Source organism: Arthrobacter sp. UYP6 (assembly GCF_040547315.1).
GTDB lineage: Bacteria > Actinomycetota > Actinomycetes > Actinomycetales > Micrococcaceae > Arthrobacter_B.
The window spans coordinates 112,725-166,284 of record NZ_JBEPPM010000009.1 but is presented as its reverse complement, the minus strand read 5'-3'; the positions used below and the strand labels follow the sequence as shown (position 1 = coordinate 166,284).

General features: G+C 64.5%; 47 protein-coding genes and 3 tRNA genes (1 of these 50 running past the window's edge). 27 read left to right on the top strand and 23 right to left on the bottom strand.

What is annotated here, in order from left to right:
• Positions 1 to 125 precede the first annotated feature (125 nt).
• The 3 genes from ABIB35_RS09805 to ABIB35_RS09795 form a co-directional block, all read right to left on the bottom strand.
• Positions 126 to 1,427, bottom strand: coding sequence for an MFS transporter (locus ABIB35_RS09805; RefSeq protein ID WP_354180958.1), 1,302 nt, complete (start codon positions 1,425 to 1,427; stop codon positions 126 to 128).
• A 122-nt stretch (positions 1,428 to 1,549) separates the two neighbouring features.
• Complete coding sequence (locus ABIB35_RS09800) at positions 1,550 to 3,571, bottom strand: FAD/NAD(P)-binding protein (protein ID WP_354180956.1); 2,022 nt, start codon at positions 3,569 to 3,571, stop codon at positions 1,550 to 1,552.
• A 62-nt stretch (positions 3,572 to 3,633) separates the two neighbouring features.
• The gene (locus ABIB35_RS09795) at positions 3,634 to 3,789 is read right to left on the bottom strand and encodes a hypothetical protein (protein ID WP_354180954.1); all 156 of its coding nucleotides are present in this window, start codon (positions 3,787 to 3,789) and stop codon (positions 3,634 to 3,636) included.
• A gap of 187 nt (positions 3,790 to 3,976) precedes the next feature.
• Between ABIB35_RS09795 and ABIB35_RS09790 the strand changes: the two genes are divergently transcribed.
• The 4 genes from ABIB35_RS09790 to ABIB35_RS09775 all read left to right on the top strand — a co-directional run bounded on the left by ABIB35_RS09790 (position 3,977) and on the right by ABIB35_RS09775 (position 8,108).
• Positions 3,977 to 6,100, top strand: coding sequence for a prolyl oligopeptidase family serine peptidase (locus tag ABIB35_RS09790; protein WP_354180952.1), 2,124 nt, complete (start codon positions 3,977 to 3,979; stop codon positions 6,098 to 6,100).
• Positions 6,101 to 6,156: 56 nt separating this feature from the next.
• The gene (locus tag ABIB35_RS09785) at positions 6,157 to 6,789 is read left to right on the top strand and encodes a class I SAM-dependent DNA methyltransferase (RefSeq protein ID WP_354180950.1); all 633 of its coding nucleotides are present in this window, start codon (positions 6,157 to 6,159) and stop codon (positions 6,787 to 6,789) included.
• A 70-nt stretch (positions 6,790 to 6,859) separates the two neighbouring features.
• A tRNA-Ser gene (locus tag ABIB35_RS09780) sits at positions 6,860 to 6,947 on the top strand.
• A 120-nt stretch (positions 6,948 to 7,067) separates the two neighbouring features.
• On the top strand, positions 7,068 to 8,108 hold the full coding sequence (locus ABIB35_RS09775) for an aldo/keto reductase (protein WP_354180948.1): 1,041 nt from the start codon (positions 7,068 to 7,070) through the stop codon (positions 8,106 to 8,108).
• On the opposite strand, the gene ABIB35_RS09770 is transcribed toward ABIB35_RS09775, so the two are convergent.
• Entirely contained in the window at positions 8,105 to 8,869 is a 765-nt protein-coding gene (locus ABIB35_RS09770; protein WP_354180946.1) for a hypothetical protein, read from the bottom strand. The two genes, ABIB35_RS09775 and ABIB35_RS09770, sit on opposite strands and share 4 nt — an antisense overlap.
• 86 nt (positions 8,870 to 8,955) lie before the next feature.
• On the opposite strand from ABIB35_RS09770, the gene ABIB35_RS09765 reads away from it, so the two are divergent.
• Together ABIB35_RS09765 and ABIB35_RS09760 are read left to right on the top strand one after the other, a co-directional pair.
• A complete protein-coding gene (locus ABIB35_RS09765) occupies positions 8,956 to 9,780 on the top strand; it encodes a crotonase/enoyl-CoA hydratase family protein (protein ID WP_354180944.1) in 825 nt (274 codons plus the stop codon).
• A gap of 53 nt (positions 9,781 to 9,833) precedes the next feature.
• Positions 9,834 to 10,505, top strand: coding sequence for a FadR/GntR family transcriptional regulator (locus tag ABIB35_RS09760; protein WP_354180943.1), 672 nt, complete (start codon positions 9,834 to 9,836; stop codon positions 10,503 to 10,505).
• 72 nt (positions 10,506 to 10,577) lie between these two features.
• Here the strand turns inward: ABIB35_RS09760 and ABIB35_RS09755 are convergent, their stop codons facing one another.
• The 7 genes from ABIB35_RS09755 to ABIB35_RS09725 all read right to left on the bottom strand — a co-directional run bounded on the left by ABIB35_RS09755 (position 10,578) and on the right by ABIB35_RS09725 (position 17,720).
• The gene (locus ABIB35_RS09755) at positions 10,578 to 11,549 is read right to left on the bottom strand and encodes an ABC transporter substrate-binding protein (RefSeq protein ID WP_354180942.1); all 972 of its coding nucleotides are present in this window, start codon (positions 11,547 to 11,549) and stop codon (positions 10,578 to 10,580) included.
• Positions 11,550 to 11,632: 83 nt separating this feature from the next.
• Positions 11,633 to 12,607, bottom strand: a complete 975-nt coding sequence (locus tag ABIB35_RS09750) for an ABC transporter permease (protein ID WP_354180941.1) — start codon at positions 12,605 to 12,607, stop codon at positions 11,633 to 11,635.
• An 83-nt stretch (positions 12,608 to 12,690) separates the two neighbouring features.
• Complete coding sequence (locus tag ABIB35_RS09745) at positions 12,691 to 14,199, bottom strand: sugar ABC transporter ATP-binding protein (protein WP_354180939.1); 1,509 nt, start codon at positions 14,197 to 14,199, stop codon at positions 12,691 to 12,693.
• Positions 14,192 to 15,121, bottom strand: a complete 930-nt coding sequence (locus ABIB35_RS09740) for an amidohydrolase family protein (RefSeq protein ID WP_354180938.1) — start codon at positions 15,119 to 15,121, stop codon at positions 14,192 to 14,194. Before ABIB35_RS09740 ends, ABIB35_RS09745 begins: the two co-directional genes overlap by 8 nt.
• 4 nt (positions 15,122 to 15,125) lie before the next feature.
• The gene (locus ABIB35_RS09735) at positions 15,126 to 16,088 is read right to left on the bottom strand and encodes an aldo/keto reductase (protein WP_354180936.1); all 963 of its coding nucleotides are present in this window, start codon (positions 16,086 to 16,088) and stop codon (positions 15,126 to 15,128) included.
• Complete coding sequence (locus ABIB35_RS09730) at positions 16,085 to 16,396, bottom strand: L-rhamnose mutarotase (RefSeq protein WP_354180934.1); 312 nt, start codon at positions 16,394 to 16,396, stop codon at positions 16,085 to 16,087. The genes ABIB35_RS09735 and ABIB35_RS09730 overlap by 4 nt, the downstream gene beginning before the upstream one ends.
• A 1-nt stretch (position 16,397) precedes the next feature.
• Positions 16,398 to 17,720 (bottom strand): L-fuconate dehydratase, encoded by a 1,323-nt coding sequence (locus tag ABIB35_RS09725; protein ID WP_354180933.1) that lies wholly within the window; start codon positions 17,718 to 17,720, stop codon positions 16,398 to 16,400.
• Positions 17,721 to 17,920: 200 nt separating this feature from the next.
• Here ABIB35_RS09725 and ABIB35_RS09720 point away from each other — a divergent pair, with 200 nt between their 5' ends.
• Both ABIB35_RS09720 and ABIB35_RS09715 read left to right on the top strand, forming a co-directional pair.
• The gene (locus ABIB35_RS09720) at positions 17,921 to 18,820 is read left to right on the top strand and encodes a fumarylacetoacetate hydrolase family protein (RefSeq protein WP_354180932.1); all 900 of its coding nucleotides are present in this window, start codon (positions 17,921 to 17,923) and stop codon (positions 18,818 to 18,820) included.
• Positions 18,821 to 18,822: 2 nt separating this feature from the next.
• Positions 18,823 to 19,602: an SDR family NAD(P)-dependent oxidoreductase gene (locus ABIB35_RS09715; RefSeq protein ID WP_354180974.1), complete on the top strand. Its 780-nt coding sequence runs from the start codon at positions 18,823 to 18,825 to the stop codon at positions 19,600 to 19,602.
• Positions 19,603 to 19,704: 102 nt separating this feature from the next.
• On the opposite strand, the gene ABIB35_RS09710 is transcribed toward ABIB35_RS09715, so the two are convergent.
• Entirely contained in the window at positions 19,705 to 21,927 is a 2,223-nt protein-coding gene (locus ABIB35_RS09710; RefSeq protein ID WP_354180930.1) for a RecQ family ATP-dependent DNA helicase, read from the bottom strand.
• A gap of 129 nt (positions 21,928 to 22,056) precedes the next feature.
• Between ABIB35_RS09710 and ABIB35_RS09705 the strand changes: the two genes are divergently transcribed.
• Positions 22,057 to 23,463, top strand: a complete 1,407-nt coding sequence (locus tag ABIB35_RS09705; RefSeq protein ID WP_354180928.1) for a phosphomannomutase/phosphoglucomutase — start codon at positions 22,057 to 22,059, stop codon at positions 23,461 to 23,463.
• Between the two features lie 4 nt (positions 23,464 to 23,467).
• Positions 23,468 to 23,935: a hypothetical protein gene (locus ABIB35_RS09700; RefSeq protein ID WP_354180927.1), complete on the top strand. Its 468-nt coding sequence runs from the start codon at positions 23,468 to 23,470 to the stop codon at positions 23,933 to 23,935.
• A gap of 80 nt (positions 23,936 to 24,015) precedes the next feature.
• Here the strand turns inward: ABIB35_RS09700 and ABIB35_RS09695 are convergent, their stop codons facing one another.
• Positions 24,016 to 25,908: a phosphoenolpyruvate carboxykinase (GTP) gene (locus ABIB35_RS09695; RefSeq protein WP_354180925.1), complete on the bottom strand. Its 1,893-nt coding sequence runs from the start codon at positions 25,906 to 25,908 to the stop codon at positions 24,016 to 24,018.
• A gap of 305 nt (positions 25,909 to 26,213) precedes the next feature.
• Between ABIB35_RS09695 and ABIB35_RS09690 the strand changes: the two genes are divergently transcribed.
• A tRNA-Arg gene (locus ABIB35_RS09690) sits at positions 26,214 to 26,289 on the top strand.
• A gap of 140 nt (positions 26,290 to 26,429) precedes the next feature.
• Here the strand turns inward: ABIB35_RS09690 and ABIB35_RS09685 are convergent.
• Positions 26,430 to 27,641, bottom strand: coding sequence for an NAD(P)/FAD-dependent oxidoreductase (locus tag ABIB35_RS09685; protein ID WP_354180923.1), 1,212 nt, complete (start codon positions 27,639 to 27,641; stop codon positions 26,430 to 26,432).
• Positions 27,642 to 27,776: 135 nt separating this feature from the next.
• Between ABIB35_RS09685 and ABIB35_RS09680 the strand changes: the two genes are divergently transcribed.
• The 3 genes from ABIB35_RS09680 (at position 27,777) to ABIB35_RS09670 (ending at position 32,219) form a co-directional block, all read left to right on the top strand.
• Complete coding sequence (locus ABIB35_RS09680; protein ID WP_354180922.1) at positions 27,777 to 29,234, top strand: dihydrolipoyl dehydrogenase family protein; 1,458 nt, start codon at positions 27,777 to 27,779, stop codon at positions 29,232 to 29,234.
• A gap of 142 nt (positions 29,235 to 29,376) precedes the next feature.
• Positions 29,377 to 30,147, top strand: coding sequence for an ABC transporter ATP-binding protein (locus ABIB35_RS09675; protein ID WP_354180921.1), 771 nt, complete (start codon positions 29,377 to 29,379; stop codon positions 30,145 to 30,147).
• A complete protein-coding gene (locus ABIB35_RS09670) occupies positions 30,144 to 32,219 on the top strand; it encodes a YhgE/Pip family protein (protein WP_354180919.1) in 2,076 nt (691 codons plus the stop codon). The genes ABIB35_RS09675 and ABIB35_RS09670 overlap by 4 nt, the downstream gene beginning before the upstream one ends.
• A 66-nt stretch (positions 32,220 to 32,285) precedes the next feature.
• Here ABIB35_RS09670 and ABIB35_RS09665 read toward each other — a convergent pair whose 3' ends face one another.
• The 3 genes from ABIB35_RS09665 to upp all read right to left on the bottom strand — a co-directional run bounded on the left by ABIB35_RS09665 (position 32,286) and on the right by upp (position 34,869).
• Positions 32,286 to 32,810 carry a SixA phosphatase family protein gene (locus ABIB35_RS09665; protein ID WP_354180918.1) on the bottom strand — a complete coding sequence of 175 codons (525 nt, stop codon included), beginning with the start codon at positions 32,808 to 32,810 and terminating at the stop codon, positions 32,286 to 32,288.
• Positions 32,811 to 32,868: 58 nt separating this feature from the next.
• Positions 32,869 to 33,729 carry a winged helix-turn-helix domain-containing protein gene (locus ABIB35_RS09660; protein ID WP_354180917.1) on the bottom strand — a complete coding sequence of 287 codons (861 nt, stop codon included), beginning with the start codon at positions 33,727 to 33,729 and terminating at the stop codon, positions 32,869 to 32,871.
• A 504-nt stretch (positions 33,730 to 34,233) separates the two neighbouring features.
• A complete protein-coding gene (upp, locus tag ABIB35_RS09655; RefSeq protein WP_354180915.1) occupies positions 34,234 to 34,869 on the bottom strand; it encodes a uracil phosphoribosyltransferase in 636 nt (211 codons plus the stop codon).
• 127 nt (positions 34,870 to 34,996) lie between these two features.
• Here upp and tadA point away from each other — a divergent pair, with 127 nt between their 5' ends.
• From tadA to ABIB35_RS09640, 3 genes are all read left to right on the top strand, one after another.
• Complete coding sequence (gene tadA / locus ABIB35_RS09650) at positions 34,997 to 35,467, top strand: tRNA adenosine(34) deaminase TadA (protein ID WP_502915764.1); 471 nt, start codon at positions 34,997 to 34,999, stop codon at positions 35,465 to 35,467.
• A gap of 62 nt (positions 35,468 to 35,529) precedes the next feature.
• Entirely contained in the window at positions 35,530 to 36,015 is a 486-nt protein-coding gene (locus tag ABIB35_RS09645) for a pyridoxamine 5'-phosphate oxidase family protein (RefSeq protein WP_354180913.1), read from the top strand.
• Positions 36,016 to 36,086: 71 nt separating this feature from the next.
• Positions 36,087 to 36,174: transfer RNA gene (locus ABIB35_RS09640), tRNA-Ser, on the top strand.
• A 278-nt stretch (positions 36,175 to 36,452) separates the two neighbouring features.
• Here the strand turns inward: ABIB35_RS09640 and ABIB35_RS09635 are convergent.
• From ABIB35_RS09635 to ABIB35_RS09625, 3 genes are read right to left on the bottom strand one after another with little or no spacing between them, the layout of a single operon-like run.
• Positions 36,453 to 37,445 (bottom strand): phosphatidate cytidylyltransferase, encoded by a 993-nt coding sequence (locus ABIB35_RS09635; protein ID WP_354180912.1) that lies wholly within the window; start codon positions 37,443 to 37,445, stop codon positions 36,453 to 36,455.
• A complete protein-coding gene (locus ABIB35_RS09630; RefSeq protein ID WP_354180910.1) occupies positions 37,442 to 38,182 on the bottom strand; it encodes a lysophospholipid acyltransferase family protein in 741 nt (246 codons plus the stop codon). The genes ABIB35_RS09635 and ABIB35_RS09630 overlap by 4 nt, the downstream gene beginning before the upstream one ends.
• Complete coding sequence (locus ABIB35_RS09625) at positions 38,179 to 38,874, bottom strand: CDP-alcohol phosphatidyltransferase family protein (protein WP_354180908.1); 696 nt, start codon at positions 38,872 to 38,874, stop codon at positions 38,179 to 38,181. The genes ABIB35_RS09630 and ABIB35_RS09625 overlap by 4 nt, the downstream gene beginning before the upstream one ends.
• A gap of 124 nt (positions 38,875 to 38,998) precedes the next feature.
• Between ABIB35_RS09625 and ABIB35_RS09620 the strand changes: the two genes are divergently transcribed.
• Both ABIB35_RS09620 and ABIB35_RS09615 read left to right on the top strand, forming a co-directional pair.
• Positions 38,999 to 39,622 (top strand): hypothetical protein, encoded by a 624-nt coding sequence (locus ABIB35_RS09620; RefSeq protein WP_354180906.1) that lies wholly within the window; start codon positions 38,999 to 39,001, stop codon positions 39,620 to 39,622.
• Positions 39,623 to 39,927: 305 nt separating this feature from the next.
• On the top strand, positions 39,928 to 40,200 hold the full coding sequence (locus ABIB35_RS09615) for a hypothetical protein (protein WP_354180904.1): 273 nt from the start codon (positions 39,928 to 39,930) through the stop codon (positions 40,198 to 40,200).
• 9 nt (positions 40,201 to 40,209) lie between these two features.
• Here ABIB35_RS09615 and ABIB35_RS09610 read toward each other — a convergent pair whose 3' ends face one another.
• The 3 genes from ABIB35_RS09610 to ABIB35_RS09600 form a co-directional block, all read right to left on the bottom strand.
• The gene (locus tag ABIB35_RS09610; protein WP_354180903.1) at positions 40,210 to 40,635 is read right to left on the bottom strand and encodes a DsrE family protein; all 426 of its coding nucleotides are present in this window, start codon (positions 40,633 to 40,635) and stop codon (positions 40,210 to 40,212) included.
• 77 nt (positions 40,636 to 40,712) lie between these two features.
• On the bottom strand, positions 40,713 to 41,537 hold the full coding sequence (locus ABIB35_RS09605; protein WP_354180901.1) for a GAF and ANTAR domain-containing protein: 825 nt from the start codon (positions 41,535 to 41,537) through the stop codon (positions 40,713 to 40,715).
• Positions 41,538 to 41,682: 145 nt separating this feature from the next.
• Entirely contained in the window at positions 41,683 to 42,585 is a 903-nt protein-coding gene (locus ABIB35_RS09600; RefSeq protein WP_354180899.1) for a patatin-like phospholipase family protein, read from the bottom strand.
• A gap of 78 nt (positions 42,586 to 42,663) precedes the next feature.
• Between ABIB35_RS09600 and ABIB35_RS09595 the strand changes: the two genes are divergently transcribed.
• From ABIB35_RS09595 to ABIB35_RS09560, 8 genes are all read left to right on the top strand, one after another.
• Positions 42,664 to 43,119 carry a 23S rRNA (pseudouridine(1915)-N(3))-methyltransferase RlmH gene (locus tag ABIB35_RS09595; protein WP_227892449.1) on the top strand — a complete coding sequence of 152 codons (456 nt, stop codon included), beginning with the start codon at positions 42,664 to 42,666 and terminating at the stop codon, positions 43,117 to 43,119.
• Between the two features lie 105 nt (positions 43,120 to 43,224).
• Positions 43,225 to 43,926 carry a YcnI family copper-binding membrane protein gene (locus ABIB35_RS09590; RefSeq protein WP_354180897.1) on the top strand — a complete coding sequence of 234 codons (702 nt, stop codon included), beginning with the start codon at positions 43,225 to 43,227 and terminating at the stop codon, positions 43,924 to 43,926.
• Between the two features lie 75 nt (positions 43,927 to 44,001).
• Positions 44,002 to 44,727 carry a DUF4232 domain-containing protein gene (locus ABIB35_RS09585; protein WP_354180896.1) on the top strand — a complete coding sequence of 242 codons (726 nt, stop codon included), beginning with the start codon at positions 44,002 to 44,004 and terminating at the stop codon, positions 44,725 to 44,727.
• Between the two features lie 731 nt (positions 44,728 to 45,458).
• Positions 45,459 to 46,724: an HNH endonuclease signature motif containing protein gene (locus ABIB35_RS09580; RefSeq protein ID WP_502915763.1), complete on the top strand. Its 1,266-nt coding sequence runs from the start codon at positions 45,459 to 45,461 to the stop codon at positions 46,722 to 46,724.
• Positions 46,725 to 46,880: 156 nt separating this feature from the next.
• Entirely contained in the window at positions 46,881 to 51,926 is a 5,046-nt protein-coding gene (locus ABIB35_RS09575; protein WP_502915762.1) for a DNA glycosylase AlkZ-like family protein, read from the top strand.
• Positions 51,919 to 52,716, top strand: coding sequence for an Fpg/Nei family DNA glycosylase (locus ABIB35_RS09570; protein ID WP_354180890.1), 798 nt, complete (start codon positions 51,919 to 51,921; stop codon positions 52,714 to 52,716). Before ABIB35_RS09575 ends, ABIB35_RS09570 begins: the two co-directional genes overlap by 8 nt.
• 195 nt (positions 52,717 to 52,911) lie before the next feature.
• Complete coding sequence (locus tag ABIB35_RS09565) at positions 52,912 to 53,448, top strand: MarR family winged helix-turn-helix transcriptional regulator (protein WP_354180888.1); 537 nt, start codon at positions 52,912 to 52,914, stop codon at positions 53,446 to 53,448.
• Between the two features lie 61 nt (positions 53,449 to 53,509).
• Positions 53,510 to 53,560, top strand: partial view of an RluA family pseudouridine synthase gene (locus tag ABIB35_RS09560; RefSeq protein WP_354180971.1) — the 5' end (the start) only. Its footprint extends 855 nt past the window's final position; the window shows 51 of its 906 coding nt (coding positions 1-51); it begins with the start codon at positions 53,510 to 53,512; the stop codon falls past the right edge of the window.

Sequence of the window (53,560 nt, the reverse complement as noted above, 5' to 3'; positions counted from 1 at the left end):
ATACTGGTCCTTGAAGTCCTGGGTAAAGGGGTAGCCGCTGGGCATCGCATCGCTCCTGTAGTTTCAGAGCGTTGCACTGACCATATGACTCTGCCTAGCCCAAGTGACACCAACGCGACACTCGATCAGTCCGGAGCCACTGCGGAATCCGCGGCAGGAAAATCAGCGACGCCAAGCCGCCGGATGGCCCACGGACCAAGCACTGCACCGCTAAGGATCAACGCCCCGGAAACCAGGCAGGCGGCCTGCCAGGAACTGAACTCATAGAGCATACCGGCGGCAAGGGCTCCGACAGCCGCGCTGAGCAGGCCCACGGCTGTGTAGACGCCCATGACAGTGCCGACACTGGCCGGCACCGCTTCGGCAACAACTGCCTGTTCGACCGGCATTAGCACGGCCCAGGCCACACCGCTCAGGATCCACAGCCCCGAGATCAGCACCGGACTGGTTGCCCACGCCAGTGATACGGCGAAAACCGTACTGAAAACCGACGCAGCAATGACTGCGCGGCTCCTGCCTATGCGGAGGACAACTTTGTGCAGCAGCGGCGGCAGGACCATCAGGGCAAGAGCTCCGGGAAGAAAAACGTAGGCCGCCTGGATGACGCCAAGACCGAAACCACGCTGCAGGTGCAACAGCAGCAGGATGGAGACGGCCGCTTCAGCTACGGCGGTCGTAGCTGAAGCAATCAGCATCGGCCGCACCCGCCGGGCAACAGTCCGGGTTGCGGCACCCGCCCCGCCGGCCACTGTCCCACCTGCGTCGCCGCCGACCGCCCCGCCGACAGCGCCACCTACCGCTCCCTCAAACGTTCCCGCAGCCGTTCCCGCGCCAACCGGCTCCCCGGCCAGCCGCGCAGGGCTCGTGAACAGCGCCACGGCACCGATCAGGCAGGCAACGCCGCATCCTGCCAGTACCGGAGCGAACAGGTTTATCTGGCCAAGCAGCATCAGCCCGGCCACAAAAGCGATCCATGAACCGGTGGCCTGCACGGACATCAACCGCGCAAAAACTTCGGGGTCGGCAGCCAGCCTCTCGCTCACAATGGCCCGCAGGGACACCCACAGGACGGCTCCGCCAATACCGCCCACCACGGCGGCGGCAAAGGCCATCGGCAGGGAATCCGCCAGCGCATATCCGCAGCAGGACAGCCCGTAGATCGCGGCGCCCACACCGGCGAGGTTCCGCCGTTCCCTGCTGTCGGCCAGCCGTCCTGCCAGTGGCCGGACGAGAACCGAGACCAAGAGTTCCGCCGCGATCAGCAGCCCCACCTGCGAGGCGTCTGCCCCAAGGGCAATTCCAGCCCACAACGGAATGAGGAAATCAATCAGCTCAGCGGGGCCGTTGGTGAGTCCGGCAGCGAGCAATGCAGACCGTTCCCGCCGCAGCACGTTGCGAGGTTCCCCGGACACCGTTTTCGCAGACATCGCCTGAGCATAGGGAAGCGCGCGGCTGCAGGCAAGGAACCGCACGTTAGCCCTCCCCCGGCAGGGCGGGGCAGGAACGCAGCGCGGCCGAGAGGGAGCGCCTGCGGGAGCCGCGACCTCGGTCAGCTCAGGGGCCGGCTCGAACTCGCGGCGATCGCCCGCTGGCGCCCGCCCTCCCCGCCGGACCGACCGCCGTCGGCCGCCGAAGTCAGGATGGCCGCAGCAATATTGTCCGCATCCCGCAGCGTCCGGGCACCGGCTCCGGCAGGAGAACCCGCTTCAGCTGCAATAGCGGTGCCCCACTGCACCGATGAGAGCTGCAGACCCAGCACGTACAGGCCCTCCTGCGGTTCACCGCTGATGCCCACCGGCCGGTATGGCGGCAGGGTGACGTCCAGGCCGGGCGTCACCACGGCGGTGCCGTCCCCGGCCATCATGACCTTGGGCCGGGCCAGTCCGTCGCGGAGCATTCCGGACAGCAGCGGGGAGATGTTCCGATCCACGCGGTTGGCCGGCATCATGGCCTCGACCAGGGTCTTCGCCGCGTACTCGGTGCCGGACCAGGGCGAGACGCCGGTGAACACGCCGCGTGCCTCATCCACGTCGAAGCGCGGGTCCGGACCCACAAAGTGCACCAGGCCTGCCCGCACCAGGGCAGCCAGCTGTTCAATCCGCTCCGTCGGCGGGCCGCTGGCCAGCCCCTCCACCAGCGGCTCGAACCAGCCGCGCAGCTCGGTCAGCCAGGAGGCCTCGGCCAGCCCGCCGTCGGCCACTACCGCCTTGAGCATCGTGCGCCCGGCGTTCAGCGCGCCGATCGCCATCTTCAGCGGATCATCCTCGCCGGCGGCTGACCCGGCTGCGTCGTCCTCCAGGTAGGCGAGGACGGCGTCGTCGAGATCCTTCGCCCCGGCGTACGGGCGGCGTCCCAGCGGCTGCGCCAATGCTTCCAGGTTGGTGCGCCGTGCTGCCGGAACACAGCGGTCCAGGACCGCTTCCTTGGAGGCATCCCATTCGGGCCCGGGAAGGTCCAGCGCCCCGCGCAGCTCGGCCAGGAACTGCTCCGCCGGTTCCAGCAGTTCCTCCGGCGCCATGCGGGCCAGCGTCGAGTAGTAAGCCCAGACGGCGTCGCGGTGCAGCAGCGGCCAAAGGTCGTGGTCAAAACCCGGCAGGATGCCCTGGTTCCGGAACGAGGTGGCGGCTTCTTCAGTGAAGTAACGCAGCTGCACGCTGCGCGGCACGTAGGTATCCAGCTTGGCTTTCGCCCGGTACGGCGTCCCCCGTCGCGAGGCGGCCACCAGGACCGGTTCCCGCCCGCTGCGCTCATAGCGCAGTGCGCGCCCGGCCGGACCGCCGGCGATAAAGCGGCCGCCGCGTCCGGTGGTCACCTGGATCATGATGTCGAAGAAGTTCAGTCCGAGCCCGCGGACAAGCACGGGTTCGCCCGCCGGGAACACACTGAAGTCCACGTCCGAGGGAACCGCCGGCGGCAGATAACGCAGGTTGTGGCGGTCGGCGGCGTTCCGCAGCCGGTCCTGATCCGCACTCAGCGCCGCGGGCAGATGCCCCAGGGCGAGGACGACGACGTCGGCCGCGAGCGGGCCTTCGCCGGCCACCTCGAGTACCCAGCCCGCACCCGTTTCCGGTCTGGTGAGGCCGAGGACTTCGGAGCGGACGTGCCCCAGTTCCACGCCGGCGGCGAGCGCAGCGTCCTGAAGCCGGGCAAAGGTCCATTCGAGATACCGGCCGTACACGGCACGGCTGGGAAAAGATCCGGGCGTCAGCCCGGCCAGTTCTTCCTGATCAGCAGCGGGCAGTTCCGTACCGGCGCCGGTTTCCGTCATCAGCATCCGCCACTGGTCGAAGGACAGGCCCGACGGCGATGCCGCCAGCCCGGCGGCGGTGGCCCCCGCCGGAACCACGGTGGGGAACAGACAGGGCGTGTTCATGAGGAATAACCGGGACTGGCCGGTGCGCCAGACATGACCCGGACCGGGGTTGAAAGGGTCAATGACGGTGATTTTCAGGGCGGGCCGGCTCTGTGCCGGCAGCGCCAGGTATCCGGCCAGCGTGCGTTCCACAACAGAGATCCCCCGCGGGCCCGCTCCGATCACGGCCACTTGGAAGCTCTGCGTGGTATTGGTCATGCTTCAAGAGTATCTGGCCGGTAGCCGCACCATATCGGCAGCCGGGCAGAAGCCGCCACTTCTCAGACCAGGAACACCACCAAGAAGATCAGCAGCACAAAGCCGGTCAGGATCCAGAACCAGGTGTACAGCCGCTGCCGGCGCTGCATTTCAGCGGCCGGAATCCGGTACAGCTGAAACGCCAGCCAGAACAGCACGGAGGCGGCAGCAATGCCCACCAGCATCAGTGTGAGGACAAAAGGGCTCAGGGCGAACCTCCGCACTTCTGGACGGCCGGGATGCCGACTCAGGAAGGCGGCACTATCCGCCGCCGGTCCGGGAACTCTACAACGCCGTGCCGCGCCCGGGACATCCTTCGAGCCGAAGCTAGGCCGCCGCCGTGGGAGACGCCCCTAGGATGGGCACATGAGAACCTCGACTCCTGATCTGTCCGCCGGGCCCTTTGCCGATGATGAGTTCCTGTGGCTGGAGGACATCTACGGAGACAGGCAGCTGGATTGGGTGCGCGCGGAGAATGAGGTCACGGAGGATCTGCTCTCCGAAACCGGCTTCGAGCGCACCGAAAAGCGGCTGCTTCAGGTCCTTGACTCCACTGACCGCATTCCGATGGCGGCCAAGCGGGGCGAGCATTACTACAACTTCTGGCGCGACGCCGAGCATCCCAAGGGCCTGTGGCGCCGCACCACCTGGGAAAGTTACTGCACGCATGACCCGGAGTGGGAAGTCCTTCTGGACGTGGATGAGCTCAGCCGCACCGAGGACATGGAATGGGTCTGGGGCGGTTCCGCGTTCCTGCGCCCCACCGACGGCGGCCCGTACCGGCGGGCGCTGGTGGTCCTCTCCCCCGACGGAGGCGACGCAGCCCGCTACCGCGAGTTCGACGTCGTCGACCGCGTTTTTGTCCCCGGCGGCTTTGACATTCCCGCTGCAAAAAACCGCATCAGCTGGGCCGGTCCGGACGAGCTGTACGTCGGCACCGACTTTGGCCCCGGCTCCATGACCAGCTCCTCCTACCCGCGCACCAGCCGGATCCTGCGCCGCGGAATGCAGCTCGCCGACGCCGCACCCTATTTCGAAGTACCCGAAGACCACATGATGGCGGTGGTGGCGCACGACCAGACGCCCGGTTTTGAACGTGACCTCGCGGTGGACATCGTGGACTTCTACCACAGCTCAACCTTCCTGCGCCGGGATGATCAGTGGGTGCGTCTGGACGTGCCGCTGGACGTGAATGTTGATGTACACCGGCAGTGGCTGGTGCTGCGCCCCCGCACCGACTGGACACTGGACGGATCGGAGTACCCCGCCGGCTCGCTGCTGGCAGCGGATCTGGAAGCCTTCCTGTCCGGCAGCCGGAACCTGGTGACGCTGTTTACTCCGGATCCGGCCACCTCCCTGCAGTCCTGGAGCTGGACCCGGGATTATCTGCTGCTAAATCTGCTGCGCGATGTCTCCTCGCAGATCTCTGTGCTGGATCCGGCCAACGACTGGACGGCGGCGGCCCTGGATGCCTGTCCCCCGCTGCACAGCGTTGATGCCTACGCCGTGGACGATGAGGACGAGGAAGCCGGCAACGACTACTGGCTCATCAGCACCGGTTTCCTGACGCCGTCCACACTTTCCCGCGGAACCCTCGGGCAGCCGGCGGGCGGGGCGGCCGCGGTGGTGAAGGAATCGCCGTCGTTCTTTGACGCCTCCTCGGCCACCGTGGAACAGCACTTCGCCGTGTCCGCGGACGGCACCAAAGTGCCCTACTTCCAGGTGGGCCCGAAGGACCTGGTGCTCGACGGCGGCAACCCCACGCTGCTGAACGGTTACGGCGGTTTTGAACAGGCCCTGACTCCGGCCTACAGCGGGATGGTGGGCCGCGGCTGGCTGGAGCGCAGCTTCACCGACGATGCCGGGATGAAGCGTTCGGGCGTGTATGTGCTGGCGAACATCCGCGGCGGCGGCGAATACGGCCCGGAGTGGCATCGGGCTGCGCTGCAGGAGAACCGGCACCGCGCCTATGAGGATTTTGCCGCGGTGGCGCAGGACCTGATCTCCCGCGGCGTCACGGTCCGGGAACATCTGGGCTGCACCGGACGCAGCAACGGCGGGCTGCTGGTCGGCAACATGCTCACCACGTATCCGCATCTCTTCGGTGCGGTGTCCTGCGGCGTGCCGCTGCTGGACATGCGCCGCTACACCAAGCTCTCCGCCGGGCACTCCTGGATTGCCGAGTACGGCGACCCGGATGACCCGAAGCAGTGGGAGTTTGTGCAGACCTTCTCGCCGTACCATCTGCTCAAGGAGGACGCCGACTATCCGCCCACGCTGATCTGGACGGCCACCAGCGATGACCGCGTGGGGCCGGTGCAGGCCCGGAAGATGGCGGCGCGGATGAAGGGCATGGGGGTGGAAAAGGTCTGGTTCCATGAGGCGTTGGAGGGCGGTCACGCCGGAGCCTCGGACAACCGCCAGGCTGCGCGGATGTACGCCATGTCCTATGAGTTCCTGTGGGAGGCGCTGACGGGGCGTCTGGGATGAACCGTTGAGTAGCGAACCGCACGGGTTCGTCGCCGCCATGTACCAAGCCGGTTCCAATGGGCCGTGACCCGGTCCGAGATGCGTATGCCGCCAGGGCGCTGGAATACCAGGCCGCCCTGGGGCGGATCGACGCTACCCACCCGGCCGACCGCAGCCTGGTGGCATCCTGGGCGGCTGGTCTGACCGGGCCCGTGATCGATGCCGGATGCGGTCCCGGACATTGGACCAAATACCTGAGCGATCTCGGAGCCCACGCCGAGGGAGTGGATACGGTCCCTGAGTTTGTTGCCCTGGCCGGAGCCCGTTTCCCCGATGTTGCCTTTTCCGAAGGGACGTTCTTCAGCCTCGGAGTCAGCGACGGCTCAGTCGCCGGGGTTCTGGCCTGGTATTCGCTCATCCATCTGGATCCCGCCGATGTTCCTGTTGTCTTCGAAGAGTTTGCCCGCTGTCTCCGCCCTGGCGGGCACCTGCTGGTGGGGTTTTTCGAGGGCGCCGCAGTGGAAACGTTCCCGCACGCTGTAGCGCCGGCCTACACCTGGCCGGTGGACGAGCTTGCCGGCCACCTGCTTGCCGCCGGTTTCACCGTTCGTGAGGTCCAGTCAAGGACGGATCCCGGACAGCGGCCCCACGCCGCCATCGCCGCACAACGCCTGCAGTCCAGCGTCATGGGTCGCCACCCGGGCCGGTGACGTTTTGCTCTTACCCGCCCCTTATGGGTAGTCTTGTCAGGCTGGCAGCGGAAGCTATCAGACAGCATTTGGAGACGTGCCAGAGCGGCCGAATGGGCTTCACTGCTAATGAAGTGTGGGCCTAAAGCCCACCGGGAGTTCAAATCTCCCCGTCTCCGCGCTAAAACCCCCGGGCAACCGGGGGTTTTTTTGTTTCTGTCGCCGGTCCCCCGTTTCGGACTATGTTGGGCACATTCACCATGCAGCTTTAGCTGGCTCCTCGACCAAGAAGGAATCCAATGGAAATGCGCCTCCTGGGCCACAGCGGCACCATCGTCAGCAACTACGCGCTCGGAACGATGACCTTCGGCAACGAATCCGACCAGCATGTCTCCCATGCCCTCCTGAACACCTACGTCGAAGCCGGCGGCAACTTTATCGATACCGCTGACGTCTACACTGCGGGGGCCTCCGAGGAAATTGTCGGCCACTGGCTACAGGCACGCCCGGAGACGGCGAAGAACATGGTGCTCGCCACCAAGGGCCGGTTCCCGATGGGTGACGGCCCGAATGATCTGGGCACGTCCCGCCGGCGCCTGCGCCAGGCACTGGATGCCTCCCTGAAGCGGCTGGGCGTGGACCACATCGACCTCTACCAGCTGCACGCCTGGGATCCGCTCACGCCGCTGGAGGAAAGCCTGGGGTTCCTCCAGGATGCCGTCACGGCGGGTAAGATCAGCTACTACGGGCTCTCCAACTTCACCGGCTGGCAGCTGACCAAAGCGGTGTTTACGGCACGTGCCCGCGGCTGGAACGAGCCCGTGACCCTGCAGCCGCAGTACAACCTTTTGGAACGCGAAATCGAGTCCGAAGTGGTGCCGGCAGCGCTCGACGCCGGGCTGGGCCTGCTGCCTTGGTCGCCTCTCGCAGGCGGCTGGCTTACCGGCAAGTACCGCCGCGAGTCGGTTCCGGCAGGAACCACCCGGGTGGGAGACAACCCCACCCGCCAGTTCCAGGGCTGGGACGTGCGCAGCAACAATGAACGCACCTGGCAGATCCTGGATGCGCTCAAAGCCATTGCCCGTGCGCATCAGGCCAGCCCGGCCCAGGCTGCCCTGGCCTGGCTTGCGGCACAGCCCGGGGTTACCTCGGTGATTCTTGGTGCCCGCACGGTTGAGCAGCTCAGCGACAACCTGGGGGCGGCTTCCGTCCGGCTCACAGCCGCAGAGCAGCGGAAGCTAACTGATCTCAGTCAGCCAGTCGTCGGGAATTATCCTTACGGGGCTGACGGCCTCAACCAGCGCTCCCGGCAGCTATCGCAGGGTACGGCCCAGAACTAGAAGTCTTCCGGCCGAAGGTCCTTGACCCATTTGCTGATTTCGTCTTCTGCAGGCGCGGCAGGAGGCTTGGCTGCCGATTCCCTGTGGGCTTTCCCGGCAGGAGCGGTGGGGCCCTCCGGCGCAGCAGTTTTGTCCCGCGCGGCAGTTTTATCCGGCGCGTCAGTTTTATCGGGCGCAGCGGCCTGGTCCGCATCCGGGGCAGGGGTTCTCTCACGTGCAGCGGCTGCGTCCGGCGCCAGGGCCTGGTTGCCGTTGTCCACGCTAGGGTTCGGACCGGTCACCGTGGTGCCATCTTCTGCAGCATCGTTGGCCGCTTCGGGCGAGGGCACGGAGCTTGATCCGCCCGTCGCCGGTGCCGGTGAAGCCGGCCGGGGAGGCTGATAGGGCTGCGGATGCGTAGCGAGGTTTTCTACGGCCGTCCCTGCCGCACGGATTCCAACTCCAGTGAACTGCACGTAGAGCTTGACGGCCTTTATGGGTTGTCCCTGCGCAATTGCGGCATACACCTGCTGGTGCGCAGCTGAGTCCAAGCGGGCGTTGGCCTCACGTGCTGCCTCAACAGACGTCCGAGGCCCCGCCGGTGCAGCGCCGGGCACGCGCTTCTTGGGTGACCGCTGCGGCTTTGCTTCCTGTTTCGGATTTGCGCTGCCCTCCGCCGAGGGTTCACCACCTGCCTGCTTTTTCCTGCGCTGGGCGCGGCTCATCACAAAATTCACCACAACAATGGCCACGACAAACAGAACAATCACCAGGAACTCCATATACCGATCCTATCTTTGCCCGCGGCCCGGGCACCTTCGTGCCGGTATATTGACGTGCAACCGGACCGCCGATCACTGGAGATGCCATGAGCCCGACCACTTCCCTGCGTTCGCTGCGCGTACACATTGCGGATGGAGTTGCCGAAGTCGAACTCACCGGGCCATCCAAGGGAAACGCGATGGGCCCGGACTTCTGGAAGGAACTCCCCGAAGTTTTCGCTGCACTGAGCGACGATGAAGCAGTGCGGGCCGTCCTGCTCTACGGCTCCGGCGGAAACTTCAGCTACGGGTTGGACCTGCCGGCCATGGCGCCCGTTTTTGCTCCGTTGCTGGCTGCCGGCGGAATGGATGCGCGCCGGCGGGAAGGCTTCCGCCGCAGCATTAAGGACCTGCAGGATGCTGTCAGTTCCCTGGCCCGGTGCTCCAAGCCGGTCATTGCGGCGGTTGACGGCTGGTGCATCGGCGGCGGAATCGATGTCATTGCCGCCGCAGACATCCGCATCGCCTCCCCCTCCGCCATGTTCAGTGTGCGTGAGGTGAAGGTGGCCATCGTGGCGGATCTTGGGTCCCTCCAGCGCCTTCCGGGCATCATCGGCGCGGGACCCGCCCGGCACCTTGCCCTGACCGGAGAGGATTTCGGTGCCGGGCGCGCCGCCCAGCTTGGCCTGGTCACGGAACTGGCCGACGACGTCGTCGCCCGGGGACGCGAACTGGCCGGCGTGGTTGCCGCGAATCCTCCTTTGGTGGTGCAGGGAGTGAAGCACGTTATGAACCACGGCGAGGAAACATCCGTCCAATCAGGCCTGGACTACGTGCAGCTCTGGAACTCGGCATTTCTGGCCAGCCGAGACTTTCACGAGGCAGCCACTGCCTTCGCCGAGCGCCGCCCAGCTGTCTTCACCGGCGGCTGAGTGCTTTCCCTCCAGGGGAACTTGCTGAAACAACCGACCATTAGGATGGATGGATGGCTGTTACAGACGAAGCGATCACCAAGATCAAGGACATGCTCATCTCAGGTGAGCTCAAGGCAGGTGACCGGCTTCCGCCCGAAAAGGACCTCAGCGAGCGCCTAGGCCTATCCCGCAGCTCCATGCGTGAAGCCGTCAAGGCACTTGAACTGATTCGTGTACTTGATGTCCGCCGGGGTGACGGCACCTACGTGACCAGCCTCGAACCGCAGCTGCTAACCGAAGCCATGGCCTTTGTGGTGGAACTGCATCAGGACAAATCGGTACTTGAGCTTTTCGAGGTCCGGCGTATCCTCGAACCCGGATCGGCGTCCCTGGCCGCGCAACGGATAACGGAGGTTCAGCTCGCAGAGCTGAACGCCACCTTGCACACCGTGCAGGAGGACACTTCGGTGGAGGACTTGGTTGCACATGACCTGGCGTTCCACAGCCTTATCGCAAAGGCCTCCGGAAATTCCTACTTGGAGAGCCTGCTGGACGGGCTCTCCAGCAGCACCGTCCGCGCGCGGGTCTGGCGCGGGCTGACCCAGGACAAGGCGGTCTCGGCCACCCTCGCGGAACACACTGCCATTGCCGCTGCTCTGTCCCGGGGCGACGCAGAGCTGGCCCGCGCCCTCATGACGGTCCATGTCAGCGGTGTAGAGAACTGGCTGCGGCAGTCACTCTGACCGTCCGAACGCACCGACACGAATGCCCCGCCTGCAGTTCCCAGGCGGGGCATTCGTGGTTTCGGCTGCTGGCTACTCGTAGAGGTTGGGCTTGATCTCGTCCGAATCAATATTCTCGGCGTCGTACCAGTAGAAGCCGGTGTCGATCACCTTTTCCACCTTCTCGCCCTTGGCGGCTGCCACGGCGGCCTTGACCGTTTCGTAGCCGATTCCCACCGGATTCTGTGTCACGGCACCGGCCATGGTGCCGTCCTTGATCGCGTCTATCTGCGCCTTCCCGGAGTCGAACCCAACAATGGTCAACTTGCCCTTGAGGTTCAATTCCTTGACGGCATTGACGACGCCGATGGCCGAGCCTTCATTGGTTCCGTACATTCCCGCCAGATCGGGATGCGCCGCGATGATTGCCTTGGCAGCGTCAGTTGACTTCAGCTGGTCGCCGTCGCCGTACTGCACGTCTACAACCTCAATATCCGGAGCGTTCCCCTCCATCCATTCCAGGAAACCGTCCCGGCGGTCCGTACCGGACTTCGAGGTTTGGTCGTGGGCGATGACGGCGATTTTCCCCTTGCCGCCAATCAGGTCCGCCAGGTGTTTGGCTGCCTCGGCGGCGGCAGCCTTGTTGTCCGTGGTGGCAGTGGCTACGGGAATGTCGCTGTCAACGCCGGAGTCGAAGGCCACCACGGGAATGTCCTTGGACTGGGCCTCTTCGAGCAGCGGGGTGGCCGCCTGGCTGTCCAGTGCAGCGAAGCCGATGGCGGAGGGGTTCTTGCCCAGCGCCGTGGTCAGCATTTGGATCTGCTGGTCAACGTTGGTTTCCTTATCCGGACCCTCGAAGGTGATCTCGACATCGAATTCCTCCGCCGCCTGATCCGCGCCCTGCTTCACTGCCTGCCAGAACTGGTGCTGGAATCCCTTGGACACTACCGCGATATAGGGCTTGCCGCTGTCGGCGTCGGCGCTGCTTTCGGTACTTTCGCAGGCGATCATGGTGAACATCAGTGCAGCCACGGCAGTGACTGCCGCGAACTTTTTCCGGATCATTTCTTAAACTCCCTTGTTGAAGAACGGTGAAGAACTGCTGAAAAGAACCGAGGCTGCTGCCCCGGACAACCCTTGAGGGCGCGCTACGTGGTGTTGTCCTTCCGGCGCAGCATGTCGAGATAGACGGCCGCGAGTATAACAACGCCGATCGCCACGTTCTGCCACTCCTGCGGTACGGAGATCACCCGGAGCCCGTTGGTCATGACGGACATGATCAGCGCACCGATAACAGTGCCGATGATCGAGCCCTTGCCTCCTGCCAATGAGGTTCCGCCGATAACTACGGCGGCAATGGCCTGCAGCTCATACCCCATGCCCTGTCCGGGCTGGGCTGAGTTGAGTCTCGCCGCAATGATCACGCCGGCGAGTCCGGTGAAGGATCCGGCAAGCGTGTAGATGAGCAGCTTCCATTTGCGCACGTTGATTCCGGAAAGCGCGGTGGCTTCCTCGTTGCTGCCGATGGAGAAGGTGTAGCGGCCGATCAGTGTGCGGCTGAGCACGATACCAGCGATGACCGCCGCCGCGAAGAAAATGAAAACGGCGTTCGGGATCACCAGCCCTGCGATCGGTTTGCCCAGCGCAAGGGCGCTGAATCCGGGGGTGTCGTTGAAGTAGATCGGTTTGGTTCCGGAGATCACCAGGGCCAGCCCCTGGGCCACCATCATCATGGCCAGCGTGGCGATAAAGGGCGGGATCTTCAGGTAGGACACAAAGAATCCGTTGACCGCCCCCATCAGGGCGCCGGCCACGATACCGCCGAGGACACCGAAGATCAGGGGCAAGCCAAGGTTAGTCAACACCACGCCGGTCATCACCGAGCACAGGCTCATACCTGTGCCGACGGAGAGATCAATGCCGCCCGTGACAATCACAAAGGTGGCGCCTAGGGCCAGAAGCCCGATGACGACGGTGGAGAGCAGGATGTCGGAGAGGTTGGTGGGCTGCAGGAACCGGGGGTTTAGGATGCCAAAGAGGATCACCAGGACAATCAGCGAGCCGAATGCCATCAGCTGCTGCAGCGAGGTTTGGAACCGGACGCGCAGGCCCGGGCTGGTCATCGCCATAGCGTTCCGAAGCCTTCCGGGACCTCCCGGAGGCTGTGGACTGCTAGTCGGAGCCGCTGGTGCTTTGTTAACCGTGCTCATGCTGCTGAGGCTCCTTTGCCTTGTGTGGCCAGTTCCATGATGATTTCCTGCGTGGCCTCGGAGTTTTCGAGGACACCGGTGATGCGGCCTTCGCTCATCACCACTATGCGGTGGGACATGCGCAGAACTTCGGGGAGCTCGGAGGAGATCATGATGATCGATTTCCCGGCCGCGGCGAGTTCGTTCAGCAGGGCGTAAATCTCGTCCTTCGCGCCGACGTCGATACCCCGGGTCGGCTCATCGAAGATGAGGATGTCGCAGTCGCGGAAGAGCCACTTTGCGATAACCACTTTCTGCTGGTTTCCGCCGGAGAGATTCTTGGCGCTCTGCCGGATGCCGGGGGTCTTGATGCGTAGCTGCTGCACGGAAGCAGCGGCTTGGGCGCGGATTGCTTTGGATTTCACGAATCCGGCCCTGCTCAGGGTTGGAAGGGACGTCACCACGATGTTCTCCGCGACGCTGCGTTCAAGCATCAGGCCCAGGTGTTTGCGGTCTTCGGAAAGGTAGCCGATGCCCAGCGTCGCGGCAGCCGCCGGCGTGGAGATCTTTACCTCGCGACCCCGCAGGTGAATGTTTCCCGCAGTGGTCCGATCAGCTCCAACGATGGCCCGGGCGACTTCGGTGCGTCCGGCACCCATGAGACCGGCGAATCCCAGGATTTCGCCGGGATGCAGGTCGAAGCTGACATCCTCGAGCAATGACTTGGTACTGAGCCCGCGGACGCTGAGCAGCGGAGCACCGCTGACCGGAGTTTCCTCGGGACGCTGGTCTGTCTTCACCTGGCGCCCCACCATCAAGGGGATGACTTCGCGCATGGTTGTAGCGGCAGTATCCACAGTGTCCACGTATTCGCCGTCTCGGATGACCGTAATCCGCCCGGAGATGGCCTTGAGTTCGTCCATCCGGTGGGAGATGTAGATGACGCCGGTCTCCGCGGTGGTGAACTGCCGGATGAGCCGGTGCAGAGCTGCCACCTCTGCGTCGTTCAGCGCCGCCGTTGGCTCATCCATGATCAGGACGCGCACCGAATCCCAGGAAAGGGCCTTGGCGATTTCCACCATCTGCTGGCGTGCGACCGTCAGCTGGGAGACGGGCTGCCGCGGGTCCAGGTCAATCCCGATCCGGTCGAAAAGCTCCTGCGCCTGCCTGTTCAGTGCGCGCTCATTAAGGAAGGGGCCAGTGCGCGGCTCCCGTCCGATATAGATATTCTGGGCCACGGTCAGGTCCCGCATCAGGTGGAATTCCTGGTGGATGATACTGATTCCCAGGTCCTGTGCGTGGCGGGGGCTGCTCACAGTGATCCTCTCCCCGTTCAGCGTGAAGCTGCCGGCGTCGGGTCTCTCGATGCCGGAGAGCAGCTTCATGAGTGTGGACTTGCCCGCGCCGTTCTCCCCCACAAGCGCCAGAACCTCGTTGTGCCGCAGGTTCAGATGCATGTCATCAAGCGCCTGGACGCCGGGGAATGCTTTGCTGATCCCCTGTACTTCCAGTAGATAGTCACTCATGGCTGCCTGCTTTCATTTCATCCGCTGTTTTCCGCTGTGTTTCGGCCGCCGGCAGCCGATATATCCGCTCGGCGTTTGTGCCCATAACCGCTGCCTGCCCTGCCGGGCCCAGTTCGGCGGCCAGCGCCTCGATTACGCCCAGCGTCTCGGTGTACTGATGCGCGCCGCTGACCGGCCAGTCGCTGCCGTAGAGCAGCCTCTGCGGGCCAAAGGCGTCCAGGGAAATGTTCCATGCCCGGCCCAAGGCTTCGGTGGTGTACTTAGTTCCGGGAGTGCGCAGTCCAGAGACCTTGGCAAAGACGTTGGGTAGTTCCGCTGCCTGTCGCAGCTGCCGTTCCCAGCGCTGAACCTCCTCAGCTCCGGAGGCGCGGGGTGGTTTCCCCAGATGGTCTACGACGATCCTCAATCCGGGGAGCGCCGCAGCCAGCGCGGCGACCTGGTCCAAGTGGTCGGGAAAGGCATCCGGAATATCGAAGGTGAGCCCGGCATCGGCCACGAGGGAAAGTGAAGCCCGTACGGCGGGAAGCTGCAGGAATCCGGACCGTGGATCGTCGTGGATCAGGTGCCGCACGCCCACGAAGACAGGGTCTCCGGCCCAGGTGACCAGCTGCCCGGCCGCGACGTCAGGGGTGTCCAGCTGGACCCAGCCCACCACGCCCCGCACGAAGCTGTGCCTGGCCGCAGCATCCAACAGGAACGCCGTGTCGCGGGTGCTGTCCTCGGCCTGCACCACAATGGCGCCGTTGATTCCGGCATCTTGGAGAAGGCCTGACGCTTCATCAGGCAGGAAACTGCGGCGCAGCGCCGGCTCGGATCGTTCCAGCCAGCGGTACTCTCCGTCGGCGAGGTCCCATATATGCAGGTGCGCGTCGATCCGCGGTGGCCGCACAAGAGGGTCAGCTCCGGCAGCCGGGGGGTTCAAAATGTCAGGATGTATGTGGAATTAGCTCCTCCGCGGTCAGCGCGTCCCACAGGCCTTCGGAGACCGTGGACTGCATCCGGGAAGCGTTTTGCACTGCCTGGGCAGCGCTGGAAGCACCGGCAACTACGGCCACCACGGCCGGATGGCGAAGGCTGAAGTGCAGCGCTGCGGTGGGCAGGTCAGTGCCGAACTGCTGGCAGATCGCGGCGATGCGCACCGCTTTGGCCTGCAGGTCCGCGGAGGCCGGAGCGTAGTTGAAATGGGATCCCGCGCTGACCTGATGCCGGGCGAGAATGCCGGAGTTGTAGACGCCCGCGTTCACCACCTGCACGCCCTTCTCCAGACACCGCGGCAGCAGCTCCTTGGCCGCGGACTGGTCAAGCAGCGTGTAGCGGCCGGCGAGCATGATGTAATCCAGCTCTGCGGCTTCCACACAGGCCAGCAAGGTTTCGGCTGAGTTGGCGCCCACGCCGATGGCACGGACCGTTCCTTCTGCGCGTAGCTTCTCAAGTGCCGGAAGCCCTTTCTCGATCCCGGCGGTGAGGTCGTAGGCATCCGGATCGTGAAGGTAGACAATGTCTGCCTTCGCCAGGTCCATCCGCTCCAGGGACTCCGCCAGCGAACGGCGGATACCTGCTTCGCTGGGATCCCACTCGCGCTTGAGCCGGGCCGGCACGGCGAAACCTTCGTCGTCGCTCTCACCGCCGGAGAACAGCGGGTTCTCCACCAGCAGACGGCCCACTTTAGTGGATACCAAGAAGTCCTCTCGGGGACGGTCTGCCAGGAACCGGCCCAGCCGCTGTTCGGATAGGCCCAGCCCGTAGTGTGGCGCGGTATCAAAGTATCGGCTGCCGCCGTCCCAGGCTGCCTGCAGAGCGCCGGCAGCATCCGTGTTGGATATTTCCCGGTACAGGTTGCCGATGCCGGCACATCCAAATTCGAGGCGGCCCAGCCCGACGCCGGTCAAGGAAGTTCCCAGACTTGGGCGATGCCTCGGTCGGTGCCGGAATAGTCGTCCTGAACGTCCAGCAGCTCCGCCATCTGTGTCTGCCAGGGCAGGTTCGCCGGATGGGAGGCGAGGAACCGGCGCATAGCTGCATAGTCGTCGGCCTCCACCACGTGGAAGAGGTCCAGCCCGTCTCGCCAGATCCGCCAACTGGAAACGCCGGCCATCCGCATGGCGGCGTCAAGGTCCTCCGGGATACGAGCGTGCACGGCGTCGTACTCCGCTTCCCGTCCCGGTTTCAGCCGTGTATGCAGTGCGATGCGTTCCATATCAGTGCGCCATCTCCTTTTCGCTTCCGGTGGTCCAGGCCGGTCCGTCCGGAAAAGCGTACGTTTGCAGCGTCGCTTCAAGCATTTGGGATCCGCCGCCAGGGGAGAGCGGCGGCCAGTAGCGCCCGCCGCGGACCTCCACTGGCGTAACAAAATGTTCATGAAGGTGGTCCACGTACTCGATGACGCGGTCTTCCTTCTCTCCGGAGACCGCTATGAAGTCAAACATGGATAGGTGCTGAACCGCTTCACAGAGACCCACTCCCCCGGCGTGGGGGCAGACCGGGACCCCGAATTTTGCGGCCAAGAGCAAAATCGCAATATTCTCGTTGACCCCGGCCACGCGGGCTGCGTCAATCTGCAGGACCTGCAGCGAGCCGGCCTGCAGCATCTGCTTGAAGACCACCCGATTGGCCACGTGTTCGCCGGTCGCTACCCGTACCGGGGCAATCGCCCGGGCAATGGCAGCGTGGCCAAGGACGTCATCGGGGCTTGTGGGTTCCTCCACCCAGGCAAGGTCAAAGGGGGCAAGCTGCCGGATCCATTCGACGGCGGTGTCCACGTCCCAACGTTGGTTCGCATCCACGGCAATCCGCACATCGGGACCAACCGTTTCGCGGGCGGTCTTCAGCCGGCGGATGTCGTCGGAGAGGTCCGAGCCAACCTTGAGCTTGATCTGCTTAAAGCCGTCCCTCACCGCTTCGGCGGAGAGCCGGATCAGCCGTTCGTCCGAGTAGCCAAGCCAGCCCGGGGTGGTGGTGTATCCGGGGTATCCCTCCGCAATGAGCGCGTCTTCGCGTTCCTTCCGCCCCGGCACCGCGTCCCTGAGGATGCCCAGCGCATCTTCGGGAGTCAAGGCGTCGCTGAGGTAGCGGAAGTCCACCAGATCCACGATTTCCTCGGGACTCATCCGGGCCAAAAGCTGCCAGAGCGGCAGGCCCGAGCGCTTCGCCTTCAGATCCCACAGTGCGTTGACCACGGCCCCGATGGCCATGTGCATCACGCCCTTTTCCGGGCCGAGCCAGCGGAGCTGCGAATCATGGACCATCATCTTCCACGTGCTGCCCATGTCCGCGAGCAGGTCTTCGCAGTTCCGGCCCAGCAGGTGGCCGGACAGAGCCTGGATTGCGGCCGCTTCAACCTCGTTGCCACGGCCGATGGTGAAGACAAAACCGTGCCCTTCCAGGCCATCGGGGCTGTCGGTGCGGATCACTAGATATGCCGCGGAATAGTCGGGATCAGGGTTCATCGCGTCCGATCCGTCCAGTTCCCTGGAAGTCGGAAAGCGGACGTCGCTGGTCTCGACGGCGGTAATGGTGCTCACGTTCGGCTCTCCCGTAGTTAATGATGGTTGGATGGCGCTGCAACGAAGCTAAACATCGGATGTCTATGTTGTCAATTAGTGTTTTTGCCGTAGACTCTGGCCCAGAACCCCAGATAGCTCGGATGTTCCCGCCGCGCACGGCCTGTCGATACGGCCAGCCCGGCGGGCTCCGCAGCGCACCACGCGGCAAGGACGGAACAATGAAATTTGTACGGTTAGGCACCGCCGGAAATGAGCGTCCGGCCGTCCTCGCGGCTGATGCCGAAGGTATCGAGCGGACGTATGCTCTGGACCCGCTGACGGCTGAGGTCGACGGCGCTTTCCTCGCTTCGGGAGGAGTGGAGGCTACCCGGCGCGCACTGGCCGTCGGCATGCTTCCGGAAGTCCCCGCCGCGGACCAGCTGCGGATCGGCGCTCCGATTGCCCGGCCCGGGTCCATCATCTGCATCGGCATGAACTATGCCGCCCACGCCGCGGAATCCGGAGCCAACCCGCCCCGCGTCCCTGTCGTTTTCCTTAAACCGGCAAACACCATCGCCGGCCCGTACGACCCCGCGCCCCTTCCACCTGGTGCCCTTAAGTACGACTGGGAAGTAGAGCTGGGTGTCGTCATCGGCCACCGGGCCCTGTACCTCGCTTCCCCCGAAGACGCCGCCGGGGTAATCGCGGGATACGTAGTGGCCAATGACCTCTCCGAGCGCGCCTATCAGCTGCCCGGCGAGGCAGGCCAATGGACGAAGGGCAAGTCCCTGCCTGCCTCAACCCCGGTGGGCCCGTGGCTAGTGCCCGCCGATGAGGTGGATCCGACAGCACTGGGGATCCGCAGCCGGGTCAACGGCGAGGTGCGGCAGGATTCCAAGACGGCGGATATGCTCTTCGATCCCGCCGTCCTGGTCCATCACCTGAGCCAGTACATGCTGCTTGAACCCGGCGACCTCATCCTTACGGGAACTCCGGAAGGCGTGGCTCTCTCCGGGCGATTCCCGTACCTTTCGGCGGGGGACATTGCCGAGCTGGAAATCGACGGCCTTGGTACCCAGCGGCAGGAGTTCTTTCCTGCCCTCCCCGGAGCCGCCCCAAAGACAGGAGATGCACAATGAGCATGGAAATGACTGGCCTTTCCGCAATCGTCACGGGAGGGGCTTCCGGGCTCGGAGCGGCGATTGCCGACCGGCTGGCAGGGCTCGGTGCCCGGGTGGCGGTGCTGGATCTCAACCCGGCGGCGGCGGGTAGCAGCCCGCATCTGTGCCTTGCCTGCGATGTCAGCGATGATGCCTCGGTGCGTGCCGCCGTCGCCCAGGCTGCAGAGGCGTTCGGCGGCCTGGACGTGGTCATCAATAATGCCGGGATCGGCGCTCAGGGAACTGTGGAAGCCAATGGAGACGACGAGTGGAATCGGGTCTGGGACGTCAACGTGATGGGAATCGTCCGGGTAACCCGGGCGGCTCTGCCCTGGCTGCGGCGTTCCTCCGCGGCGGCCGTCGTGAACACCTCTTCAATCGCTGCCACCGCTGGTCTTCCGGAGCGCGCCCTGTACAGCGCCACAAAGGGTGCAGTGCTGTCCCTCTCACTGGCCATGGCCGCCGACCATCTTCGCGAAGGCATCCGGGTCAACGCGGTTAATCCCGGAACGGCCGATACGCCTTGGGTAGGCAGGCTCCTGGACTCGGCGGTGGATCCGGCTGCCGAACGGGCAGCGCTTAACGCACGCCAGCCCCATGGGCGGCTGGTCTCGGCCGACGAGGTAGCCGGTGCCGTCGCGTATCTGGCCAGCCCGCTTTCCGGCTCGACGGCGGGAACGTCACTGGCAGTCGACGGCGGTATGCAAGGACTGCGCCTGCGCCCCCTGCCGGCGCAGGAGCCAGTCCAGGCCCCGGCGTAGGGCCGACCTCCTCCCAGCCGTGCCGCCTGACCGACGCCGATCTCCGCCGCCCCGGGCGGGCAGTATCACAGGCGTCCAATACCAGCCGGCGCCGGCTAAGGGCTATGCCTTCAGCGCCAGGACAAAAGGCAGCACGGAAGCCGCGCCGGCCTGCCTGAGCACCCGGCCGGCTTCGGTCAGGGTCCAGCGGCTGTCCGCAAAGTCATCCACCAGCAGAACCGGGCCGGGGTTAGCCGCGAACCAGGCCGCTCCCTCCTCGGGAACCGCAAACTGGTCCCAGACCGAGGCCAGCCGGAAGGCGCTGTTGCCGCCGGGCCCGCCCGTAGGTCCGCCGTGCGGCAACTGCAGGGCACCCAAGTACGGGATCCGGCCCAGTGTTGAGATGCCGTGCGCCAAGGACCCAACCAGCTGCGGCCGGGAACGGGACGGGATGCTGACCACGGCCACCGGACGTTCCGTCCACCCCCACTGCGCCAGCACCTGCACGCATCCCTTCAGCAGGGCGTCATCCACGGTGGTGTCCGCAGCCTCCGGGCCGAAGATTTCCCGCAGCCGGCCGCCCCAGCCGAGGTCGGTCAGGCGGGCGAGCGCCCGTCCCGTGGACAATGCCAGCTCGGGCTTGATCTTCCCCTTCACCGGAACACCTAACCGGTCCATACCTGAGGGATACATACCGCGCGGATCAACGTCCACCCCCACCCGGCTGAGCGCCTGGCCGGCGCTGTCAGTGGCCTCTTCCGCCACCTCTCCGGAGAACCACCGTCCGGCGCAGTTGTCGCAGCGCCCGCACGGGGCAGCTGCGGGATCATCAAGCTGGACAGACAGGAACTCCATCCGGCAGCCCGTGGTGCTTTCGTAGTCCAGCATGGCCTGCTGTTCGCGAACCCGGGCCGCGGAAATCCGCTCGTACCTCTCCCGGTCATAGGTCCACGGTTCCCCGGTACCGCGCCAGCCGCCGGAGACCCGCTCCACCGCACCGTCCACAGCCAGGACCTTCAACAGCAGCTCCAGCGGGGAGCGCTTCAGGTTCACCCGTGTTTCCAGGGCTCCGGTGGACATGACGGCGCCGGATGCCAGCTCGGTCAGCACGGCGTTGGCCGGGCCTTCCGCCGGCATGGAAGACGTGGCGAAATACTCCCAGATGTCCTTGTCCTCGGCACCGGGCAGCAGCAGCACATCAGCACTCGGGGTCCCGCGGCCGGCACGTCCCACCTGCTGGTAATACGCCACGGGCGAGGACGGAGCACCGAGGTGGACAACAAAGCCCAGGTCCGGCTTGTCGAAGCCCATCCCCAACGCACTGGTGGCTACCAGCGCCTTGACCTCGTTGTTCTTCAAGGCTGCTTCAGCCTGCTCCCGGTCCGCCGGGTCAGTGCGTCCGGTGTAGGCCAGAACCGGGTGCCCGGCCTGCTGCAGCAGCCGGGCAGTGTCCTCCGCCGCGGACACCGTGAGCGCATAAATGATCCCGGACCCGGGCAGCTCATCAATATGTGTCAGGAGCCAACCCAACCGTGCCTTGGCAGTGGGCAGCCGCAGGACACCCAGGCGAAGGGATTGCCGGGCGAGGGCGCCGCGGATGGTGAAGACGTCCTCACCGCCGGAGGCCAGCTGTTCCTCAATGTCCTTCACCACGCGGGAGTTGGCGGTGGCCGTAGTCGCCAGGACCGGCACCGAGGCCGGAAGCTGTTCAATCAGGCTGCGGATCCGCCGGTAGTCCGGGCGGAAGTCATGACCCCAGTCCGAAATGCAGTGCGCTTCATCAATCACCAGGAGCCCGGAGCGGCGGATCAGCTCGGGCAGATGGGTTTCCCGGAAACCCGGGTTGTTCAGCCGTTCGGGCGAGACGAGAAGGACATCCACCTCATCACTGTGGAGCTTGGCTGAGATGTCCTGCCACTCCAGCTGATTGGCGGAGTTGATTGCCACGGCGCGTACGCCGGCGCGGGCAGCGGCAGCCACCTGGTCACGCATCAGTGCCAGCAGTGGAGAGACGATCAGAGTGGGACCGGCGCCGCGGGCACGCAGCAGCAGGCTCGCGACGAAGTAGACAGCCGACTTGCCCCACCCGGTGCGCTGAACCACCAAAGCGCGCCGGCCGCCGGCGACAAGCGCCTCAATGGCCTCGTACTGGCCCTCATGAAACTCCGCAGCGTCATTGCCCACCAGCGCCCGGAGCAGGCCAGTGGCTTCAGCACGCAGGCCTGGAACGGCATCGGCGGAGTCCTCACGGCCGGGACCGCGATTATCCTCCGGCTCAGTATCACTAACAGTGTGATCAGGCGCAGTGTGATCAGGAGCAGTGTGGTTGTCTTGCTGGAATTCCATACCTTCCACTATTCCAGCCGCCGCTGACTGTTTCCTCCAATCGGTAAGACTCCTGTGGACAGGAACGGTTATGGACAGGCGACGCGGGCCTCAAACCAGGCCAGCGGCACTGGCCTATAGACTGTCCGGGTGACTAGTGCATTCGATCTTTCCGCGTCCTTTAAGGCCTACGACGTCCGCGGCGTCGTAGGCGAGACCATCACCCCGCAAATCGTCAAAGCCGTTGGTGCCGCTTTTGTAGACGTGCTTGATCTTGCCGGGCAGACCGTCCTCGTGGGCGGCGATATGCGCCCGTCCTCCCCCGAGTTCATCAGGGACTTCGCCGCCGGAGCCACCATGCGCGGCGCCGATGTGCTCCTGCTGGACCTCATTTCCACCGACGAGCTCTACTACGCCTGCGGCGCCCTCAACGCAGCCGGAGCCACATTCACAGCGAGCCACAACCCGGCGCAGTACAACGGCATCAAGATGGCCAAGGCCGGAGCCGTTCCGATCTCCTCCGAAACCGGGCTCTACGACATCCAGGCCCTGGCGGAGCAGTACCTGAACGCCGGTAGCATTCCCGCCGTCGAAACCCCCGGCCAGATCAGCGTCCGCGACATCCTGCGGGACTACTCGGAATACCTCCGCAGCCTGGTGGATCTGACCGGCATCCGCCCGCTCAAGGTGGTTGTGGACGCCGGCAACGGAATGGCTGGACTCACCACCCCTGCTGTTCTGGGTGACACGCTGCTGGCGGGCCTGCCGCTGGATATCGTGGATCTCTACTTTGAGCTGGACGGGTCCTTCCCGAACCATCCGGCCAATCCGCTGGAGCCTGCCAACCTTGTGGACCTCCAGGCAGCCGTCGTTGCGCACGGAGCGGATCTGGGCCTGGCCTTCGACGGCGACGCGGACCGCTGCTTTGTGATTGATGAAAAGGGCGAGCCGGTTAGCCCCTCGGCCATCACTGCCCTGGTGGCCCGCCGCGAGATCGCCCGCGCCAAGGCAGCCGGCGAAACTATGCCGGTCATCATCCACAACCTCATTACCTCCCGCGCGGTTCCCGAACTGGTGGAGGCCGACGGCGGCCGCGCTGTCCGCACACGCGTGGGCCACTCCTTCATCAAGGCGCTGATGGCCGAGGAAGGCGCCGTCTTCGGCGGTGAGCACTCCGCCCACTACTACTTCCGCGACTTCTACAATGCCGACACCGGCATGCTCGCTGCCATGCACGTCCTTGCGGCGCTGGGCGAACAGACCCTGCCGCTCTCGGATCTGGCCCGCGAGTACGAGCCGTACTTTGCCTCCGGCGAGATCAACTCCGAGCTCTCCGACGTGCCTGCAGCAGTGGCCCGCGTCCGCGAAGAATTTGACCGGACCGGCGTCACCGTGGATACCCTCGATGGATTGACTTTCACCTCCGATGACGGACAGTGGTGGTTTAACCTCCGCGCGTCGAACACTGAACCCTTCCTCCGGCTGAACGCCGAAGCCGAAGACCTCCCCACCATGGTGCGGGTCCGCGACCGCGTACTTGAACTAGTTAGGAACTAAACCAATGGCTGATGTTGAACTGAACGGCGAAGAGCCCTCCGCCCAGGTCCAGGAGGACCTGAATTCACTGCTGGGCACCGCATTGGGTGTGGCCCAGGAGCAGCTGGAGGCACAGGGCGCCTTCCTGCCCGCTGCCCTGGTGGTCCAGAACGACGGCGAACTGCGGATGATTGCCGTAGCACCGGAAGAAAGCGACGAAGACCTCGACGCCGACGCCATGATCGATGACATCTACCAGGTCCTCGGGGAGCAGAAGGCCGACAACCGTGCCGCCGCGGTCTTCTCCGACATCCACCTGCCGGATGAGTCCACTGACGCCATCCACGTAGTGGCCGAGCACTCCGAGGGCGTCTGCATTTCCGCCATCCAGACGTACTCCGAGACCGACGGTGAGTGGACGTTTGCCGAGCCGCAGTGGGAATCGGGCGACCGGCTCATCTGGGGCAGCGAAGAAAACGCCGACGAGGCCTAAAGGCTTCGCGACTGACAAAAAGGCCGGCGGTACCGCGCATCTGCGCGGTACCGCCGGCTTTTCGTTTCGTGACACTAAGATTAGGCGGCGGCGAAGCGCTCCTTGAGCGTCTGCAGCTCCGCGACCAGATCCTCAGGCAGGGATTCCCCGAACCGGGTGTACCATTCTTCGATGCCCGCCAGCTCGGTCTTCCATTCCTCGGGATCAACGTGCACTGCGGCCTCAACCTCGGCCGGCGTCATGTCCATCCCGGTGAGGTCCAGGGACTCTCCGGTGGGTACAAAGCCAATCGGGGTTTCGACGGCGTCGGCCGTTCCTTCGATCCGCTCAATGACCCACTTGAGCACGCGGGAGTTGTCCCCGAAGCCGGGCCAGGCGAATCCGCCCTCGGCCGTCCGGCGGAACCAGTTCACCAGGAAGATCTTGGGCAGCGTCTCCTGGTTGGCCTTGCCGCTGAGTGTGATCCAGTGCCGCAGGTAATCTCCGGCGTCGTAACCCATGAACGGCAGCATGGCCATCGGATCACGACGGACCACGCCCACCTGACCCGATGCTGCGGCGGTGGTTTCCGAGGACAGTGTGGACCCCATGAAGATGCCGTTGGTCCAGTCGCGGGACTGCGTCACCAGGGGAACCGTGGTCTTGCGGCGGCCGCCGAAGAGGATCGCGGACACCGGCACACCGTTCGGGGAGTGGTATTCCTCGGCCAGCATATCGATCTGGTCGATCGGCGTGCAGAAACGGGAATTCGGATGCGCGGCCGGGCGACCGTCCTCCGGCGTCCAGTCATTGCCGAGCCAGTCGGTCAGGTGCGCGGGGGCGTCGTCCGTCATGCCCTCCCACCACACACCGCCGTCGTCGGTCAGTGCCACGTTAGTGAAGATCGAGTTGCCCTTGGCGATAGCGCGCATCGCGTTGGGGTTAGTGCTCCAGCCGGTGCCCGGAGCGACGCCGAACAGGCCCGCCTCCGGGTTGGTGGCCCGCAGCTCGCCGTCATGGCCAAAACGCATCCAGGTGATGTCATCACCGAGTGTTTCAACCTTCCAACCCTCAATGGTGGGATCCAGCAGGGCAAGATTGGTCTTGCCGCAGGCGGACGGGAACGCCGCCGCCACAAAGTAGTCCTTCTTTGCGGGGCTGGTGAGCTTCAGGATGAGCATGTGCTCGGCAAGCCAGCCTTCGTCCCGCGCCATGACTGAGGCGATACGCAGGGCATAGCACTTCTTGCCCAGAAGGGCGTTGCCACCGTAGCCGGAGCCGTAGGAGAAGATGGACCGGTCCTCGGGGAAGTGAACAATCCACTTCTCATCGCTGCAGGGCCACACAACATCCTGCTCACCCTCGGCTAGCGGGGCTCCGACGGAGTGCAGAGCCGGCACGAAGAACGCGTCAACCTCTTCCATCTTCCGCAGCACATCCGTGCCGATGCGGGCCATGATGCGCATGGACGCCACCACGTAGGCGCTGTCCGTGATCTCGACGCCGAATTTGGGATCCTCTGCTTCGAGGTGGCCCATAACAAAGGGAATGACGTACATGGTGCGCCCGCGCATGGAACCGGAGAACAGCCCGTCCAGCTTCTGGCGCATCTCGGACGGGTCCATCCAGTTATTGGTGAAGCCGGCGTCGTGCTTCTTCTCCGAACAGATGAACGTCTGCTCCTCGACGCGTGCCACGTCCTTGGGATCGGAGAAGGCTGCGAAGGAATTGGGGAAGGCCTCCGGGTTGAGCCGGACCAGGGTTCCGGCTTCCACCAGCTCATCGGTGAGGCGCTTGTTTTCTGCCTCGGATCCGTCAACCCAATAAACGCGATCAGGCTGCGTCAGCTCGGCCACTTGCTGAACCCATGCAAGCAGCGCCTGGTGGGTGGTGGGTGCTTCCTCAGAGGCCCCCGGTGTATTGCTGTCCAAATGGCTAGGAGCAGCGTTTGCGCCGCTCTCATCGAGAACTAGCTGACGCGCGTCATCGCCCATGACTCTTCCCTTCGTTGGGCCAGTGGTGTGATTTTGATGCTAGTTGTCGGCGCGCCGCCCTCTCCGGCAGGAAAGGTAGTACCTATAATCTTCGAACCTGAATGTTTCCCTAGAATTCAACAAACTTGTGTGGCCCAGCATACTCCGATGTGACTAAGGTCATATAGACCGGTCTAGCTATCCGCCGTCATCGACCCCGATTAGGCGCACCTGAGAATCTGGGCTATAGTTATTTACGGCAAAACAGCCACGGACAAACTTTGAAGGAAGGCCTCACCAGCCGGAAAACATCGAAAAATCCAAATGCGTGCGTAGCTCAACGGATAGAGCATCTGACTACGGATCAGAAGGTTGGGGGTTCGAATCCCTTCGCGCGCACCAATAAAGCCCGGTGTGACCAGTAGAAATACTGATCACACCGGGTTTTTTGTTGTCCCCGGAAAGCGGACGCCTTCCCGTTCTCACTGCTTCCGAAATTCGGTGCAGAGCCGCTGCGATCCTCGCCCGCCCGCTCAGGCCATTCAGCGAACCATTTTCTTCAGATCCACCGTAGGATCCGCCAGCATTACCGGGTCCACCAGAATTCGCCGGTCAATGATGCGGCGGGCGGCACGCACAAGCATTCCGCCGTCAACCGCAGCGCAGCCGAGCAGATAGCCAGCCGCATCCAGGCGGAAACTCGCCACCGGCGCACCAGCCCTTTCCCGGATCACAACGTCGCCCTCCCCCGCCATCGATCCAACCCCCTCCACATGGACGCCGTGGCGGTCCGACCAGAACCATGAGGCACCATGATCAGGCAGCTCCTGTCCAAGAAGGGCAGCAGCCGCCGTGCTCCCGGTGTTCCGCGCATGCTCCCAGTGCTCGGCCCGCCGCAGAAGCGTGCCATCCTGCAAGCGGACCCGGGCTGCGTCTCCCACCGCATAAACGTGTGGATGGCTGGTGCGCTGGCGCTCATCCACCAGGATGCCGTTCTCCACGTCCAGTCCGGCGGATGCGGCCAGCGTGGAGTTCGGAACAACTCCGATCCCCACCAGCACCTGATCGGCGTCGATCGAGGCTCCTCCGGCCATGACAATCCGGTGGCCGGCACCATTAACCGTGATGGCCTTGGGAATTCCGGTCAGCACCCGAATACCCCGGGCCGCATGCATCCGGTGCAGCCGGTTCGCCAGCGCGGAGCCAACGGCCGGGACCAGCGGCGGGTTGACCGGGTCGATCAAGGTCACCTCCGCACCGAGGGTCAGGGCAGCTGACGCCGCTTCCGCCCCGATGAGGCCGGCTCCGATGATGGCCAGCCGTACCCCCGGACCCAGCACTAGGCGCAGCTGGTCCGCATCCGCCTTGGTGCGAAGTTCCAGGACTGTGTCTTCGCCACCCCCCGGGATGTCCAGACGGCGGGGCACTGCACCTGTGGCCAGGACAATCCTGTCTGCCGTGAGTTTGCGGCCGTCCTCCAGCAGGACGGCTCCCTGGTCGGGCATGAGGGCTGCGGCCCGGCCGGTAACCACTGCAATTTCCCGCTCGTCGAACCAGGCGGCGCCGGCCAGCAGGATCTGTTCCGCGGACTTGCTGCCCAGCAGGTAGTCCTTGCTCAGCGGCGGACGGTCATAGGGCAGGCCCTCGGGGTCCACGATGGTGATCTGCCCGCCGAATCCGCGCGAACGCAGCTGACCGGCGGTGGCGAAGCCTGCTACGCCGCCGCCGGCGATAAGGACAGATCCAAGAGCCATAGTGTTGTATTTCCTAGCCGAAGAACGTTGGAGTGCCCCTTAAGACTAGGCGAGATATTCCGTCCTCCCCCCATGCCCCGGCGGCGCCCCCTGCCTCGCCTTCCGTCCGCGGGCGCGACGTGCCAAGCTCTGTTCATGACTGATCAGAGTGGCAGCACCGAAGTCCAGCATCCGCAGCGGCTGGAGACCGACGTCGTCATACTTGGCGGCGGAGCGGTGGGCGAGAACGCGGCCGGGAGGGTGGTCCACAGCGGATTGGAGGCCGTCCTCGTGGAGTCTGCCCTGATCGGCGGCGAGTGCTCCTACTGGGCCTGCATGCCCTCCAAGGCACTCCTGCGTCCGGGCACGGCGCTGCATGCCGCGCAGTCCGTCGCGGGTTCCCGCGAGGCCGTGACCGGGGCCCTGGACGTGCCGGCAGTCCTGGAGCGACGCGATAGTTTCACCTCGCACTGGAACGATTCCGGGCAGGAAGAATGGGTCCGCACCACGGGAATCGGCCTGGTGCGCGGGCGCGGGCGCCTCATCGGTCCGCGCGAAGTGCGGGTGGAGTACGACGACGGCGGCTCCCTCACCATCTCCGCCCGCCACGCCGTGGTGTTGGCAACCGGCTCGGTTCCGACTCCGCCCCCGCTCAAAGGCCTGGACACCGTCGAGTACTGGGGCACCCGGGAAGCGACCTCTTCACACGAAGTTCCGGAACGGCTGATCGTGCTCGGTGGCGGGGTCTCGGGAACCGAGCTCTCGCAGGCCTGGGCGCGGCTGGGCTCAAAGGTGACCTTGGTGGCGAGGCACAATGTGCTGGATATGTATCCGGAGCCCGCACGGGAGCTGGTCAAAGCGGGCCTCGCCGAAGACGGAGTGGACGTCCGCACCTTTACCCAGAGCGACTTTGTCCGTCCGGGAGCTGACGGCGGAGTGGAAATGGGGCTGGGCGACGGCTCAGTACTCGCTGCTGACAGGCTCCTCGTGTCCACGGGCCGCGCTCCCGCGCTGACCGATCTGGGCCTGGAAGATCTGGGCCTGGATGCAGTGCGGCTGGACTCGGACGATTCCGGGCTGGTGGACGGCACCGATTGGCTGTACGTGGTCGGAGATGCCGCAGGCAAGGTGCTGTTGACGCATCAGGGCAAATACGAGGCGCGGGCCACGGGTGCCGCCATCGCCGCACGGGCCCGCGGAGAACTGTCCGGAACCGGGGCACCGGCACCCTGGAGCCGGGAAGCATCAACGGCCAACCATGTCGCCGTTCCGCAGGTGGTCTTCACCGATCCTGAACTGGCCATGGTTGGCCGGACTCTGGAGCAGGCTCGTGCAGATGGCATCAACGCGTCGGAGACCTCGCTGGAGCTTTCAGTGGCCGGCTCTTCACTGCATTCCGATGACTACCGCGGCTGGGCCCAGATGGTGGTGGATGAAGACCGCGGGGTCCTGGTCGGCATGACTTTCGCCGGCCCGGACGTGTCTGAGCTGCTCCACTCGGCCACCATCGCCATTACCGGCGAAGTCCCCCTGGACCGGTTGTGGCACGCCGTTCCGTCCTATCCCACGATCAGCGAAATCTGGCTCCGTCTGCTGGAGAAGTACGGACTCTAGACCCGTTCACGGCGGTCGCCCGCGGCTGGCTGAAGTCCAGATCACACCACGCCCCTTAATTGAACTGACCAGTCAGCTTGGCTAGGATGGCTCGTAGCCGATTGGCCAACGCCGCGGCTCCGTCTACCCAAAAGCCGCAAACATGCTCACCGCAAACCATCTGTACGTCCAAGGCCGCCACAGTGACCTTCTTGCCCCAACGTCCCTCTCAGTGGCACCCGGCGAAGTCCTGCTGGCCCAGGCGGATGACGCGTCTGCCCGCACCGCACTGGCACTGACCCTCAGCGGACGCATGAAACCCACCAGCGGCTCCCTGCACTGGAACCGCGATGCCAGCCTGACGCATCTGCGCCGACGAAGCGCGTTACTGGACTCCCCCGGCGTCAACGAACCCGAGCCCCATTTGCGCGTGAAGGATCTGGTGGCGGAGGACTTGGCGCTGACGCCACGCGCAGACCGCCCCAAGGCCTCCCCCGCTGTCTGGCTGAAGGCCCGCGGTTTCGGCGACTGTGGGAATCTGTGGATTGAACAGCTGCCTTCGCCCGACCGGATCCGTCTGCTGATCGCCCTGGCGCTGACCGACTCCCGGGTGGACCTCTTGGTCCTGGATTCCCCGGACCGGCATCAGGCGGACCCGGGCGCCTGGCTTCCGGTCCTGGAAGAGGCCGTGGCCCACGCCCTGGCCAACGATGAGGCGCGGAACCTTGCCGTGGTGGCCGCCGTCGCACAGCTGCCGGCCCTCTGGGACGGGCCCACAGCCCTGGCCGAACAAGCCGGCCGCGACGACAGCGACGGGCTCCCGGCAGAACCTGCGGACAGCGATTCCCCTCAAGCGGCTGATGCCGCTGATGCTGCTGATGCTGCTGATGCCCATCAATCCTCCGATACAGCAGAAACGGAAGTGTCCGCATGACCACCCTGCGACTGGCCCTCTCCGAGCTCAAGCGAATGACCGGCGGCCTGCTCCCCAAGCTCACCCTTGTTGCACTCACCCTGGTTCCCCTGCTCTACGGAGCCATTTACCTGTACGCGAACTGGGACCCTTACGGGAACCTCGACGGTATTTCCGCCGCCCTGGTGGTGGAGGACGAAGGCGCAGAGACCGACGGCGGGGAACGCCTGGAGGTCGGCGACACCGTGGCGCAGTCCCTCCTCGAGGATGGAACCTTTGAGTGGGAACGAGTGGCCGACGCGGACGCCGCTGATGCGGGCGTGGCTGACGGCACCTACTCCTTTGCCTTGAAAATCCCGGCTGACTTCTCAAAGTCCCTGACATCGCCGTCGGACTTTGACAGTGCGCGGCAGGGAGTCTTGAACGTCACCACAAATGACGCCAATAACTATCTGCTCAGCAGCATCGTGGACAAGCTCACCGGCTCCGTGCATGACACCGTGGCGGCAGAAGTGGGTGAAGAAACCGCGAATCAGTTCCTGACCGGTTTCAGCACCATCCATACCCAGTTGCAGGATGCCGCCGACGGCGCATCCGAAGTGGCTTCCGGCTCTGCAGAGGCAAACACGGGCGCGGCGGATCTGGCCACCGGCCTGGAAACGCTGAGCGGCGGAGCGGCGGAGCTGTACGCCGGGCAGCAGCAGCTGTTAGCCGGCTCCGGCTCCCTGGCCGCAGGTGCAGCAGAGCTCAACGCCGGCGCCGGCGAACTGCAGGCAGGTCTTTTGCAGCTGAATGCCGGAGCCGCGGCGCTTCCGGAACAGACACGCACCCTGGCCGACGGCGCCGAACAGGTTGCCGCCGGAAATGCAGCCCTCAACAGCGAGTTCCAGAGCGCCGTGTCCGGGATCAAAGCAGCCCAGGACGCCGCGGCCGCCAGGCTCCAGGCTTCCACGGCGGCACTCGTGGCTGACGGGGTCCTCACGCAGGATCAGGCCAACCAGGTGCTGGCCGCAGCTGCGGGAAGCGCCGACGCCTCCGATGCAGGCCTGGCTGCGCAGCTGGCCTCAGCCTCCGCTTCCACCCAGGCCCTCGCTGATGGTTCCCGTCAAGTAGCCGACGGCGCCGGAGCGCTGGCTACCGGCATACCCGCCCTGACCGACGGCATTTCCAGCGCAGCAGCCGGCGCCGGGACCCTGGCTGAGGGCAGCGGGTCGCTCTCCCGCGGCGCTGGCGACTTGGCCGCGGGCCAGCAGGATGCCCTAGCCGGAGCCGGCCGGCTCTCCGAGGGTGCTTCCTCCGCTGCGGCGGGCGCTGCCACGCTGAGCGAGGGGATCTCCCAGCTCGCCGGAGGGTCCGCGGAATTGTCCGACGGACTCACCGATGGCGCCGGAAGTGTTCCCAACCCCGATGACCAGCAGCGCGCCAATGCTGCTCGAGTCATCGCGGATCCGGTCAGCGTCAACACCGTGTCACAGGCCAAGGCGGACAGCTATGGCGCCGGGATCGCACCGTTCTTCCTCGCTTTGGCTCTCTGGATCGGGGTATTCATGCTCGTCCAGGCGATGCGTCCCATCAGCCGGCGCGCGCTGGCGTCCAATGCACCCGCCGTGAAGATTGCGCTGGGCGGCTGGCTTCCATTCCTGACGGTTGCCCTGGTGCAGGCCACCGTGTTGTACGCAGTGGTCCGCTTCGGACTGGGGCTCTCCCCCGCCAACCCGGTCCTCGCCTGGGGCCTGCTACTGCTCGCCGCCATGGCGTTCTCGGCACTGATCCAGGGGATTGTGGCACTGCTGGGATCCGTGGGGAAGTTTGTTGTCCTGATCCTGCTGGTTCTTCAGCTGGTCTCCTCAGACGGAACCTTCCCCTGGGAAACAACTCCCACACCGCTGCACCTCGCGCACGAGATTCTGCCTATGGGGCATGTGGTGACCGGTCTGCGGCAGCTGCTGTACGGCGGCGATCTGGCATCGGTCGGCGTCGTCGCGCTTGGATTGGCGGGATACACGCTGCTGGGGCTGGTGCTATCCACGCTGGCTGCGCGCAAGCACAAGACCTGGACGCTGAAAACGCTGCAGCCTGAAATTGCAGTGTAGGGCGCGCCGGTCCGCGCCGCCCCCTGACTCAGCCGGGACGGCGCGGAGCATTCGAAACCCGGACGGTTACGCCCGGCGGACCACAAAATCCGTAATCCGGGCATCCCGCCCGTCAAGCTCAGCCCAGGGCTTGGCCGTCTCCATGACGGTCAACCCGGAGGTGGGGTACCTGGTGGCCATCTCCATGACCGCCTCTTCATTCGAGCTCACCGAGGCCAGCCGCATGGCAAGGTCCTGCACTCCCGGAAGGTGGGAAATCACCAGCAGACTGGTCACCGTCTCCGGCACATTGTTGATGATGCTCAGAATCTGAGCGGCCGGGGCACTATAGAGGCCGTCTTCGAGTTTGGGCGTGGGCCCCTTGTCACCGAGTTCCTCACAGATCCAGGTACAGGTCTGCCGGGTCCGCAGTGCAGACGAGCAAAGAATGAAATCGGGGATGGAGTCGTTCTCCACCATCCAGCGGCCCGCCAGCGGCGCATCGCGGTGCCCGCGGCCGGAGAGCGGGCGTTCGTGGTCGGAGACATCCCGGGGCCAGTCCGCCTTCGCGTGCCGCAGGAGCATCAGCTTTTTCAGGTGGTGGCCGCTCATTCGCCCAGTCTATCGGCGGTACCGGCTCCGGTTGTCCAGGGCCGGTACCGCCGTCGCATCAGATGCTGTATTCGGGTGCCGCCCAGACAACAACCTCGGGGTGCTCATAGAAGCGGTAGCCCTGGCCGCGGACTGTCCGCACGGTGTTCGCGAGCCGGCCCAGCTTGGACCGCAGGCGCCGGATGTGCACGTCGATGGTGCGCTCGTTGGGCACCTCCTCGGCGTTCCGCCACAGTCCTGCCAGCAGCTCTTCGCGGCCGACGGTGCGGGTGGCGTTTTCCACCAGATAGTTGAGCAGCTCAAATTCCTTGAACGTCAGGTTCAGAGTGTCACCGTCCAGGTGCACTTCCCGGCGCGAGAGGTCAATCAGAACGCCGGACGGGCGCGGGGCGCTCGGGGTCTGCACAGGCTGGGCTGCTTCCGGGCGGGGGCGGCGCTGAGCCGTCGGGTCACCCAGCGCCTGGCGGACGACGTCGATATCGGATCCCGCGGCCTCTGCCGGCGCCAGCGCAACCGCGGCGTGGCTTTGGGCCCCGGGGCAAAGCGTCTGGATATACGCGCGGACTTCCTGGGCGAGCTTGGTCAGTGAAGTTCCGTTGGCGGCTGCCGTGTCCTCGTCGAGGCCCACGTAAATCACAAAGCCGCGGGCAACGGTGTCGTTGCTAACCGGCTGGGGGCCGGGAATGCCGTTGCCTGTGACGACGGCGGTGGGTGCCGTCATGGGCGAAGCGTCATTGGCCGGAGAAACGGACTGCAGCGGGCGGGCAGACTGCTGGCCAAACCCTTGAACCCCATACTGCTGCGGTGCGTACCCTCCGTACTGGCGGGGGAATTCCCCGGCAGCGTTCTGCCGGGCGGCACCGGCACGGTTCTGCGCATTACGAAGTGAGATGTGTACGTACCCTGATGCTACTGACATGTTGCAACCTCATTGTGAATGACCGTCATCACGGCTCGAATGCTGGGGGTGTGCCCGGTCGAGATGGCGCGGTTTCGCCCGTCATTGGGCCTGAGTGGTGCCTGAGAGATGGGGGTGGGTACCTCAGGCGAGCATTCGACAACAACGCTGCTTCTCGCCGGCGGGGCCATTGAGAAGGACTGCAACACGTGCTGCCGTGTGGATGTTCACATTACGGATTATTGCATGTAACAAAGGAGTTCACGCAAGTAACATTGCGCCACTTGTCTCACCATGCGGACGCTTAGGCATTAATTGTGACACACCTCACCATTTGGAGAGGGGAAGAGGCATGACTGGAGCCTGCTGGCCATCGTTGATATTCTCGGCTCGAGTGGGCCCCGGCGGGGAGTTGCGGGATAAAAAAACGCACCCGCCCATAAGTAAACTTATAAACGGGTGCGAGTCAAGCAATGCGGCAGATGTCCGCATGCTGGACACGTCTACTCAGGCCGGCAGCGGCTTTTAGTCGACGACGCCGTACAGTCGGTCGCCGGCGTCGCCCAGCCCGGGCACAATATAAGACTTCTCGTCCAGCCGCTCGTCAATCGAGGCCAGCACAATGGTCACGTTGGCGTCAGCCAGTTCCTTCTGCAGTACTTCGAGGCCTTCAGGGGCCGCCAGCAGGCAGATGCAGGTGATGTCCGCAGCTCCGCGCTTGAACAGGAACTTGATGGCTTCGCGGAGGGTTCCACCGGTAGCCAGCATGGGGTCCAGGACAAACACCTGGCGGCCGGTCAGATCATCCGGAAGACGCTCCGCATAGGTGATCGCTTCGAGGGTTTCCTCGTTGCGGGCCATACCCAGGAAGCCAACCTCCGCCGTGGGAACAAGGCGGGTCATACCTTCGAGCATGCCCAGGCCTGCCCGCAGGATCGGAACCACCAAAGGGGTGGGCTTAACCAGGCCGGTGCCGACGGCGGACGTGACCGGAGTCTCGATCCGGACGGGCTCAACGCGGACGTTGCGGGTGGCTTCGTAGGCCAGGAGTGTGACGAGTTCTTCCGTGAGCTGACGGAACACCGGTGAAGGGGTGTCTTTGTCACGGAGAACGGTGAGTTTGTGGGCAACTAGGGGGTGATCCACTACAAGTACGCGCATGCTTCAAAAATACCATCCGCGATGGAAGCCCTTCCTGCGGCACGGGTGGCGTGGCCCGCGGGGCGCGGGGCGCGGGGCGCGGGGCGCGGGGCGCGGGGCGCGGGGAGAACTGCGGGAAGATAGAACCATGATGCCTCCGACCGAGCAGCACGAATTCTGGATGGACCTCGCTCTGACGGAGGCGCGTGGCGCCCTGGCGACGCAGGACGTGCCCATCGGCGCCGTCGTCGTTGGTCCGGACGGGAGGATTATCGGCACCGGCCGCAATGAGCGTGAGGCTACCGGTGACCCGACGGCGCATGCCGAAGTGGTGGCTATCCGCGAAGCTGCCGCCGCCATCGGTGAGTGGCGGCTTGAGGGGTGCACCCTGGTGGTGACACTGGAGCCGTGCGCCATGTGCGCCGGCGCCATTGTGCTGGCGCGCATCCCGAAGGTGGTGTTCGGTGCCTGGGACGAAAAGGCCGGGGCCTCCGGATCCGTGTTCGATATCCTCCGCGAACGCCGGCTGAACCACTGGGTGGAGGTTTTTCCGGAAGTCCGCGCGACGGAATGCGCTCAGCTGCTCACGGAGTTTTTCGGCTCTCGGCGATCGGGCTGACAGTCGCGGGTTTCATACGTAGGCTTACTACCTCAGAACCCGACACCCCAAGGAGTTCCTTCATGAGTGCAGAAACGGACGGACTGGATACAGTCGTCAAAATCCTCGAGCACGCGCGCATTGCCCAGCTGACCACCGTGGACCTCGATGGCAAGCTCGTGAGCCGTCCGCTGGAGCTGCAGGAAACAGATTCCGACGGCAACCTCTGGTTCTTCACCCAGGATCCCTCCCCCAAAGCGGATGAGATCCGAAACAACCCCAACGTCAACGTCTCGGTCCATGATTCCAAGGGTTACCTCTCCGTCAGCGGGACGGCCACCATCACCAAGGATGAAGCCAAGATTGAGCAGCTGTGGAAGTCCTCCGTCAGCGCCTGGTTCGATGAGGGCCGCGAGGATCCTTCGATTGCGCTGATCAAGGTGGATTCGGACACCGCCGAATACTGGGCGTCGGACGAGCCCCGTGTTGCGACCATGTTCAAGATCGCCAGGAGTGCCGTCACCGGCGGTACGCCGGACATTGGCAAGAACGACGTCGTCGACCTCTAGGCCCAGCGGCCGCGGACGCGGAACCAGCCGTTTTGGGGCATCGGCCCTTTACCCGGTAAGGTTGACGCGATGGTGACGTGTCCGAGCGGCCGAAGGTGCAACACTCGAAATGTTGTTTGGTGAAAGCCAACGTGGGTTCAAATCCCACCGTCACCGCCACATGAAAAAGACCCTGCTTCCCTTGTAAACAAAGGGAAGCGGGGTCTTTTGCTTTGCCGGGGAAATGGGCGCCGGCAACGTAGCAGAAACAGAATTCTCGAGATACCTTCCCAGACGGACGGCAACCCACCCAGGACTGCCCTCGTGCGGCTCGTACGGCAGACCTGAGAACGGACTGGACGCCACAAGAACCGGCCTCTACGCCTGCCGCCGGCACGCACTAGCACCACCCTTACGCCCTCTGAGAGGTCCTGCGCTTGGCTCCGCACCGCCCACCGTCAGGTGTAGAAGAATCGCACGGCATGAAAGAAGACCGGTGCCGCAAAGCAGAGCGAGTCCAGGCGGTCCATGATGCCGCCGTGACCGGGGATGATGGAGCCGAAGTCCTTGATGCCGCGGTCGCGCTTGATGGCAGACATCACCAGCCCTCCGGCGAAACCCATCACACAGGAGATGAACGCCAGGAGCGCGGCCATCAACGGGGTGAACGGCGTGACCCACCATAGGGCAGCCCCCAGGGCGGTGGCCGATAGCACTCCCCCGATGAACCCTTCCCACGTCTTGTTGGGACTCACGCTTGGCGCGATCGGGTGCTTCCCGAACGTCTTGCCCCACACGTACTGCAGTACATCGGAGCCCTGCACCACGATCAGCAGGAACAGCAGCAGATGCGCACCGGTAGCCCCGCCAGCCCCAGGCGCCGAGCCTTCGGCCGCATCCCGGCCTGCCTCCATGGCTACCGGAAGCTGCAGGAGCGCCGGGGCGTAACTGATGGCGTAGACGCATACCATCAGCGCCCATTGAATGGCCGCGGTTCGCTGCAGGAACCCGATGGTCTGCCCGGCGAGTGCATTGCGCGCGGGCAGGAAGAGGAAGGCGTACACCGGGATGAACACGCTGAACATGCCATACCAGTGCTCCCAAAGGAACCAGTAGTGCAGCGCGGGGATGATGAACACGAGCCACACGAGCACTTTGTGGTCTCCGCGGCCGGTCGGTGAGATGGTGATGAACTCGCGCAGTGCCAGAAGTGACAGCAGCAGAAACAGCGCAATCGTCACCGTCTCGCCGGCTGCCAGGACAGCACCTATCAGTGCGACCATCAACCACCAGGCGTTGATGCGCTGCTTCAGGTTCGTGATGGTGCTCGTGATGCCAAATCGGCGGCCCAGAAGCCACGCGATCACGGTGGCCAAAATCAAAACAACGACGACGCCGCCGAGGAGTTTCAGCGACGAGAAGTCCAATAAACCCAGTTCCCAGCCGCTCACGGGTTGCCCTGCCCGGTCTGGCCACGAGGGGCCGACCCGTCGTCGTCCTGTCCAGGGGTATCTGTGGACTGCGGGCTTTGATGCTTAGCCAGGCCTTCCACGAGGACCTGCCGGGCCCGGGCCAGGAACGTCTGCTGGTCCTCATCGGGATCCAGATGGAGGGGCTCGCAGAAGATGACAGTCGAGAGGTGAGGCACCGGGATCACCTCACCTTTGGGGAGGATCCGTCCGAGGTTGGCGAGCGTCACGGGGACCACAGGTACCTCAGGGTGGAGACGGGCCAGTTTGTACAGTCCGCCGTGAAACGCGGCGATGGTATCGCCGTCGCCGCGGGTGCCTTCAGGGAAGATAATCAGCGAGTCCCCGGCAGCCAGCACCTCAGCCATGCCATCCACCTGGCCCTTGGGGCTGACCCCCGAGTCCGACGTGCGCTGCCGACGGCTGCTGGAGCCGTGGCGGTCAACCAAATAGGCATTGAAGATCTTTTCGGCAAAAGCCTTACGCACCCCAGAGCCCCAGTAGTCCTTGGCAGCCACCGGGCGGGCGCGTTGCTGAAGCTGCGCCGGCAGCGCGGCCCAAATGGTGAGGAAGTCCAGATGGCTCGAATGGTTCGCGTAATAGATGGCCTGCTCGGGTAGATCCAGTTCAGAGTCTCCGGCTGCAGTCACCACGCGCGCACCGGCGAAGACGCTGATAAGTTTCGCGAGGCTGCGCCGGGAAGCCCTGCCGACGCTCATGATGGCAAATCCTTGCTGCGGGCACGCAGCGCAGCGCTGACACGGTGCAATCGGCGGATACAGGTGAGCAGGGAGCCTAACGCGATGACCGCCAGAGTGCCGAACAGTGCCCACCCTTCCGACCAGGGAAGCCATGGTTCGGCGATACCCACCAGGACGCCGATCATCAGCAACCACATGCGGAGCGGTTTGGCCAAGGGCCCGTCGAAGAAGTTTCCCGTGCCGAGGGCTGCTCCGAGGCAACGGATATAGGCGGTGAGTACGGCTAGTATCGCCGCAAGGAATCCCAGCGTCACCCCCAAATCGACTCCGCCGGCGGTCACCAGCCCCGCGGTGGCGATGCCTGCTGCCCCCAGGAACAGCACATCGGAGATCCGATCAGGCAGTTCATTGTAGATATCGCCCACCGGTGAGCTCATACCCTTTTCTACGGCCAGCATTCCGTCGAGCATGTTCAACAACAAACGCAGCGGTATACAGGCAGCAGCCGCGGCCAGAAGGACAGCACGAATTACGGCGTCGTCGGTATGTGCCGACCAGATCAGCGCAGCGGCACCCACTGCGGCGAACACCACTGAACCAACCGAGATCTGATTGGGGGTGAGTTTCGCCGCCACAAGAATATCTGCAGATTTTGCCGCCCACCGGCTGCTGCGCTGCGGAATTTCCCGCCTGTCCGTTCCGTGGCTCATGTGGAGTATCCGTTCATTTGACCCTTTGCCGTAGCTCATACGCTAGTGCGAGCCGGGCGGCGAAACCGGCAGCAACCCGCGATCAATCCCGTGATTCCCCTTCACCATTCATTACAGTGTCAGCATGAGAGCTCGGCGCAAATCAGCCTCCACGAACGCCCTGCGGGACCACGGAATCGCCGGCGCCTGGGGCTTCGCAGAAGCGACGTTCTTCTTTGTGGTCCCCGATGTGTGGACATCCTGGGTGGGGTTGCGCCGACCCAAACGCGCGCTCGGCACCACGGTCTCAGCCCTCGGCGGCGCAATGGCCGGAGGGGCAGTGACATATTGGTGGGGCAACAAAGTAGCGGCAAACACCTCGCGTAAGGCGTTGGTGAAAGTTCCGGCGGTCACGGATGCCATGATCAGCGACGTGGAGCAGGAGATCGCCGAGTCCGGGGCTGCTTCTTTGCTGCGGGGCCCCACCCGCGGAGTCCCGTACAAGCTCTACGCCCGGGCAGCCGGGCTGCAGCGGACCTCACTCATGACGTTTCTTGTCTGGAGTGTGCCCGGCCGAATGATCCGGTTCATGGTGGTGACAGTGGCAGTATCCGGGATTGCCGCTATGGTTCGCCGCCAGTTCCCCGGAGTCTCTGAACGGCGCATATCGACCGTGTTCTGGATCTGCTGGGGCGCGTTCTATGCGGTGTTCATTCCACTGACATCCCGTCGCGGGTCAACCTCGGACCAGCAATTTACCGGGCCTTGATATTGAGCGGTCCGGCGACTTTGACCGCTCAGACCGGACAGCATCGGCAGCAATGTCATCACCGTCGTCGTAGTTAGGGATCAGCGCGGTCGCTCATGGCTCGAATTCTTGTGCGCGGGGCATCGCCGGTCAACCCTCCGCACAGCCGGCAACGGCTCAGGAGAAGTCATCCGGCACTCCACCCATGAGGGCCCTTAGCCTGATTTCATTGCACCGACAGCCCTTTCCTCCGATGCACTGCACGATTACTCTGGGCGGCACCGGATCGGCACATCCCCTGCCGGCCAAGAGCAACGGAGGCCTCAATGTCCATACGTATCCTCAGAGCCGACGGGCCCGCTGAAGAACTCGATGACGCCGAGGAGCTGAAGTACTCCTATCAGGTATCCCCTGGCGGAGTGCTGGTGGTCCTGGAATCCCTGGACGAGGGACGCTGGCTGGTGAAAAAGGAAATATCGGCCGGTCGCTGGAGCGAAGTTTCCGGCCGCAGATACATCGGCGATGCCGCAACCGCGGGCGGCGTTGAGGGCGGCAAGGCGGAAGGGCGTCCCCAAACGAAACTTCCGCGGCGGGTCTGACGACCGGTCTCACAGCCGGACGTACGCCCAGTTTTCCCACTGCCGGCGGGCCAGATGTGCCACGGCAGCATCCACCGTTTCCACGCCCCGGTGCAGTTCGTCTTTTTGTATCCCGGCCCGGGTCATGCTGTTCTCACACGCCAGGACATGGATGTCTTCCGACAGTGCACTGTCGAGGGCACTCTGATCCCCGATGCCCGAACGCAGGAGCCGCACCCCCAGCCCCTGGACCACCACTTCGATGGCCCGTTCTGGACCAAGCGCCCGGCGTGAGTTCCCTGCACTGCGCAGCAGCCCGGCCAGCCACGTTCCGCTGTCGGGCCCAAACCCGTGGATCACCAGCCCTGCGAGTGCAGCGTTCGGCCGAGCATCGTCGTTGGCGTGAGCATCAGGTTCCGACGGGGTACCGGCGGAATCCATGTCTGAAAGTTCCATCTTTTCAGTGTCGCCCCTGCCCACCGGAGGAGGACAGGGGGACACAGCTGCCGTCGTCGTCGAGCGGCCTTCTTGCGTCAGTCGACAAAGTGCGTTGTGGGCTCCTTTTCGCCCACGGAGGCGACGACGGCGGCAGCGACGTCCCGCAGCTTCATGTTCCGCGCGCTCGAGGCGGCTTTGAGGATGGTGATGGCAGCCTCCTGGCCGCACCTGTTTTGAGCCATGATGATCCCTGCAGCCAGGTCGATCGTGGTGCGCGATCCCATCGCGGCCTTGAGATTTTCCCTACTCTCCGCCAGCTGTGCAATACGCACGGCAAGCCGCAGCGATGTGGAAGCGCCGCGGGCAAACTCCTCGGCTTCTCGGATCATTTCGTCCGTGAAGGCGTCGGTTTCCCGCGCGTACACGTTCAACCCGCACCGCGCATCCCCCTCCAGGGGAATCGGAACCCCCAGGATCGATTTCAATCCGAAATCTGCAATCGCGTCGGCATAGTCCGTCCACCGCGGATCCTCGATGATGTCGCGCACCAGAATGGTCTTGTTGGTTCGCGCCGCTTCCAGGCACGGGCCGGTACCGAACGCGTACTGGACTTCATCCATCCGGCGCGCTTCTTCGCTATTGCTGGCCGCAGTGCCGGCACCTCCCGGGCGCAGCAGCGTCACGCCGGAAAAGAACTCCTTCCCCGCGGGGGACAGGGTATCCACCGTCAGGTGTGTGAGGTCCTCGAGAAAACTCTCCACATCCGTCGTTTCCAGGACCATGTCCTGCAGCAGGCTGGCATAGTCCCTGTCGACGGTCGGGGACAGGACTGCGTCCGCTGTGTCTGGCGCATCGGCGGCTATGGGGGAGGCCTCGTCAGGATTCGAAGCTGGTGGGGGAAAGCCGTTATCGGTGGACATGTCACCACTTTTCCGGTGTTGGAACGGCGTTGGAGGGACTGTTCTTGTTCTCTGGTCCATTAGAGCATCGATGAGGCGCCCGGAACCGGGCGGAGGCCCTCCGATCCTTGGAGATTCCCCTTTGCGGATCTCCCGGGGAGTCGGTTCAAACGCCCCAAAACACCTTGACGGCGTCGACTACTTCCGAAGCCTGCTCCTGGCCGGCGAGGGCGGAAGGACGCCGGGTGGATTGAAGCAGCACGTTGGTGCCAAAGGCCGCCCTGCTGGCTTCATCAGCCTCGATCAGATAGGCCCTTCCCTTCAAGTTATTCAGCACCTGGGGCAGTGTCGGACCAAAGGGGCTATCCGGGGCCTCAGGCGCACAGGAAAGGATCAGCACCTTCTCGTAATCAGCGGCAAGATCGGCGTTCGAGGCTGAACGCATTCCGCCGTCCATATAGGGCGTGCCGTCGATCCTCACCGGGGGCCACGCACCCGGGACGCTGCAGCTCGCGGCCACGGCCAACGCCATTTCCGCCCCGGAGGTGGCATCGAAAACAGTGAAGCCGCCGTCGTCGGCATTGACCGTGGTGACCTGGAACATCCCCGACGGCCAGGAAGGAGCCGGCAGCAGCGCACGGATAGTGTCCACCCACGCAGCTTCCGATAACCCCTGGCCAGCCGCGAGCGCAGCCTTGCCGATCCGTGCCCTGGCTTCCTGCTCGCCGCCGGGACCTCGCGCCGCGTCGGCCATCATGTTCATGAACTGCTCAGTACTGAAATGGGTCAGTTCGCCCTGTTCAATCGTGGATTCCCCCGCCTCAGTTCCGGTTCCGGCCACTTCCGCCGGGCCAGCTTCGCGAAGCTGCCCGGCCAGGACCTGGCGCAGGACACCGAAGCGCAGAGCCGCCCCCACGACAGAGCCTGCGGAAGTGCCCACCACCAGGTCGGCGTCGTTTAGCTCAATACCGTGCTCCAGCAGGGTGGCGAGGATTCCGATCTCCCAGGCGATACCTGCCACTCCTCCGCCGCCAAGGACCACCGCGCGCTTACCATTCATGTTTGTCATGCGGGAAGTCTAAACCTGCACACCGTGAGGGTGGTCACAGGTTTTCGGTGCCTGTAACCGGGGGTATTCAATAGAGACATGGCATTGCGCGTATTAATGGTTGGCCGAAAGCATGAAGACTGGGTGGTGGATGGCATCCGCCGGTACGAAAAGAGGCTGAAGAAGCCCTTCGACCTGACCTGGGTCTCCATTCCGCATTCCGCGCGGGAAGGCGATGCCGCCCGGAAAGAGGAATCCGAGCGTCTGCTCGCCAAGCTCGGCAGCGACTACGTCATCCTGCTGGATGAAAGGGGCAAGGCGATCACCTCCCCGGCGCTGGCCAGGACCCTGCAAAAGCCCTTGGACAATTCCCGCAATGTCACGCTCATCATTGGGGGCGCCTACGGAGTGGATCAGAGCGTGCACGACCGTGCGGACTTCATCTGGTCCCTCTCACCCCTGGTATTTCCCCACCAATTGGTCCGCCTCATCCTTGCGGAGCAGGTATACCGGGCCCAGGAAATCGCAGGCGGCCGCCCCTACCACCACGAATAGCTCCTCCAGATGTCCCCAGCGCCGCCGCGACAGGGGAATGCTCTCGCTAAAGTGGATGTGCTCCCGCCGTCCAACCCACCTCCAGCACGCTTGAAAGGCTCCTCCATGCCCCGCCCTCTTTTTGCCCGGTCCGTGGTCACCGCAGGCGCTGTCAGCCTCCTCCTGGCCGCCGGCATGAGCAGCGCGTCCGCACATGTGCATGTCTCCCCCGAGTCCGCGGAGGCCGGGGCCAACGCACTGCTCACCTTCGAAACCGCCCACGGATGCTCAGGCTCGCCAACAGCGTCGATTACGGTCACCCTGCCGGACCAGGTGACCGATGCCGTTCCCACCGCCCACGCCGGCTGGAGTATCAGCAAGGTGACCGAGGAATTCGAGGAGCCGAGGGTGCTGGAGAACGGGACGTCCGTGGGGTCCCGGACCAGTCAGGTGGTTTTCACCGCTGATGAGCCGCTGCCCGACGGCGTCCGCGACACCTTCTCGCTCAGCGTCCGGATTCCCGACGCCGCCGGTGACACGCTGGTCTTCCCTGTGCTGCAGTCTTGTGTTGAGGGGAAGACGGACTGGTCGCAGGTGGCCGTTGAGGGCCAGTCCGCGGATGATTTGGAGCTGCCGGCACCGGTTATCGCCGTGACTGCCGGCGGTACAGGGTCCGACGGCCACGGTAGCGGGGATGACGAGATCCGGGACGTCGCCGAAGAGGACGAGGTGGAAGCCGCCGCAGTGGCCGGCTACGCGGGCCTTGGTGCTGGCGTCCTTGGTCTAATTCTTGGCGCTGCTGCCCTTTATCGAACCCGGAAAGCGTAACGTTTGCGGCGTCATTGTTCTTGCGTCTGCGAGGCGTAATTGACGCCGCACCGGCGTTGCGGAGAAGGTGATCCTATGAATAACCGGTCGTTGAAATCATTGTCACTGCGGAACCCCCTCTGCACTTTGTCCTCGCCGCGGAAAAGCTGGGCGCTTTCCGCTATTTCCCTCGGCGTGGCCGTCGCAGTCAGCGGTTGCGGGTCCAGCGGTGGTGAGGAAACAGCCTCGTCTTCGCCGTCGTCGTCCGCTGCCTCCACCACCTCACAGACTTCCGATCCCAAGCCCTCCGACGACGTAACCGCTACGACCGCCCCCAGCGCCGAGGCTTCGACTGCTGCCCCCACGGCCGGAACAGCACCATCCGGTGGCCCCGATGCTTGTGCCGCCGCTGAAATGGCCGGGGAAATCGAAGATACCGCCGGCGGCGGCGCGGCAGGAAGCGTGTACCGCACGCTGGTGCTGACCAACGTTTCTTCCGATGCCTGCACGCTGGCAGCCGGTTTTCCCGGAGTCTCCTATATTGATGCCTCGGGCGAGCAGATTGGCGCGGCCGCTGTTCGATCTGGTGCCGGCCCGGCTGCAGGCGAGTCGTTTGTGCTGGAATCGGGCCAGTCGGTTGCGGCTGAGCTGAAGGAAACACGGGCCGAGAATTATGGTCAGGAGTGTGAATCCCACCAGGCAACAGAGCTCATGGTTTACCCTCCGGAAGATCTTGAATCGCTGCGGATTGAGCATGCGGTTCTCGCTTGCGAAAATCCCAACGTGGAGCTGATGAGCATCGGTGCCCTACAGAAGCGCTGACCAAGCGCTCCCGGCCACGCTGAAACCTTCCCGGCCTGGGCGCGTCGAGAGAATGTGGCGGGAGAATGTGGCGGGAGATCAAGCCCCTGCCGGGGTTGCTGAGGCCGTTTCCGGCCCATTGTTCCTCCACAGATGAGTTGGCGGGATAGGTTGTCCACAAAAGAGACTTACCGCCGGCAGGGGATGCCTTTGCTCGGAATAATTGACCCATGGAAACAATCATTCAAACGGAGGTACCGGCCGAGCAGGCCAATTCTGTTGATTGTCTCCCTCCGGCTGATTTTTTGGAGTCCGTGGCAGATGCGCTGAAGGCTTTACGCCTCCTGCGCCGTGACTCCGTACATGCGAGCGCCTTGATGAGCACGGGTCAGGCAGCGCAATTGGCCGCTGAGGTGGAAGCTGCCTCCCGTACCGTGGAGTATCTGCAGGTTGTTTGCGCCGGAGCGCTGGAAACACACCGTGTAGCTGAGACCTTCGGAGCCACTTCCGTAGCGGTTCAGGGCGACGCGGTCAGAATCGCCCCGGGACCGGAGGCAGCATCCGGGCCAGAGGCGGAATCCGGGCCCGGACCCGAAACGGCCGCCTGGAACAACACGTGGGCTGCTGCCGGTTCGCTTGACGCTAAGTCGCCTGAATCCTCTGCACCCTCTGCCTCCTCTGCGCCCTCTGTATCCTCTGCACAGCGGACAGCCGCCAAGGTCCAGGCTGAGTTTCGCACAACCGCTGACTACATGCGTGCTCGATTGCGCATCAGCCGTGGAGAAGCCCAGCGGCGCCTGAAACTGGCTTCCGTACTGCTGCCGGCTTCCGGCGGCAGCGGACAGTCCGCGCCCGCCGCCCTGTCTGTTCTCGCGGGAGCTGCTGCTGCCGGGGAGATCTCATCCGTGGCCGCGCTCATTATTGCCGAGGCCGTGGATCAGGTCGCGCAGCGAAGCGGCTCCGAGACCGCGGAAGCCATGGAAAACAACTTGGCCTCCATCGCGAGCCGGCACGACACTGACTTTCTCGTCCGGACTGCCCGCCGCTGGGTTTTGCTGGCGAATCAGGACGGGGCCGAACCCTCGGGTGAGGAATTGCGCCGCTTCCAAGGCGTGTTCTCCGGTCGTAAAAAGAACGGACTGAACCATCTCAGCATCTACTGCACCGCTGAGCAGCACGAGACGTTACTGACGGTGATGAATGCTGCAGCCGGCCCCCAGACATCAAATGCCGCCCCATCGGTAGCCTTCGGTGGCGGGTTCGGGGAAACGGGGCCGGGGTTTACTCAGCATGCCGACGGCAGCCCGCCTGACGAGGGTACTTCATCCCGACTTGATCGGCGTACCCGCCCACAGCGGCTCCTTAGCGGGTTGGTGGAGGCTGCCAAGGGGGCACTGGCCGGCGGCGGCGTTCCTGCCAGCGGCGGGCTGCGGCCCCAGATCATGGTGACTATTGATGCCGAGTCGCTCTTGAAGGATTTCAATTTTGGGTCCATCGTCAAGGATTTGGACTCCCCGGAAAACCGGAGCACGGGCCAGCAAATCCCGCTGCGGGACCACAAGCCGGAAGCAGCAAACCCCGGATCCTTTGCGTTTACCGGACCGGTGCCGGCAGCCATCGTCCGCAAACTTGCCTGTGATGCGGAGATGCTGCCGGTTGTGCTCTCTGGCAGGGGCCGGATCCTGGATGTTGGACGAGCTCAGCGCCTGTTCCCGCCGCATCTGCGCAAGGCACTGCACGCCAGGGACGGAGGATGCGCGTTCCCCGGGTGCAGCATTCCCGGCCCGTGGACCGAAGCTCATCACATTCAGTACTGGAACCGCGGCGGACCAACGTCCACGGACAACGGTGTCCTGCTGTGCTCACACCACCACCATGAGGTCCACAAGGAAAACTGGGAGATCAGGCTGACGTCCGGGGTGCCTTGGTTTGTTCCGCCACCCTACGTAGACCCGGACCGGGTGCCTCTACGCAACACGTACTTTCGGGCGGCTCCGTCGGCACACGCTGCTGGGTAAGGACAGGGAAATCACCAGCACCGTTTCAGTGCAGAGGAAGATGCTCCTGTGAACCTGCCCCGGGAAACGTGCAGGACGCCGTGCCAGCGCCTCAGGATTCGGCCTGCAGCCAAACCTCCCCCACGCAGTCCAAAAGTGTCAGGGCTGTGCGGAACAATGGTGACCATGACATCGGGAGCTTCGGTGCTGCAGAAGTTCACCCCCGCCACCAGGGAGTGGTTCGAGGGTGCTTTTGCCGCGCCGACACCTGCCCAAATCGGGGCATGGGACACCATTTCGGAGGGTGCCAACGCTTTGGTGGTGGCACCGACGGGGTCAGGCAAAACGCTGGCCGCCTTCCTATGGGCCCTGGACAGCTTCATCGCGTCGGCCGCTGCAGGAGAGTCCGCCGGCAGTCAGCCCGGAAGCCCCAACGACGCCGGTTCCGGTGCCGGTTCCAACAACGGTTCAGCGGGCGGAACCCTCCTGAAAACCGCCGCAACGGCGGCGCCCGCCGGCAAAACGTCCGGACGGACAAGGAACACAGCCCCTAAACGCAAGACCAAGGTGCTGTACATTTCGCCCCTGAAAGCCCTTGGCGTCGACGTCGAGCGGAACCTGCGTTCTCCCCTTATTGGCATCACGCAAACAGCCAAACGGCTGGGCCTTCCCTCCCCCTCCATCACGGTTGGCGTCCGCTCGGGAGACACTCCCCAGAATGAGCGGCGTGCCCTCCTGACACGTCCACCGGATATCCTCATCACGACACCGGAATCACTGTTCCTCATGCTCACCTCCCGTGCCCGGGAGACCCTGGCCGAAGTGGACACCGTGATTGTCGACGAAGTCCACGCTGTTGCCGGCACCAAACGCGGTGCGCATCTTGCGGTGACTCTGGCCCGCCTGGATGCGATGCTCCCCAAACCGGTCCAGCGCATTGGATTGTCCGCAACTGTGGAGCCGCACGAGACGGTGGCCAGGTTCCTGGGCGGAAATGCTCCCGTGCAGATTGTGGCCCCGGCCGCTAAGAAATCCTGGAACCTTACGGTTACCGTTCCGGTCGAGGACATGTCTGACTTGGGCGGAGCGCCCGCCGTCGAGGACACGGTGGAAGGCGGTTACGCACCCCAGGCGAGCATCTGGCCGCATGTGGAAGAGAAGATCGTTGACCTTATCGAGACGAACCGCTCCACCATCGTGTTCGCCAATTCGCGCCGGCTGGCGGAAAGGCTGACCGCCCGGCTAAATGAAATCCATGCCTATCGGCAGGAAGCGGCCGCCCTGTCCCTCTCGGCGGCGGCAACCGGAACCGAAAGCCCAGCGGCCGGGGCACCGGGTTTGCCAGCCGGCGGGGCAGACGCGGTCCTGCCCACGGCGCGTCCTCCTGCTCAGCTCATGGCTCAGGCCGGTGTTTCCATCCGCTACCGCGAACCGGACCAGGCAGCCATTGATGACGACAACCCGGTTCTGGCCCGGGCGCACCACGGCTCGGTATCCAAGGACCAGCGCGCCCTCATCGAGGATGATCTAAAATCCGGACGGCTGCGCTGCGTGGTGGCCACCAGTTCCCTGGAACTGGGCATTGACATGGGCGCCGTGGACTTGGTCGTCCAGGTTGAGTCTCCCCCCTCCGTCGCCAGCGGACTGCAGCGCGTGGGCCGGGCGGGACACCAGGTCGGTGAAACCTCCCAGGGCGTCATGTTCCCCAAGCACCGCGGCGACCTGCTGAACACGGCAGTGGTGGCCGAACGGATGCTGACCGGACAGATCGAACCTCTGTACATTCCCGCGAACCCCCTCGACATCCTTGCCCAGCAGACCGTGGCCGCGTGCGCGCTCGGCTCCATCGATGTGGAGGAATGGTTCGACGTCGTCCGCCGGTCCGCCCCCTTCGCGGGCCTGCCGCGCTCGGCCTTTGACGCCACATTGGATCTGCTGGCGGGACGCTACCCGTCCGACGAATTCGCCGAACTGCGCCCGCGTATTATCTGGGACCGCACGGAGGGGACCATCACGGGACGCCCGGGCGCGCAGCGGCTGGCCGTGACCTCCGGCGGCACTATTCCGGACCGTGGCCTGTTCGGCGTGTATTTGGTCGGTGATTCGGAAGGCAAGAACAGCCGCCGCGTCGGTGAACTCGATGAAGAAATGGTCTACGAGTCGCGGGTGGGCGATGTTTTTGCGCTCGGCGCCACGAGCTGGCGGATCGAGGACATCACTCACGACCGGGTTCTAGTTTCACCGGCGTTCGGGCAGCCCGGAAAGCTGCCGTTCTGGCGGGGGGATTCGCTCGGGAGGCCGGTGGAACTGGGCCGTGCCCTCGGTGCCTTTGTCCGCGAAATGTCCGGCAACGACGACGAAACCGCCGCAAAGCGTCTGGCCGCCGTCGGTCTCGATGCCTGGGCCGCCGGAAACCTGATGACATATCTGCGCGAACAACAGCAGGCCACAGATGTTGTTCCCAATGACCGGTCGCTGGTGGTGGAGCGCTTCCACGACGAGCTCGGCGACTGGCGGGTGGTCCTGCACAGCCCCTACGGCATGCCGGTACACGCTCCCTGGGCCCTCGCCGTCGGCGCCCGGCTGCATCAGCGCTATGGGCTAGACGGATCGGCCATGGCCTCTGATGACGGCATAGTACTGCGGGTTCCCCTGATGGAAGATGAACCGCCGGGGGCCGAATTGTTCATTTTCGAACCCGATGAGCTCGACTCCATCGTGACCGCAGAAGTGGGCGGATCGGCGCTGTTCGCGTCGCGGTTCCGTGAATGCGCTGCTCGTGCTCTGCTGCTGCCGCGCCAGAATCCCGGAAAACGCACTCCTTTGTGGCAGCAGCGACAGAGGTCCGCGCAGCTGCTGGACGTCGCTAAAAAGTACCCCACCTTTCCCATCGTGCTGGAAACGGTGCGTGAGTGTCTGCAGGATGTCTACGATCTGCCGGCGCTGAAGGACATAGCCGGCGGCATTGAGCGCCGCGAAATCCGGTTGGTGGAAACCACCACCCCCTCGCCCTCACCTTTCGCGCGTTCGCTGCTCTTCGGCTATGTAGGGGCTTTCCTCTACGAAGGAGATTCTCCGCTGGCCGAGCGCCGGGCAGCCGCTCTGTCTCTGGACCCCACCCTGCTCAATGAGCTGCTGGGCCGGGCAGAACTGCGCGAACTGCTGGATGCGCGCATCATTGCGCAGATTGAACGCGAGCTGCAGCGGCTGGCCGACGACCGCCGGGTGAGGGGTGTTGAAGGCGTTGCCGACTTGCTGCGACTTCTGGGACCGCTGACCGCTCCGGAGGTCGCGGCCCGGTTGCAGCCCCCGGACGCCGAGCATGGACCAGATCCGGCCGCTGCGCAGGACAGGTCTGGCGACGACGCCGCAGCAGCCACAGCAACCACTGCCGCACCCGCGGCGGCTGAGTATGCCGGCGAGCTGCTCGATCAGTTGGTCCGGTCCAACCGCGCACTGAAGGTGGGCGTCGCAGGAGCGCAGCGTTACGCCGCCATTGAGGATGCTGCCCGTCTGCGTGATGCCCTGGGTGTGCCCCTGCCCATGGGTGTTCCGCTGGCGTTCATCGAACCGGTGGCTGATCCGCTGGGCGACCTGGTGGGCCGCTACGCGCGCACGCACGGGCCTTTTACCGCCGCTGAAGCTGCCTCGCGGCTGGGACTTGGCGTCGCCGTCGTCACCACCACTCTGCAGCGGCTCGCCGGTGAAGGGCGCGTTATTGAAGGCGAGTTCCGCCCGGCGGAAACTCAGATCCTGGACGCTGCGGCAGGAGTGGACAGCACTCCGGGCGCAGTAATCACGGTTCCCGGCTCGCACGGAGGCACTGAATGGTGCGACGTCGAAGTCCTGCGCCGCCTGCGCCGGCGTTCCCTCGCCGCGCTGCGCTCCGAGGTGGAACCGGTGGATCCGGCGACGTACGCACGATTCCTTCCCGTCTGGCAGAACGTGGGCTCGTCACTGCGCGGGCTTGACGGTGTTGCCACCGTGATCGACCAGCTCTCCGGTGTGCCCATCCCCGCTTCCGCCTGGGAACCACTCATCCTCGGCTCCCGGGTCCGGAACTACGCTCCGTCCATGCTGGACGAGCTCACGGCTACGGGAGAGGTCCTCTGGTCGGGAACGGGTTCCCTGCCCGGCAACGACGGCTGGGTTTCCCTGCACCTGGCAGAAAACGCTCCCCTGACACTGAATCCGGCGCCGGATTTTGATCCTTCCGAGCTGCAGTTGCAGCTGCTGGAACTGCTCTCCGGCGGCGGTGCGTACTTCTTCCGCCAGCTGGGCGATGCGCTGGCGGCGAAGGGCACCGAGGCGTCCGATACAAACGTCATTAGCGCGTTGTGGGACCTTGTCTGGTCCGGGCGGATCAGCAATGACACCTTCACCCCGGTTCGTTCTCTACTCTCCGGAGGAAAGACCGCGCACAAGCAGCGGGCCACAACACCCCGCGCCCGCACCGCACGGCTGGGCAGGCTGGGACGCGCACCGGGAGCATCCCTCACCGGAAGCTCAATGCGTCTGGCCGGCGGCAACCAGCAGGCCGCTCTCCGTAATGCCCCTCCGTTGGTGGCAGGACGCTGGAGCCTGCTTCCCGCTGTGGAACAGGACACCACCATTTCCGCCCATGCCACGGCCGAACTGCTGCTGGACCGCTACGGCGTGGTGACCCGAGGTTCAGTCGCCAGCGAAGGAACCCCGGGCGGCTTCGCCCTGCTGTACCGGGTGCTCGCCCGGCTTGAAGAAATGGGCCGGTGCCGGCGCGGTTACTTCATTGAGCAGCTCGGTGCGGCACAGTTTGCCGTTCCCGCCACAGTGGACCGTCTGCGTTCATTCTCGGAAGACTCGCAGCTGCGCAAAGCGGAGCCAACGGCAGTGGCCCTTGCCGCAACGGACCCGGCGAATCCGTTCGGGGCAGCGCTCCCGTGGCCCACGCTCGACGGCGGCCACCGGCCCGGGCGGAAGGCGGGAGCCCTTGTGGTGCTGGTGGACGGAAACCTTGCCCTCTACGCCGAGCGGGGCGGGAAGACACTGCTCACGTTCACCGATGATCTTGCTGAGCTGGAGCTTTCCGCAGCGGCATTAGTGGACATTATCCGCCGGGGGGCCGCGGAAAAGATGGCAATAGAAAAGGTCAACGGCCAGGAAATCCTGGACACTGACGCTGCCCGAGCCCTGATATCCGCTGGGTTTTACACCACGCCCAAGGGGTTGCGGTACCGTGCCTGAGGGCGACACTGTCTGGAGGGCTGCACGGGAGCTGAACGCCGCACTTGCCGGCCAGACCCTCACCAAGTGCGACATCCGGGTGCCCCGGTTTGCTACCACTGACTTCACCGGCCACACCGTCACCGAGGTTGTGTCCCGGGGCAAGCACCTGCTGATTCGGGTGGGTGATACAGAGAGCGGCTGGATCCTCCATTCACACCTCAAAATGGAAGGCTTGTGGCACGTTTACGACCGCGGGCAGCGCTGGCGGCGGCCGGCGTTCAAGGCACGCTGCGTCCTGGAAACTTCCCGGAAGCAGGTGGTCGGCTTTGACCTTGGGTTCCTCCGCGTCCTTCCGCGTTCCGAGGAGGACGATGCGGTCGGTTACCTTGGCCCGGATCTGCTCGGCCGGGACTGGGATGCATCGGAGGCGCTAAAACGCATCCAATCCGTTCCCGAGAGGCCCATCGGGCTGGCCCTGCTGGACCAGCGCAACCTAGCTGGAATCGGCAACGTTTACCGATGCGAGATTTGCTTCCTGGCCGGAGTGCATCCGTTGACGCCGGTGCGGGAGGTGACGAATCTGCCCCGGATGATCGACCTGTCCAAGCGGTTGCTTGAAGCCAATAAAACGCGAAGCCGCAGAATCACCACGGGGAACATGGGTGGCGATCCGCTCTGGGTCTACAACCGGGAGACCCGCGGCTGCCTCCGCTGCGGAACAAAGGTGATGCACCAACTTGTTGGGGACAATGCCCTGGAACTGAGGGATCTTTACTACTGTCCGCAGTGCCAGCCCGCCTCACAGTAAGCGGGGCAGGAGCTTACCCCGGGCTGCGGCCCACATGGCCGGGCCGATCTCAATATGCCGGGGCTTATCCTCGGCAATTTGTTGCCGAGGATAAGAGCATCTCTGCCGCAGGTGTGTCTCTGCATAGCATTTGAGTCTTTAAGGCTGTGTGTCTTCTCGGCAAGGTGGTTGCTGCGGGCCGCTAGAATAGGCGGCATGTGCCCACCCACCGTCTCAGGAGTCGCCAGCTACTGGTACCCGGGCGCGCCGGGACAGAAGCCCGCGAAGGCTACGCTCGAAGCGCTGAGGGATTATCGCGCTGCGGAGCTGGAAATGCGCAGTCGGATCCGCGACCACATGAATATCAACGAGAAGGACATGCTGGCGCTGCGTCATGTGATGCACGCTCATCAGCATGGAAACCCTCTGGGCCCAACAGACCTGAGCCGTCTGCTTTCAATTTCCACCGCTTCCACCACCGCACTAATCGACCGCCTGGTCAGCAGCGGACATGTCCAAAGACAGCTTCATCCCACCGACCGTCGGGCGCTGAAACTGATTCCGACAGACAAATCGAACGCCGAACTCCACGAGACTCTGGGCAGGCTCCACGAGCGAATGATGGAGGTCGCCTCGTCCCTTAGCCCTGAGGAAGCCGAGGTAGTGACCCGTTTTCTTCATCTGCTACGAGAAACGGTGGAGAAAGAGCCAGCAGTGCCGCAGCAGGGTCCACCGTTGGCCGGGCCGTCCTGACCCTCGCGTTCCCCTCCCCCTGTCCGTTGGTCCTCCACGACCTCGGTACTCTGGAAGGGTGATGCAATCTCCTCTTCCCGTACGCAACGGCGTGAACGCAACCCGCCTTCGG

Bases quoted from the DNA above. Each gene is read 5' to 3' on its own strand.
- ABIB35_RS09805 (WP_354180958.1), bottom strand. From the start codon at position 1,427: ATGTCTGCGAAAACGGTGTCCGGGGAACCTCGCAACGTGCTGCGGCGG.
- ABIB35_RS09800 (WP_354180956.1), bottom strand. From the start codon at position 3,571: ATGACCAATACCACGCAGAGCTTCCAAGTGGCCGTGATCGGAGCGGGC.
- ABIB35_RS09790 (WP_354180952.1), top strand. From the start codon at position 3,977: ATGAGAACCTCGACTCCTGATCTGTCCGCCGGGCCCTTTGCCGATGAT.
- ABIB35_RS09785 (WP_354180950.1), top strand. From the start codon at position 6,157: ATGGGCCGTGACCCGGTCCGAGATGCGTATGCCGCCAGGGCGCTGGAA.
- ABIB35_RS09775 (WP_354180948.1), top strand. From the start codon at position 7,068: ATGGAAATGCGCCTCCTGGGCCACAGCGGCACCATCGTCAGCAACTAC.
- ABIB35_RS09770 (WP_354180946.1), bottom strand. From the start codon at position 8,869: ATGGAGTTCCTGGTGATTGTTCTGTTTGTCGTGGCCATTGTTGTGGTG.
- ABIB35_RS09765 (WP_354180944.1), top strand. From the start codon at position 8,956: ATGAGCCCGACCACTTCCCTGCGTTCGCTGCGCGTACACATTGCGGAT.
- ABIB35_RS09760 (WP_354180943.1), top strand. From the start codon at position 9,834: ATGGCTGTTACAGACGAAGCGATCACCAAGATCAAGGACATGCTCATC.
- ABIB35_RS09755 (WP_354180942.1), bottom strand. From the start codon at position 11,549: ATGATCCGGAAAAAGTTCGCGGCAGTCACTGCCGTGGCTGCACTGATG.
- ABIB35_RS09750 (WP_354180941.1), bottom strand. From the start codon at position 12,607: ATGACCAGCCCGGGCCTGCGCGTCCGGTTCCAAACCTCGCTGCAGCAG.
- ABIB35_RS09745 (WP_354180939.1), bottom strand. From the start codon at position 14,199: ATGAGTGACTATCTACTGGAAGTACAGGGGATCAGCAAAGCATTCCCC.
- ABIB35_RS09730 (WP_354180934.1), bottom strand. From the start codon at position 16,396: ATGGAACGCATCGCACTGCATACACGGCTGAAACCGGGACGGGAAGCG.
- ABIB35_RS09720 (WP_354180932.1), top strand. From the start codon at position 17,921: ATGAAATTTGTACGGTTAGGCACCGCCGGAAATGAGCGTCCGGCCGTC.
- ABIB35_RS09715 (WP_354180974.1), top strand. From the start codon at position 18,823: ATGGAAATGACTGGCCTTTCCGCAATCGTCACGGGAGGGGCTTCCGGG.
- ABIB35_RS09710 (WP_354180930.1), bottom strand. From the start codon at position 21,927: ATGGAATTCCAGCAAGACAACCACACTGCTCCTGATCACACTGCGCCT.
- ABIB35_RS09700 (WP_354180927.1), top strand. From the start codon at position 23,468: ATGGCTGATGTTGAACTGAACGGCGAAGAGCCCTCCGCCCAGGTCCAG.
- ABIB35_RS09695 (WP_354180925.1), bottom strand. From the start codon at position 25,908: ATGGGCGATGACGCGCGTCAGCTAGTTCTCGATGAGAGCGGCGCAAAC.
- ABIB35_RS09685 (WP_354180923.1), bottom strand. From the start codon at position 27,641: ATGGCTCTTGGATCTGTCCTTATCGCCGGCGGCGGCGTAGCAGGCTTC.
- ABIB35_RS09680 (WP_354180922.1), top strand. From the start codon at position 27,777: ATGACTGATCAGAGTGGCAGCACCGAAGTCCAGCATCCGCAGCGGCTG.
- ABIB35_RS09675 (WP_354180921.1), top strand. From the start codon at position 29,377: ATGCTCACCGCAAACCATCTGTACGTCCAAGGCCGCCACAGTGACCTT.
- ABIB35_RS09670 (WP_354180919.1), top strand. From the start codon at position 30,144: ATGACCACCCTGCGACTGGCCCTCTCCGAGCTCAAGCGAATGACCGGC.
- ABIB35_RS09665 (WP_354180918.1), bottom strand. From the start codon at position 32,810: ATGAGCGGCCACCACCTGAAAAAGCTGATGCTCCTGCGGCACGCGAAG.
- ABIB35_RS09660 (WP_354180917.1), bottom strand. From the start codon at position 33,729: ATGTCAGTAGCATCAGGGTACGTACACATCTCACTTCGTAATGCGCAG.
- upp (WP_354180915.1), bottom strand. From the start codon at position 34,869: ATGCGCGTACTTGTAGTGGATCACCCCCTAGTTGCCCACAAACTCACC.
- tadA (WP_502915764.1), top strand. From the start codon at position 34,997: ATGATGCCTCCGACCGAGCAGCACGAATTCTGGATGGACCTCGCTCTG.
- ABIB35_RS09645 (WP_354180913.1), top strand. From the start codon at position 35,530: ATGAGTGCAGAAACGGACGGACTGGATACAGTCGTCAAAATCCTCGAG.
- ABIB35_RS09630 (WP_354180910.1), bottom strand. From the start codon at position 38,182: ATGAGCGTCGGCAGGGCTTCCCGGCGCAGCCTCGCGAAACTTATCAGC.
- ABIB35_RS09625 (WP_354180908.1), bottom strand. From the start codon at position 38,874: ATGAGCCACGGAACGGACAGGCGGGAAATTCCGCAGCGCAGCAGCCGG.
- ABIB35_RS09620 (WP_354180906.1), top strand. From the start codon at position 38,999: ATGAGAGCTCGGCGCAAATCAGCCTCCACGAACGCCCTGCGGGACCAC.
- ABIB35_RS09615 (WP_354180904.1), top strand. From the start codon at position 39,928: ATGTCCATACGTATCCTCAGAGCCGACGGGCCCGCTGAAGAACTCGAT.
- ABIB35_RS09610 (WP_354180903.1), bottom strand. From the start codon at position 40,635: ATGGAACTTTCAGACATGGATTCCGCCGGTACCCCGTCGGAACCTGAT.
- ABIB35_RS09605 (WP_354180901.1), bottom strand. From the start codon at position 41,537: ATGTCCACCGATAACGGCTTTCCCCCACCAGCTTCGAATCCTGACGAG.
- ABIB35_RS09600 (WP_354180899.1), bottom strand. From the start codon at position 42,585: ATGACAAACATGAATGGTAAGCGCGCGGTGGTCCTTGGCGGCGGAGGA.
- ABIB35_RS09595 (WP_227892449.1), top strand. From the start codon at position 42,664: ATGGCATTGCGCGTATTAATGGTTGGCCGAAAGCATGAAGACTGGGTG.
- ABIB35_RS09590 (WP_354180897.1), top strand. From the start codon at position 43,225: ATGCCCCGCCCTCTTTTTGCCCGGTCCGTGGTCACCGCAGGCGCTGTC.
- ABIB35_RS09585 (WP_354180896.1), top strand. From the start codon at position 44,002: ATGAATAACCGGTCGTTGAAATCATTGTCACTGCGGAACCCCCTCTGC.
- ABIB35_RS09580 (WP_502915763.1), top strand. From the start codon at position 45,459: ATGCGTGCTCGATTGCGCATCAGCCGTGGAGAAGCCCAGCGGCGCCTG.
- ABIB35_RS09575 (WP_502915762.1), top strand. From the start codon at position 46,881: ATGGTGACCATGACATCGGGAGCTTCGGTGCTGCAGAAGTTCACCCCC.
- ABIB35_RS09565 (WP_354180888.1), top strand. From the start codon at position 52,912: ATGTGCCCACCCACCGTCTCAGGAGTCGCCAGCTACTGGTACCCGGGC.